Source organism: Alistipes sp. CAG:268 (genome assembly GCA_000434235.1).
In the GTDB taxonomy this organism is placed as follows: Bacteria; Bacteroidota; Bacteroidia; order Bacteroidales; family Rikenellaceae; genus Alistipes; species Alistipes avistercoris.
The window spans coordinates 1-57671 of sequence record FR891966.1; the positions used below are offsets into that span (position 1 = coordinate 1).

53 protein-coding genes (1 of these 53 running past the window's edge) are annotated in these 57671 nt (G+C 59.0%); 37 read left to right on the plus strand and 16 right to left on the minus strand.

Features of this window, described 5'->3' with window-relative positions; all coding sequences use genetic code 11:
- The 19 genes from rplE to QZL63_RS00455 form a co-directional block, all read left to right on the plus strand.
- Window positions 1–544: 50S ribosomal protein L5 (gene rplE / locus QZL63_RS00365; protein ID WP_290585188.1), on the plus strand; the 544-nt coding region annotated here is incomplete at its 5' end.
- A gap of 3 nt (window positions 545–547) precedes the next feature.
- Complete coding sequence (gene rpsN, locus QZL63_RS00370; RefSeq protein ID WP_022307370.1) at window positions 548–844, plus strand: 30S ribosomal protein S14; 297 nt, start codon at window positions 548–550, stop codon at window positions 842–844.
- 767 nt (window positions 845–1611) lie between these two features.
- Window positions 1612–2010, plus strand: a complete 399-nt coding sequence (gene rpsH / locus QZL63_RS00375) for a 30S ribosomal protein S8 (protein WP_022307371.1) — start codon at window positions 1612–1614, stop codon at window positions 2008–2010.
- A gap of 26 nt (window positions 2011–2036) precedes the next feature.
- Window positions 2037–2624: a 50S ribosomal protein L6 gene (gene rplF, locus QZL63_RS00380; RefSeq protein ID WP_022307372.1), complete on the plus strand. Its 588-nt coding sequence runs from the start codon at window positions 2037–2039 to the stop codon at window positions 2622–2624.
- 19 nt (window positions 2625–2643) lie between these two features.
- On the plus strand, window positions 2644–3003 hold the full coding sequence (rplR, locus tag QZL63_RS00385) for a 50S ribosomal protein L18 (protein WP_022307373.1): 360 nt from the start codon (window positions 2644–2646) through the stop codon (window positions 3001–3003).
- 6 nt (window positions 3004–3009) lie between these two features.
- A complete protein-coding gene (gene rpsE / locus QZL63_RS00390) occupies window positions 3010–3528 on the plus strand; it encodes a 30S ribosomal protein S5 (RefSeq protein WP_022307374.1) in 519 nt (172 codons plus the stop codon).
- A gap of 13 nt (window positions 3529–3541) precedes the next feature.
- Window positions 3542–3724, plus strand: a complete 183-nt coding sequence (gene rpmD, locus QZL63_RS00395; protein WP_022307375.1) for a 50S ribosomal protein L30 — start codon at window positions 3542–3544, stop codon at window positions 3722–3724.
- A 28-nt stretch (window positions 3725–3752) separates the two neighbouring features.
- The gene (gene rplO / locus QZL63_RS00400) at window positions 3753–4199 is read left to right on the plus strand and encodes a 50S ribosomal protein L15 (protein ID WP_022307376.1); all 447 of its coding nucleotides are present in this window, start codon (window positions 3753–3755) and stop codon (window positions 4197–4199) included.
- Window positions 4200–4218: 19 nt separating this feature from the next.
- Window positions 4219–5601, plus strand: a complete 1383-nt coding sequence (gene secY / locus QZL63_RS00405; protein ID WP_022307377.1) for a preprotein translocase subunit SecY — start codon at window positions 4219–4221, stop codon at window positions 5599–5601.
- 33 nt (window positions 5602–5634) lie between these two features.
- The gene (map, locus tag QZL63_RS00410) at window positions 5635–6411 is read left to right on the plus strand and encodes a type I methionyl aminopeptidase (protein WP_022307378.1); all 777 of its coding nucleotides are present in this window, start codon (window positions 5635–5637) and stop codon (window positions 6409–6411) included.
- A gap of 6 nt (window positions 6412–6417) precedes the next feature.
- Window positions 6418–6636 carry a translation initiation factor IF-1 gene (gene infA / locus QZL63_RS00415; RefSeq protein WP_009597667.1) on the plus strand — a complete coding sequence of 73 codons (219 nt, stop codon included), beginning with the start codon at window positions 6418–6420 and terminating at the stop codon, window positions 6634–6636.
- Window positions 6637–6656: 20 nt separating this feature from the next.
- On the plus strand, window positions 6657–6773 hold the full coding sequence (ykgO, locus tag QZL63_RS00420) for a type B 50S ribosomal protein L36 (protein ID WP_010262443.1): 117 nt from the start codon (window positions 6657–6659) through the stop codon (window positions 6771–6773).
- A 39-nt stretch (window positions 6774–6812) separates the two neighbouring features.
- On the plus strand, window positions 6813–7193 hold the full coding sequence (rpsM, locus tag QZL63_RS00425) for a 30S ribosomal protein S13 (protein ID WP_022307379.1): 381 nt from the start codon (window positions 6813–6815) through the stop codon (window positions 7191–7193).
- A 13-nt stretch (window positions 7194–7206) separates the two neighbouring features.
- The gene (gene rpsK, locus QZL63_RS00430) at window positions 7207–7596 is read left to right on the plus strand and encodes a 30S ribosomal protein S11 (RefSeq protein ID WP_022307380.1); all 390 of its coding nucleotides are present in this window, start codon (window positions 7207–7209) and stop codon (window positions 7594–7596) included.
- A 55-nt stretch (window positions 7597–7651) separates the two neighbouring features.
- A complete protein-coding gene (gene rpsD / locus QZL63_RS00435; RefSeq protein ID WP_022307381.1) occupies window positions 7652–8260 on the plus strand; it encodes a 30S ribosomal protein S4 in 609 nt (202 codons plus the stop codon).
- Between the two features lie 21 nt (window positions 8261–8281).
- The gene (locus QZL63_RS00440; RefSeq protein WP_290585207.1) at window positions 8282–9274 is read left to right on the plus strand and encodes a DNA-directed RNA polymerase subunit alpha; all 993 of its coding nucleotides are present in this window, start codon (window positions 8282–8284) and stop codon (window positions 9272–9274) included.
- A gap of 3 nt (window positions 9275–9277) precedes the next feature.
- On the plus strand, window positions 9278–9865 hold the full coding sequence (gene rplQ, locus QZL63_RS00445; protein WP_022307383.1) for a 50S ribosomal protein L17: 588 nt from the start codon (window positions 9278–9280) through the stop codon (window positions 9863–9865).
- A 111-nt stretch (window positions 9866–9976) separates the two neighbouring features.
- Window positions 9977–10669: a DUF6624 domain-containing protein gene (locus tag QZL63_RS00450; RefSeq protein WP_022307384.1), complete on the plus strand. Its 693-nt coding sequence runs from the start codon at window positions 9977–9979 to the stop codon at window positions 10667–10669.
- Between the two features lie 141 nt (window positions 10670–10810).
- Window positions 10811–11251 (plus strand): PepSY-like domain-containing protein, encoded by a 441-nt coding sequence (locus QZL63_RS00455; RefSeq protein WP_022307385.1) that lies wholly within the window; start codon window positions 10811–10813, stop codon window positions 11249–11251.
- Window positions 11252–11452: 201 nt separating this feature from the next.
- Here the strand turns inward: QZL63_RS00455 and tpiA are convergent, their stop codons facing one another.
- From tpiA to QZL63_RS00490, 7 genes are all read right to left on the minus strand, one after another.
- A complete protein-coding gene (tpiA, locus tag QZL63_RS00460) occupies window positions 11453–12211 on the minus strand; it encodes a triose-phosphate isomerase (protein WP_022307386.1) in 759 nt (252 codons plus the stop codon).
- A 114-nt stretch (window positions 12212–12325) separates the two neighbouring features.
- Complete coding sequence (gene lysS, locus QZL63_RS00465) at window positions 12326–14053, minus strand: lysine--tRNA ligase (RefSeq protein ID WP_022307387.1); 1728 nt, start codon at window positions 14051–14053, stop codon at window positions 12326–12328.
- Between the two features lie 71 nt (window positions 14054–14124).
- Window positions 14125–14793 carry a phosphatase PAP2 family protein gene (locus QZL63_RS00470; RefSeq protein ID WP_022307388.1) on the minus strand — a complete coding sequence of 223 codons (669 nt, stop codon included), beginning with the start codon at window positions 14791–14793 and terminating at the stop codon, window positions 14125–14127.
- Between the two features lie 13 nt (window positions 14794–14806).
- Window positions 14807–16309 (minus strand): MBOAT family O-acyltransferase, encoded by a 1503-nt coding sequence (locus tag QZL63_RS00475; protein WP_022307389.1) that lies wholly within the window; start codon window positions 16307–16309, stop codon window positions 14807–14809.
- A complete protein-coding gene (locus QZL63_RS00480; RefSeq protein ID WP_022307390.1) occupies window positions 16306–17901 on the minus strand; it encodes a hypothetical protein in 1596 nt (531 codons plus the stop codon). Before QZL63_RS00480 ends, QZL63_RS00475 begins: the two co-directional genes overlap by 4 nt.
- 10 nt (window positions 17902–17911) lie before the next feature.
- Window positions 17912–18676 carry a zinc metallopeptidase gene (locus QZL63_RS00485; protein WP_022307391.1) on the minus strand — a complete coding sequence of 255 codons (765 nt, stop codon included), beginning with the start codon at window positions 18674–18676 and terminating at the stop codon, window positions 17912–17914.
- A 15-nt stretch (window positions 18677–18691) separates the two neighbouring features.
- A complete protein-coding gene (locus tag QZL63_RS00490; protein WP_022307392.1) occupies window positions 18692–19441 on the minus strand; it encodes an SDR family NAD(P)-dependent oxidoreductase in 750 nt (249 codons plus the stop codon).
- A 99-nt stretch (window positions 19442–19540) separates the two neighbouring features.
- Between QZL63_RS00490 and QZL63_RS00495 the strand changes: the two genes are divergently transcribed.
- The 4 genes from QZL63_RS00495 to QZL63_RS00510 are packed head-to-tail and all read left to right on the plus strand — an operon-like array spanning window position 19541 to window position 22535.
- Entirely contained in the window at window positions 19541–20785 is a 1245-nt protein-coding gene (locus tag QZL63_RS00495; protein WP_022307393.1) for an ABC transporter permease, read from the plus strand.
- Between the two features lie 6 nt (window positions 20786–20791).
- The gene (ubiE, locus tag QZL63_RS00500; protein WP_022307394.1) at window positions 20792–21508 is read left to right on the plus strand and encodes a bifunctional demethylmenaquinone methyltransferase/2-methoxy-6-polyprenyl-1,4-benzoquinol methylase UbiE; all 717 of its coding nucleotides are present in this window, start codon (window positions 20792–20794) and stop codon (window positions 21506–21508) included.
- Window positions 21505–22062: a hypothetical protein gene (locus QZL63_RS00505; RefSeq protein ID WP_022307395.1), complete on the plus strand. Its 558-nt coding sequence runs from the start codon at window positions 21505–21507 to the stop codon at window positions 22060–22062. Before ubiE ends, QZL63_RS00505 begins: the two co-directional genes overlap by 4 nt.
- A complete protein-coding gene (locus QZL63_RS00510) occupies window positions 22062–22535 on the plus strand; it encodes a hypothetical protein (RefSeq protein WP_022307396.1) in 474 nt (157 codons plus the stop codon). Before QZL63_RS00505 ends, QZL63_RS00510 begins: the two co-directional genes overlap by 1 nt.
- A gap of 4 nt (window positions 22536–22539) precedes the next feature.
- Here QZL63_RS00510 and QZL63_RS00515 read toward each other — a convergent pair whose 3' ends face one another.
- A complete protein-coding gene (locus QZL63_RS00515; protein ID WP_022307397.1) occupies window positions 22540–23514 on the minus strand; it encodes a glycoside hydrolase family 43 protein in 975 nt (324 codons plus the stop codon).
- Between the two features lie 296 nt (window positions 23515–23810).
- Between QZL63_RS00515 and QZL63_RS00520 the strand changes: the two genes are divergently transcribed.
- On the plus strand, window positions 23811–26336 hold the full coding sequence (locus QZL63_RS00520) for a GH116 family glycosyl hydrolase (RefSeq protein ID WP_022307398.1): 2526 nt from the start codon (window positions 23811–23813) through the stop codon (window positions 26334–26336).
- 345 nt (window positions 26337–26681) lie between these two features.
- Here QZL63_RS00520 and QZL63_RS00525 read toward each other — a convergent pair whose 3' ends face one another.
- Together QZL63_RS00525 and QZL63_RS00530 are read right to left on the minus strand one after the other, a co-directional pair.
- A complete protein-coding gene (locus QZL63_RS00525; protein ID WP_022307399.1) occupies window positions 26682–27851 on the minus strand; it encodes a glycoside hydrolase family 172 protein in 1170 nt (389 codons plus the stop codon).
- An 83-nt stretch (window positions 27852–27934) separates the two neighbouring features.
- Window positions 27935–28966 carry a substrate-binding domain-containing protein gene (locus QZL63_RS00530; RefSeq protein WP_022307400.1) on the minus strand — a complete coding sequence of 344 codons (1032 nt, stop codon included), beginning with the start codon at window positions 28964–28966 and terminating at the stop codon, window positions 27935–27937.
- Window positions 28967–29326: 360 nt separating this feature from the next.
- Here QZL63_RS00530 and QZL63_RS00535 point away from each other — a divergent pair, with 360 nt between their 5' ends.
- The 9 genes from QZL63_RS00535 to QZL63_RS00575 all read left to right on the plus strand — a co-directional run bounded on the left by QZL63_RS00535 (window position 29327) and on the right by QZL63_RS00575 (window position 46969).
- Window positions 29327–32440, plus strand: a complete 3114-nt coding sequence (locus QZL63_RS00535) for a SusC/RagA family TonB-linked outer membrane protein (protein ID WP_022307401.1) — start codon at window positions 29327–29329, stop codon at window positions 32438–32440.
- A gap of 20 nt (window positions 32441–32460) precedes the next feature.
- Window positions 32461–34320 (plus strand): RagB/SusD family nutrient uptake outer membrane protein, encoded by a 1860-nt coding sequence (locus tag QZL63_RS00540; protein WP_022307402.1) that lies wholly within the window; start codon window positions 32461–32463, stop codon window positions 34318–34320.
- Between the two features lie 122 nt (window positions 34321–34442).
- Window positions 34443–36425, plus strand: coding sequence for a glycoside hydrolase family 97 protein (locus tag QZL63_RS00545; RefSeq protein WP_022307403.1), 1983 nt, complete (start codon window positions 34443–34445; stop codon window positions 36423–36425).
- A 25-nt stretch (window positions 36426–36450) separates the two neighbouring features.
- On the plus strand, window positions 36451–38229 hold the full coding sequence (locus QZL63_RS00550; protein WP_022307404.1) for an L-fucose isomerase: 1779 nt from the start codon (window positions 36451–36453) through the stop codon (window positions 38227–38229).
- A gap of 102 nt (window positions 38230–38331) precedes the next feature.
- Window positions 38332–39468, plus strand: coding sequence for a DUF6786 family protein (locus QZL63_RS00555; protein WP_290585225.1), 1137 nt, complete (start codon window positions 38332–38334; stop codon window positions 39466–39468).
- Window positions 39469–39479: 11 nt separating this feature from the next.
- Window positions 39480–40910 carry an L-fucose:H+ symporter permease gene (gene fucP, locus QZL63_RS00560; RefSeq protein WP_022307406.1) on the plus strand — a complete coding sequence of 477 codons (1431 nt, stop codon included), beginning with the start codon at window positions 39480–39482 and terminating at the stop codon, window positions 40908–40910.
- Window positions 40891–42540 (plus strand): ribulokinase, encoded by a 1650-nt coding sequence (locus tag QZL63_RS00565; protein WP_290585239.1) that lies wholly within the window; start codon window positions 40891–40893, stop codon window positions 42538–42540. The genes fucP and QZL63_RS00565 overlap by 20 nt, the downstream gene beginning before the upstream one ends.
- A 53-nt stretch (window positions 42541–42593) precedes the next feature.
- A complete protein-coding gene (locus QZL63_RS00570; RefSeq protein ID WP_369677298.1) occupies window positions 42594–44087 on the plus strand; it encodes a DUF4185 domain-containing protein in 1494 nt (497 codons plus the stop codon).
- A gap of 551 nt (window positions 44088–44638) precedes the next feature.
- On the plus strand, window positions 44639–46969 hold the full coding sequence (locus QZL63_RS00575) for a TonB-dependent receptor (RefSeq protein ID WP_290585251.1): 2331 nt from the start codon (window positions 44639–44641) through the stop codon (window positions 46967–46969).
- A 45-nt stretch (window positions 46970–47014) separates the two neighbouring features.
- Here the strand turns inward: QZL63_RS00575 and QZL63_RS00580 are convergent, their stop codons facing one another.
- Entirely contained in the window at window positions 47015–47938 is a 924-nt protein-coding gene (locus QZL63_RS00580) for a helix-turn-helix domain-containing protein (RefSeq protein ID WP_022307410.1), read from the minus strand.
- Between the two features lie 153 nt (window positions 47939–48091).
- On the opposite strand from QZL63_RS00580, the gene QZL63_RS00585 reads away from it, so the two are divergent.
- From QZL63_RS00585 to QZL63_RS00600, 4 genes are read left to right on the plus strand one after another with little or no spacing between them, the layout of a single operon-like run.
- Window positions 48092–49105, plus strand: coding sequence for an efflux RND transporter periplasmic adaptor subunit (locus QZL63_RS00585; RefSeq protein ID WP_022307411.1), 1014 nt, complete (start codon window positions 48092–48094; stop codon window positions 49103–49105).
- Entirely contained in the window at window positions 49102–52152 is a 3051-nt protein-coding gene (locus QZL63_RS00590; protein ID WP_022307412.1) for an efflux RND transporter permease subunit, read from the plus strand. The genes QZL63_RS00585 and QZL63_RS00590 overlap by 4 nt, the downstream gene beginning before the upstream one ends.
- Window positions 52152–53084 carry a TolC family protein gene (locus tag QZL63_RS00595; protein ID WP_022307413.1) on the plus strand — a complete coding sequence of 311 codons (933 nt, stop codon included), beginning with the start codon at window positions 52152–52154 and terminating at the stop codon, window positions 53082–53084. The genes QZL63_RS00590 and QZL63_RS00595 overlap by 1 nt, the downstream gene beginning before the upstream one ends.
- Window positions 53084–53482 carry a TolC family protein gene (locus QZL63_RS00600; protein ID WP_022307414.1) on the plus strand — a complete coding sequence of 133 codons (399 nt, stop codon included), beginning with the start codon at window positions 53084–53086 and terminating at the stop codon, window positions 53480–53482. Before QZL63_RS00595 ends, QZL63_RS00600 begins: the two co-directional genes overlap by 1 nt.
- Window positions 53483–53489: 7 nt before the next feature.
- Here QZL63_RS00600 and QZL63_RS00605 read toward each other — a convergent pair whose 3' ends face one another.
- The 5 genes from QZL63_RS00605 to QZL63_RS00625 all read right to left on the minus strand — a co-directional run.
- Window positions 53490–54239 carry a LytR/AlgR family response regulator transcription factor gene (locus QZL63_RS00605; RefSeq protein WP_022307415.1) on the minus strand — a complete coding sequence of 250 codons (750 nt, stop codon included), beginning with the start codon at window positions 54237–54239 and terminating at the stop codon, window positions 53490–53492.
- The gene (locus QZL63_RS00610; RefSeq protein ID WP_022307416.1) at window positions 54236–55291 is read right to left on the minus strand and encodes a sensor histidine kinase; all 1056 of its coding nucleotides are present in this window, start codon (window positions 55289–55291) and stop codon (window positions 54236–54238) included. Before QZL63_RS00610 ends, QZL63_RS00605 begins: the two co-directional genes overlap by 4 nt.
- A gap of 29 nt (window positions 55292–55320) precedes the next feature.
- Entirely contained in the window at window positions 55321–56541 is a 1221-nt protein-coding gene (locus QZL63_RS00615; RefSeq protein WP_022307417.1) for an ABC transporter permease, read from the minus strand.
- A gap of 3 nt (window positions 56542–56544) precedes the next feature.
- Window positions 56545–57288 (minus strand): ABC transporter ATP-binding protein, encoded by a 744-nt coding sequence (locus QZL63_RS00620; RefSeq protein ID WP_022307418.1) that lies wholly within the window; start codon window positions 57286–57288, stop codon window positions 56545–56547.
- Between the two features lie 74 nt (window positions 57289–57362).
- A protein-coding gene (locus tag QZL63_RS00625; protein ID WP_022307419.1) for an efflux RND transporter periplasmic adaptor subunit crosses the window boundary here: on the minus strand, window positions 57363–57671 show its end. It continues 882 nt past the right edge of the window; the window shows 309 of its 1191 coding nt (coding positions 883–1191); the start codon falls outside the window, past its right edge; the stop codon is at window positions 57363–57365.

The following is a 57671-nucleotide window of genomic DNA, read 5'->3' on the forward strand; positions in this document are numbered from 1 at the left end:
TACACTCAAGACACAGTATAAGGAGCAGATCATGCCTGCCCTTATGAAGGAGTTCGGCTACTCTAGCGTCATGCAGTGCCCGAAACTCACGAAGATCGTAATCAACCAGGGTATGGGCCAGGCCGTCGCTGACAAGAAGCTCATCGACGTGGCTCAGGAGGAGCTGACGCTCATCGCCGGACAGAAGGCCGTGCAGACGCGTTCGCGCAAGGACATCTCCAACTTCAAGCTGCGTAAGGGCATGCCGATCGGCGTGCGCGTAACGCTGCGCGACACGAAGATGTATGAGTTCCTGGAGCGTCTGATCGCCGTGGCTCTGCCGCGTATCCGCGACTTCAAGGGTATCAACGAGAAGTTCGACGGTCAGGGCAACTACACCCTCGGCATCAACGAGCAGATCATCTTCCCGGAGATTGACATCGACAAGATCACCAAGATCTTCGGCATGGAGATCACGTTCGTAACGACGGCCAAGACAGACGAAGAGGCTTATGCCCTGCTCCGTGAGTTCGGCCTTCCTTTCAAAAACGCTAAAAAGAACTAAGCTATGGCAAAAGAATCGATGAAGGCACGCGAGGTGAAGCGTGAGAAGCTTGCAAAGCGTTACGCTCACAAGCGCGAGGAGATCGCTGCCAAGGTGAAGAGCGGTGAGATGGATCACGAGGAGGCGTGGATCGCACTGTCGAAGCTGCCCCGCAACTCGAATCCCATCCGCCAGCACAACCGCTGCAAGATCACCGGTCGTCCCAAGGGTTACATCCGCCTGTTCGGCATCAGCCGTATCCAGTTCCGCGAGATGGCCTCGAAGGGTCTGATTCCCGGCGTTACGAAGGCAAGCTGGTAGTATGAGCGCAGGACGGGGTGCCGGATGTACGGTATCCCGCTCCTTGCATGATGATGTTCCGTCGTCCGGAGGGTGCGAGCCTGTGGTGCGGCATGCGGTATTTTCGGGGGCTATACCCCGTTCAGACCGGATGTTCGCCGGAAGGATGCGGGGCTGATACGGGTGCCCAACCCGTGTAGTTACGTCACAGTATCGGGGAAAGTGCCGCCTCAAGCGGTAACTTCCCGGTATGTGGGGCGTAGTGAAAGGTTCGGCATTTGGTTGCGAATTTCTCGGACCGGGCGTTCTGTCGGAATGCGCCGCAGGAGAACGGAGGGAGGCTTTGTGAAGCCGTGTCTTGTGCACGGTGACAGGATGCATCCCGTTTCCGTTTGCGGCGGGTCGGTGCAGGACGGTCGGATTACCGGAAGCGGATCGGTCGTCCGGATATGCCCTCTTGGGGTGTGTCGGAGATCCGTTGTTCGGGGCGAACCCCTGCGGTCGTCAAACGGGATTCCGTGCGGAAAGATGTTGGTTGCCTTCGGGTGCCGACATTGTCCGTGTTCCGGGAGAGACGCTTAAAACGCTAAAAATCAAAGGCCGTGCTTGGCCATTTGAGAAATTATGCGTATATTTGCGCGCTTTTGTGCCCGGGTGCGTACGCACGTATGCGGATGCGAGGGCGGCGAAAACAAGGGAAACAAAAACCCGAAGAATCTTCTTCGGATGATTCAAAGGGTTGAATGATAACTAATTACAAACTATTTAATTTTAATTTTCTATTCGTTATGACTGATCCTATTGCGGACTTTCTGACCAGAATTAGAAACGCGGTGAAAGCCAACCACAAGGTGGTTGAAGCTCCCGGTTCCAAAATTAAACAGGAGATCACCAAGATCCTCTACGAGCAGGGCTACATCCTCGCCTACAAGTTCGACACCGACGAGAAGGGTCACCCCACGATCAAGATCGCTCTGAAGTGGGATGCTGCCACGAAGTGCAACGCCATCAAGGACCTCAAGCGCGTCAGCCGTCCGGGTCTGCGTCGCTACGCTTCCGTTTCGGACATGCCCCGCGTACTGAACGGTCTGGGTATCGCTATCCTCTCGACGTCGAAAGGCATCATGACCGACGCCAAGGCCCGCAAGGAGAACGTGGGCGGCGAGGTGCTGTGCTACATCTACTAATGCAAAATCATTAAAAAATCAACGCAATGTCAAGAATTGGTAAATTACCTGTAAACCTGCCTGCCGGCGTTACCGTCGAGGTTGCCGCCGACAATACGGTAAGCGTGAAAGGGCCACTCGGGACGCTGAGCCAGAAAGTTGACTCGGACATCAAGGTAGAGGTCGGCACGCACACGGATCCGCACACGGGAGCTCAGAATCCCGCTGTGATCGTCACCCGCCCCACGAACCAGCCCCGCCACCGCTCGATGCACGGCCTCTATCGTGCGCTGATCCAGAACATGGTCATCGGTGTATCGAAGGGCTATGAGATCAAGCAGGAGCTTGTCGGTGTCGGTTTCAAGGCCGAAGTCAAGGGCCAGGTGCTCGAGATGAGCCTCGGCTATTCGCACGATACGCACTTCCTGCTTCCGAAGGAGGTTACCGCTACGGCCGTTACGGAGAAGAAGGGCAACCCGATCGTAACGCTCAAGAGCGCGGACAAGCAGCTCATCGGCCAGGTGGCCGCCAAGCTCCGCTCGCTGCGCAAGCCGGAGCCGTACAAGGGCAAGGGTATCAAGTTCGTCGGCGAGCAGATCCGTCGCAAGGCCGGCAAATCAGCAGGTGCTAAATAGTAAATAGACTGAAAGAGTTATGTTGAACAAGATAGAAAGAAGAGAGCGCATCAAGATGCGTATCCGCAAGATCGTGAGCGGAACGCCCGCACAGCCTCGTATGACGGTATTCCGCAGCAACAAGCAGATCTACGTGCAGTTCATCGACGACCTGGCAGGCGTTACGCTGGCCACGGCATCCTCGCTGGACAAGGAGGTCGCTGAAGCCGCTGCCGGCAAGACCAAGTGCGAAGTGGCAGCCCTCGTGGGCAAACTGGCCGCCGAGCGCGCCCTGGCCAAGGGTATCTCGGCCGTCGCTTTCGACCGCAACGGCTACCTTTATCACGGACGAGTTAAACAACTGGCCGAAGCTGCACGCGAAGGCGGACTTAAATTCTAAACGATCATGGCAAATACCAATATAAAGAAAGTACGCACGAGCGATCTCGAACTCAAGGACCGCCTCGTGAGCATCCAGCGCGTTACGAAGGTGACGAAGGGCGGTCGCACGTTCAGTTTTTCGGCCATCGTCGTCGTAGGTAACGAGGACGGCGTCGTAGGCTACGGCCTGGGCAAGGCTTCGGAGGTGCAGGCAGCCATCGCCAAGGGCGTGGAGGATGCCAAGAAGAACCTCGTGAAGATCCCGGTAATCAACGGAACGATTCCCCACAAGCAGGAGCAGCGTTTCGGCGGCTCGCTCGTGATGATTCGTCCGGCCGCTCCCGGTACGGGTATCATCGCCGGCGGTGCCATGCGTGCCGTGCTGGAGTCGGTGGGCATCAAGAACGTGCTCGCAAAGAGCAAGGGCTCGTCGAACCCCCACAACCTGGTGAAGGCAACCATCGGCGCCTTGTGCGAACTGCGCGACGCTCACAGCATCGCACGTCTGCGCGGTATCTCGATGGACAAGGTGTTTAACGGTTAATTCTCGAAGAACAATGGCAAGATTGAAAATCACCCAGATCAAGAGCCGCATCGGCGCAACGGAGCGTCAGTGCAAGAACCTCGATGCGCTGGGTCTGAAGCGGATCAACGCAAGCGTCGAGCACGACGACTCGGTGATCATCAAGGGCATGATCGCACGCGTAAAGCACCTCGTCAAGGTCGAGGAGGTCAAATAAGGTTTAACTGCAAACGGAATTTTAGACAATGGAACTCAATAATCTCAAACCCGCAAAGGGTTCTACGCACCACGACAAGCGAATCGGTCGCGGTGCAGGTTCGGGTCACGGCGGCACGGCTACGCGTGGTCACAAGGGAGCTCAGTCGCGTTCGGGATACTCGCGCAAACTCGGTTTCGAGGGCGGTCAGATGCCGCTCCAGCGCCGTCTTCCCAAGTTTGGCTTCACGAACCTGAAGCGCGTCGAATTCAAGGCGATCAACCTCTCGACCCTCGAGGAGCTGGCAGCCAAGAAGTCGCTCTCGGAGGTTACGGTGGACACGCTGGTGGCAGCAGGTTTCGTTTCGACGAAGGACAAGGTGAAGATCCTGGGCAACGGTTCGGTATCGAAGGCCCTGACGGTCAAGGCTCACGCCTTCTCGAAGAGCGCCGAGGCTGCGATCACGGCAGCCGGTGGCAGCGTCGAAAAACTGTAACCCTTAGAACCTCTATATTATGAATCAGTATCTCGTTGTTGGTATCGTCTTTATAGTGATCATCGCTCTTCTGGCGACCAACAAGAAATTGGTGGAAACGCTCAAGAACATCTACAAGATCGAGGAGCTCCGCAAACGTGTACTGTACACGATCGGCCTGCTCCTGGTCTACCGCTTGGGTAGTTTCGTAGTGATTCCGGGCATCAACCCCAACGCCCTGGGCGAGGGGTCGGCGTATGCCAGCCAGTTGGAGGGCAACGGGCTTCTGGGTCTGTTGAACGTCTTCTCTGGCGGTGCATTTGGCAACGCCGCGATCTTTGCACTCGGAGTCATGCCGTACATCACCGCCTCGATCATCATCCAGCTCATGGGTATGATGATTCCGTATTTCCAGAAAATGCAGAAGGAAGGTGAGAGCGGCCGCCGCAAGATGAACCAGTGGACGCGGTTCCTGACGATCGGCGTACTGATCCTTCAGGGCCCGGCCTACATTGCCAACCTCTACATGCAGGTTCCGACGGCGTTCGTCTACGGCAACTCTTTCGGGTTCGTTGCTTATGCGACGACGATTCTGATCGCTGGTACGATGTTCATCATGTGGCTCGGCGAGAAGATCACGGACAAGGGTATCGGCAACGGTATCTCGCTGATCATCATGATCGGTATCGTTGCCCGTCTCCCGCACGCGCTTCTGGCCGAGGTCAATGCGCGTGTGCAGACGGCTTCGGGCAGCGCCATCATGCTGATTCTCGAGCTGGTGCTCCTGTTCGCCGTTTTCATGGCGACGATCGCCCTGGTGCAGGCGGTCCGCAAGGTCCCCGTGCAGTATGCGAAGCGTATCGTGGGTAACAAGCAGTATGGAGGTGTACGGCAGTACATTCCGCTGAAGATGAATGCGGCCAACGTGATGCCGATCATCTTCGCACAGGCCCTGATGTTCATCCCGGCCCTGTTCACCAAAGCCGCTCCCGGCTTTGCCGCTGCCTTCTCCTCCATGACCGGCTTCTGGTACAACTTTACGCTCGCTGTGCTGGTAATCGCGTTCACCTACTTCTACACTGCGATTATCATCAACCCTCAAATGATGGCCGATGACATGAAGCGAAACGGCGGCTTCATCCCGGGAGTGAAACCGGGCAAGCAGACCGTGAACTACATCGATACCATCATGACGCGCATCACGCTCCCCGGTTCCATCTTCCTTGCCATCGTGGCCATCCTGCCGGCGCTGGCGATGAAGTTCCTGGGCATCCAGCAGGCGTTCGCCTACTTCTACGGAGGTACGTCGCTGCTGATCATGGTGGGTGTGGTGCTCGACACTCTCAAGCAGATCGAGAGCTACCTGCTGATGCGTCACTACGACGGTCTGATGAAGACCGGTCGGATTCAGGGTCGCCATTAGCGGTTTTCCGAAGAGCGTTCTTAAAGCGAAGAAATGATCTATCTGAAAACAGACGAGGAGATCGAACTCCTGCGTGAAAACAATATCCTGGTGTCGGAGACGCTGGCCGAGGTGGGTCGCCACATTCGGCCGGGCGTCACGACCAAGGAGTTGGACCGTATCGCCGAGGAGTTCATCCGTTCCCATGGGGCGGTTCCCGCTTTCCTCGGATATGAGGGCTATCCCGCTTCGTTGTGCATTTCGGTAAACGAGCAGGTGGTTCACGGTATCCCATCCTCGAAATGCGTCCTCAAGGAGGGCGACATCGTTTCGGTCGATTGCGGTACGTTTATGAAGGGGTTTGTTGGTGATTCGGCGTATACGTTCGCCGTGGGAGAGGTTGCCGAGGAAGTACGGCAGCTGATGGAAGTCACCAAAGAGGCTCTTTATAAAGGTACGGCGCAGGCCAAGGCCGGTAATCGCGTGGGCGACATATCGGCAGCCGTACAGGAGTATTCCGAAAGTTTCGGCTATGGCGTAGTGCGCGAACTCGAGGGACACGGTTTGGGTCGGAAAATGCACGAAGACCCCGGAGTCCCCAACTACGGTGCGCGCGGCAGAGGCCCCCTTCTGAAGGAGGGTATGGTCATCTGCATCGAACCCATGATCACCATGGGGGCCAAAGCGGTGGTTTTTGAGCGGGATGGCTGGACGGTCCGCACCCGGGACCGCAAACCGGCGGCGCACTACGAGTTCGCCGTGGCGGTTCGCAAATCGGGTCCCGACGTGCTGACGGATTTTAGCATCATCGAACAGGCAATAAAGAATTGAGACTCTATGGCAAAACAGGCTGCTATCGAAAGGGACGGGACGATTATCGAGGCATTGTCCAACGCGATGTTCCGCGTCGAGCTGGACAACGGCCACGTGCTCACGGCCCATATCTCGGGGAAGATGCGGATGCACTACATCAAGATCCTTCCCGGAGATAAAGTAAAAGTGGAAATGACGCCCTACGACCTGACCAAGGGGCGTATCTCCTTCCGGTACAAATAACATTAGATTGCTCGAAAATCATGAAAGTAAAAGCATCCATCAAGAAGAGAAGCGAGGATTGCAAGATTGTGAAGCGTAAGGGTAAGCTCTACGTCATTTGCAAGAAAAATCCCAAGTTCAAAATGCGGCAGGGATAGTGTTTTTTAACGGTTAGTCAAAAAAGAAAAAGAATTTATATGGCACGTATTGTCGGTGTAGATTTACCGAAAAACAAGAGAGGCGAGATCGGCCTGACCTATATCTACGGCATCGGTCGTTCGACGGCTCGCAAGATTCTCGACGCCGCAGGCATCAGCTACGACGTCAAAGTACAGGACTGGTCGGATGACCAGGTCGGCGCCATCCGTTCGACGATCGCCGAGATGGGCATCAAGGTCGAGGGCGAATGCCGCTCGATGGTCCAGCTCAACATCAAGCGCCTGATGGATATCGGCTGCTACCGCGGTATCCGTCACCGTCTGGGCCTCCCGGTCCGCGGACAGTCGACGAAGAACAACGCCCGCACGCGCAAGGGCCGCAAGAAGACCGTCGCAAACAAGAAAAAGGCAACGAAGTAATCTTTAGGGAATTATGGCAAAGAAAACTGGAACAGTTAAGAAGAAGGTTGTTAAGGTCGGTGCCGTGGGCAACGCCTACGTTCACTCCACTTTCAACAACGTGATCATCACCATCACCAACGAGGTGGGTGACGTCATCAGCTGGTCGTCGGCCGGTAAGATGGGTTTCCGTGGTTCGAAGAAGAATACTCCCTATGCCGCACAGACGTCGGCCGCCGATTGCGCCAAGGTCGCTTATGACATGGGCCTGCGCAAGGTGAAGGTTTATGTCAAGGGTCCGGGCGCCGGTCGCGAGTCGGCCGTTCGCACCATCCACGGTGCCGGTATCGAGGTGATGGAGATCATCGACGTCACGCCGCTGCCGCACAACGGCTGCCGCGCTCCTAACCGTCGTCGCGTCTGATTCACGCTTCACAGGTTAAGGAAAGTTTCAAGGATCTATTAATTACGTTAAGACAATGGGAAAATACATAGGACCAAAATCGAAGATCGCCAGAAGATTCGGCGAAGCCATTTACGGTGCGGACAGCGTGCTTGAGAAGCGCAACTTCCCTCCCGGGCAGCACGGTCTGGCTCGCAAGCGCAAGAAGGTGTCGGAGTACGGCACGCAGCTGAGCGAGAAGCAGAAGGCAAAGTACACCTACGGCCTTCTGGAGAAGCAGTTCGCACGCACCTACGAGCAGGCAGCACGTATGGGCGGCATCACGGGTGAGAACCTGCTGAAGTTGCTCGAGTGCCGTCTGGACAACGTCGTTTACCGCTTGGGTATCGCCCCGACGCGTGCAGCTGCCCGCCAGCTCGTTTCGCACTGCCACATCTGCGTGAACGGTAGTGTCGTGAACATCCCCTCGTACTCGCTCCGTGTGGGCGACGTGGTGTCCGTTCGCGAGAAATCGAAGAGTCTGGAAGTGATCACGGCATCTCTGGCCGGCTCGTCGAAGAGCCGCTACGCCTGGTTGGAGTGGGACAACGCCACGATGAGCGGCAAGTTCCTGCAGAAGCCCGAACGTGAAGAGATTCCCGAGAACATCAAGGAGCAGCTCATCGTCGAGTTGTACTCGAAGTAGTAATCTTTCAAATTCACTATTATGGCAATATTAGCATTCCAGAAACCTGAGAAGGTTATAATGCTCGAGTCCACTTCGTCGTTCGGAAAGTTCGAGTTCCGACCGCTGGAGCCCGGATTCGGCATGACTGTCGGTAACGCTTTGCGTCGTATTCTGCTCTCTTCGCTGGAGGGTTACGCAATCACGACTGTCAAGGTAGCCGGTGTCGATCACGAGTTTGCCGCTATCCCCGGTGTGATGGAGGATATGTTGAACATCATCCTCAAGCTGAAGCAGGTTCGTTTTATCCGCACAGTCGATAATCAGGATGCCGAAAAAGTGTCCATTAACGTTGCGGGTGTGACGGAGCTGACTGCCGGATATATCTCGAATTACCTGTCGTTCTTCAAGGTGCTCAACCCCGAGCTGGTGATTTGCCACCTGGCTCCGGGCACGAAGATGCAGATGACGCTCACGATCGGCAAAGGCCGCGGTTATGTCCCGGCCGAGGAGAATACGCCTGCCGACTGCGAGTTCGGAACGCTGCCTATCGACTCGATCTTCACGCCGATCAAAAACGTGAAGTACTCGATCGAGAACTACCGTGTCGAGCAGAAGACCGACTACGAGAAGTTGAATTTGGAAATTACCACCGATGGGTCGATTCACCCCAAGGAGGCTCTGAAGGAGGCCGCCAAGATTCTCATTCAGCACTTCATGCTCTTCTCCGACGAGAAGATCACGGTCAACATGGAAGACACGAACGGCACGGAGGAGTTCGACGAGGACGTTCTCCACATGCGTCAGCTGCTCAAGACGAAGCTCTCGGATCAGGATCTGAGCGTTCGCGCCCTGAACTGCCTGAAGGCTGCCGACGTGGATACGGTGGGTGACCTGGTGAAGCTGAACCGCAACGACCTGCTGAAGTTCCGCAACTTCGGCAAGAAGTCGCTCACGGAGCTGGACGAGCTGCTGGCTTCCCTGAACCTGAAGTTCGGAATGGACGTATCAATCTACAAACTTGACAAAGACTAATTTATGAGACACAATAAGAATTTCAACCACCTCGGCCGTCAGGCGGGACACCGCAAGGCGATGCTGTCGAACATGGCGTCGTCGCTGATTCTGCACAAGCGCATCGAGACGACGCTCGCCAAGGCCAAGGCCGTACGCATGTTCGTGGAGCCTCTGGTCACCAAGTCGAAGGAGGACACGACCCACTCGCGCCGCGTCGTATTCTCGTACCTGAAACAGAAGGAGGCCGTGACGGAGCTCTTCCGCACGATCGCCCCGAAGATCGCCGAGCGTCCGGGCGGCTATACCCGCATCCTGAAGACCGGCTTCCGTCTGGGCGATGCTGCCGAGATGTGCATCATCGAGTTCGTTGATTTCAACGAGGCCTACACGCTGGGCATCACGCCGGCCGCTGCCGCCGAGGCGAAACCCAAAACGCGCCGTTCGCGCAAGTCGGCCGCCAAGAAGACCGACGCCGTCGAGGACGCTACCGTAGTCGAGGGCGAGGCCAAGAAGGCTGCTCCGAAGGCCCCGAAGGCTCCCAAGGCTGCATCGGCCAAGACCGCTGCTCCGAAGGCTGCCAAGAAGACGAACGTGGGCAAGAAGATGTAATGCGGGCCGGACCCGAGGTCCGGTATCCCGAACCGAAAGTCTCCGGAGGGTGTGTCGCAGGACAGACCTCCGGGGGCTTTTTCTTTTTCGAAAACCTGAAAACGATACCGTATGGGAAGAGTTGTCAAGATAGGGGCCCTACTGCTCCTCGGGCTGGTGTGGACGGACTGCATTTTTGCGGCCGATGCGTCGCAGACGCGCAACCTCGACTCGCTGTTGCTCGCGCTCCGCGACCGGGACCAGGCGGTGCGCCGGGAGGTGCTCCGCCTCTCGCAGCAATCCCCGTCGCCGGTCGATTCGCTGCTGTCGGCCTATGCCCGGATGCAGGAGGTCGATGCCGGGAATCAGCGCATGGTCGCCGGGTTGCTTGAGGAGGGCTGGCCCGAGGAGATCTCCGACGAGGCGGGCGAGGCCCTCTGGCTCGTTATCGACCATGCCGACCTCGAGATGCAGCGGCGCTTCATGCCCCTCGTCGAGGAGCAGGTGAAGGCCGGGCGTCTCGCGAAATCGAGTTATGCCACGCTTCTGGACCGGATGCTGATGCGGGAAAACCGTCCACAGCGCTACGGAACGCAGACGCGCTCCTTTACGCGAATCGTCGAGGGTGATTCGGTGTGCGGCCAGCGTGTGTGCTATGTCTGGCCCGTCGAGCATCCTGCGAGTCTCGATTCGCTGCGGGCAGCGATGGGTTTGATCCCTATCGGCGAGTATCTGCAGGCGGTGGAGGAGACCTACGGCGGGCGGTGTATCTGGAATCCGGAGCTGACCGTGGAGCAGCTCGAGGCTCTTCTGCCTGACGAATAATTGCGGGGATCGGGGTTTTGGAGGAAAATTTGCAGAAAAACGAGGGGTTGTCTGTCGATTTTAGATTCCGTTCAGAATCGAGCGCGATCTTTGTATCGTAAAAGAAAACTAAATTCGTTCAACCTGTAAAAAATGACCATGATGAAAAAGATTTTTGTTTCTGCAGCCCTCCTCTTTGCCGGAATCACCGCCTCGTTCGCCGGAGATCGCGAGCGCCCCATCACGCTCGACAAACTGCCTGCCGCGGCCCAGGAGTTCCTCGCCGCGAATTTCAAGGATCTGACGCTGGCCTATGCCGTCGAGGACCCGAAGTTCATCGGCTCGGAGTATGAAGTGATCTACACGGACCGTACGGAGGTCGATTTCGAGAGCAACGGCGAGTGGTCGTCCGTCGAGCGCAAGTATGCGGCCGTTCCCGCGGCGATCGTTCCTGTGCAGATTGCCGATTATGTGAAGAAGAGCTTTGCGGGAGAGTCCATCCGGAAGATCGACCGGGACAAGTACACCTGGGAGGTGGAGCTCTCGAACGGTCTGGAGATCAAGTTTGACCGGAACTTCCAGGTAATCGATATCGACGATTGATACGCTGCCGGCTTTTGCCTGAGTTGTTGCGGCGCGGACCTTCGGGTTTCGCGCCTTCTTTTGTGCCCGGCGCCAGCCTGCTTCCCGGCCGTCGGTGCGCCGGGCCGTTGTCCGCTTCGGTGCACCGACGCGGAGTGAAATGAAACACCCCGGATTCCGCTATGGCCGGAATCCGGGGTGTCCGTTCGGGATCAGACCCGATTACTTGGCGAATCCTTTGCCGATGGCGAGGAAGTCCTCGGCCTTCAGGGCGGCACCGCCGATCAGGCCGCCGTCTACATCCTCCTTGGCGAAGATCTCGGCAGCGTTCGAGGGCTTGCACGAACCGCCGTAGAGGATCGGGCACTCGGCAGCTGCGGCGCCGAACTTGTCGGCGAGCACCTTGCGGATGTAGGCATGGATCTCCTGAGCCTGGTCGGCCGTGGCGGTCTTGCCCGTACCGATGGCCCATACGGGCTCGTAGGCGATCACGAGGTTCTTGAACTGCTCCTCGGTGAGGTTGTAAACGACCTCCTCGATCTGGGCCTTCACTACGTCGAAGTGCTTGCCGGCCTCGCGCTCCTCGAGGTTCTCACCCACGCAGTAGATCGGCGTAAGGTTGTTGGCATAGGCCTGCTCCATCTTCTTGTTGAGCGTAGCGGAGGTCTCGCCGTAGTACTGGCGGCGCTCCGAGTGGCCGAGGATTACATATTTGCAACCCAGGGCGGCGATCATCGAGGCTGCGACCTCTCCCGTGTAGGCACCCTTGGCCTCGGCGGCGCAGTTCTGGGCACCCAGCTCGATGTCCGAACCCTTCAGGGCCTCGGCGACCATTGCCAGGTGGGTGAACGGCGGGCAGACGATGAAGTTCACGCACGAGCATACCTCGCCGCGTCCGGCTACGACGCCCTTTGCCAGTTCGACTCCTTCGGCAGGAAGCATATTCATCTTCCAGTTGCCGGCAACGATTTTCTTTCTCATTTTCGGTCTGTTTTTTATTTGTGTTAATGTGTTCTGTCTTTCATCCCCGGGTTGGATCCGGCCTGTCGGAGCGCGGCTATGGCTCCTGCGTTCCGACGGGCTCGGCAACCTGAGTTATTCCTGCTCCGAGCACCACGCCTTGACCTCTTCGATCGAGGGGGCCTTGAGTCCGAGCTTGTTCTTCTTGTTGAAGCCGCACAGGTCGTTGAAGAACTTGCCGGGGGCCAGTTTGCGCAGCGACTCCACGGTGATGTAGCCCATCTTCTGGATCACGGGCACCCACTCCTCGGGAACGCCGATGGCCGTGTAGGCCTCCACGGGGTCGGCCACGACCTTCTTCTCGGGACGCATCTGCGGGAAGAAGAGTACGTCCTGGATCGACGGCTGGCCGGTCATGAACATCGTCAGACGGTCGATGCCGATGCCCATGCCCGAGCAGGTCGGCATGCCGTACTCCAGGGCACGCACGAAATCCATGTCGATGAACATCGCCTCGTCGTCGCCCTTCTCCGAGAGCCGCAGCTGCTCCTGGAAGCGCTCCAACTGGTCGATCGGGTCATTGAGCTCCGAGTAGGCGTTGCAGAGCTCCTTGCCGTTCACGAACAGCTCGAAACGCTCCGTGAGGTCCTCGTTGTCGCGGTGGCGCTTGCACAGGGGCGACATCTCGATGGGGTAGTCGCAGACGAAGGTGGGCTGGATGAGCTCCTCCTCGCAGTACTGTCCGAAGATGGCGTCGATGAGCTTGCCCTTGCCCATCGTGTCGTCGATCTCGACGTTCAGGCGCTTGCAGGCCTCGCGCAGCTGCTCCTCCGTCTGTCCCGTGATGTCGTAACCGGTCTTCTCGCGGATGGCGTCGGTCATCGTCAGACGGCGGAACGGCGCCTTGAACGATACCTTGCGGCCGTCGATCTCGAGTTCCGTCGTGCCGTTCACGGCCATCGACACCCGCTCGAGCATCTGCTCCGTAAACTCCATCATCCAGCGGTAGTCCTTGTAGGCGACATAGATCTCCATGCAGGTGAACTCGGGGTTGTGCGTGCGGTCCATGCCCTCGTTGCGGAAGTTCTTGCCGAACTCGTAGACGCCGTCGAAACCGCCGACGATGAGCTTCTTGAGGTACAACTCCGTGGCGATGCGCAGGTAGAGGTCGATGTCGAGCGAGTTGTGGTGCGTGATGAAGGGACGCGCCGAGGCGCCGCCCGGAATGGGCTGCAGGATCGGGGTCTCGACCTCGATGTAGCCCTTCGAGTTGAAGAACTCCCGCATCGTGGCCATGATCTTTGCCCGCTTGACGAAGACCTCCTTGACCTGCGGATTGACGATCAGGTCGAGGTAGCGCTGGCGGTAACGGATCTCGGGGTCGGTGAAGGCGTCGAACGTCTTGCCGTCCTTCTCCTTGACGACGGGCAGCGGGCGGATCGACTTCGAGAGCACCGTGAAGCGTTTGCAGTGTACCGACAGCTCTCCGGTGTTGGTACGGAAGGCGAAGCCCTCGACGCCGACGAAGTCACCGATGTCGAGCAGTTTCTTGAAGACCGTATTGTAGAGCGTCGGGTCGCCTTCGGGGCAGATGTCGTCGCGGCGGATGTAGACCTGAATGCGGCCCGTATGGTCCTGCAGTTCGAAGAACGAGGCGCTGCCCATGATGCGGCGCGACATGATGCGGCCGGCGATGCGGACGTCGTCGTAGTTGTGCTTTGTGTCGTCGTAATTTTCGGCGATTTCACGCGCCGTGGCCGTCACTTCGTAACGTGCGGCGGGATAAGGCTCGATGCCCAGGTCGCGCAACGCCTTGAGCGACTGGCGGCGCAACTGTTCCTGTTCGCTGAGTTCGATTGCCATGTATGTTCGTCTTTTTGGTTTATAGCTTGATTCGATTGCGCAAAATTACGAAAAAAAGGGCACATTCGCAATTATTTCCCCCGGGCGGTGTCCCGGCCGAGACGGAGCAGCGCCCGGTGGGCCGCCCAGCCGAGGAGCATGCCGAGGAGCATGCCCCAGAGGATGTCTGCGGGGAAGTGCTTGGCAAGGTAGATGCGCGAGTAGCAGATCGCCGCGGTACAGAGCACCATCAGCAGGGTGAACCACCGCCGGCGGATCGTCGTGCAGGCGAGTACGGCGAGTGTTACGGAGGTGGCGGCATGGGCCGAGACGGTGCCGAAGCGGCCGCTCACAGCCTCGGCGGGAACATGCACCGCCCAGTCGCCGGAGTAGCCAGCTGCGGCCAGCGCTTCGGGGGAGAGCCTCCGCAGGACCTGCAGCGAGTCGGGTGCGATGTCGAGTCCTTCGAGCGAGGGGGTGAACATCGGCCGCCAGCGGGGTTCGAGACCCGGCAGCAGACCGCCCAGCGGCCCGTTGTGCTTGAAGATGCCGGCCACCATGTCGGCCAGCCCTACTGCGGCGGCCATCAGAAGGAGGAAGAGGAGCGTTCCTCGCCAGCCGGCCCGGCGCCAGACGAGCCAGAGGATCAGCGCATAGAGCGGCAGCCACATCGCGACGCCCGACAGGGCGAGCATGATCCGGTCGCAGAGCGCTCCGCCGTCGAAGTTGAGCGCGAGGAAGAGTTGTTCGTCGAAAGCCATGGGCGGTGCGGTGTCAGAACTGGAAGTAGATGAAGGGTTGGATGTCGCTCGACTTGATCTGCATGACGCACCAGATCATCGCGGCGGCCAGCAGCACCTGCAGCGCGAGCGGAGCGCAGGTGACCACCCGCTGTGCGGCGGCATCGACGCGGGCGGGCAGGAAGTGCAGCAGGTAGCCCGTGGCGATAAGGGCGAAGACGCCGGCGTACCCGGCCACGACCTGCGGGATCATCGGCGCGTTGAAGTTGTGGAAGATCTGGTGGAGCATCAGTGAGACGGTCTGCATCGACTCGGCGCGGAACATCAGCCACCCGAAGCAGACGAGGTTGAAGGTGAGCAGGATGCCTCCGATGCGGCTCAGGCGGTGCATCTGCGAGCCGTCGGCCTTGGCTCCCGGAACTGTGGCCATCCAGATCTTGTGCAGCGCCAGGGCTGCGCCGTGCAGGCCGCCCCAGAGGATGAACCGCACGGCGGCGCCGTGCCACAGTCCGCCCAGGAGCATTGTCAGCAGGAGATTCACGTAGGTGCGTACGCGGCCCTTGCGGTTGCCGCCCAGTGAGATATAGAGGTAGTCGCGCAGCCACGACGAGAGCGAGATGTGCCACCTCCGCCAGAACTCGGTGATCGTCGCCGACTTGTAGGGGGCGTCGAAGTTCTTGGGGAAATGGAATCCCAGCAGCAGGGCAATGCCGATGGCCATGTCCGAGTAGCCCGAGAAGTCGCAGTAGATCTGCAGCGCATAGGCGTAGATGCCCGCCAGACACTCGAAGCCGGAGTAAAGCAGCGGCTCGTCGAAGATGCGGTCCACGAAGTTGAGCGAGATGTAGTCCGAGATGATCGCCTTCTTGAACAGTCCCGTGAGGATCAGGAAGACTCCCGTCCCGAACATCGTGCGCGTAACCACCGGGTTGCGGCGGATCTGCGGGATGAAGTCGCGTGCGCGGACGATCGGGCCGGCCACGAGCTGCGGGAAGAACGAGAGGTAGAAGAGGTATTCCAGCCAGTTCGTAAGGGGCTGGAGCTGGCGGCGGTAGACGTCGATCGTGTAGCTCATCGACTGGAAGACGAAGAACGAGATGCCGACCGGCAGGAAGATGTTCTGGAACTGGAGGAATCCGGGCCCGAACATCTGGTTGGCGATCTCCACCAGGAAGTTGGTGTACTTGAAGTAGCCGAGCATGCCGAGATTGACCGCCACGCTCAGGGCTACGAGTGCACGTCTGATGCCGCGTCGTTCTGTGCGGGCGAGGGCCCGGGCGATCAGGAAATCGCTCGTGGCGGCGAAGACCAGCAGCAGGAAATAGATGCCGCTCGACTTGTAGTAGAAGTAGAGCGAGAAGAGGATGACGTAGACGATGCGGGCCATCGTTGCCCGGCGCAGTGCGCTGTAGAGCAGCAGGAACCCCGCGAAGAGGAACAGGAACAGCCCGCTGCTGAAGATCAGCGGCGAGGAGGAGTCGTAGGCGAGCAGCGCCTGCAGCCTTTCGGCGATGCCGTCCGTGGCGGGGAGGGTCATGATCGGGGATCGTTAAGGTTTTTTCCCGGAGTGTCGGGAAGCAGCATCCGGTCGATGCGGGCCCTCTGACGCGGGCTCAGGATTGGGACGGCGGCCTCGCGGCGCACCTCCTCGGCCCGCTTCCGGGCGGCTACTTCGGCCGTCAGTGCGTTCAGCGCATCGACCAGCGCCCAGGCCACGCGGCTGCCGCCTGCATAGTTGATGTGGGTATAGTCCTTGCCGGCCCAGCCGTTCTGCACGAAGCGCTCCATGCCGCCCTGGGCCCGCATGGCGTTGCACGTGGGCCAGAAGGCCGCACCCGTGTTCCGGGCTGCGCGGCGCTGGCTTTCGGTCATGTGGGGCAGGGCATCCATCGGCTCGAAACGTCCGTCGTTCTTCACCGAGCGGTCGCTGACGCCCAGCACCAGCACCGCAGCGCCCGGGAAGCAGCGGCGTACGAAGTCCACCATCTTCTCGATCTGCTGCGAGTAGCCCGTGTAGTTGTGCACGCCGGCCTGCATGATGTTCAGCCCGTACTGGAGGATCACCAGGTCATAGCCCGCGAGGGCGTCGATCCGGGCATTGACGGCCGGGTCGGTCCAGAACATTGCCTGTCCGTTGTTGCTCCGCACCGAGTAGTTGTCCACCACCACGCCGTCGCCCTCGAAGATGCCGCCGTAGCCGATGAATCCCTCGCCGGGCGTGAGCACCCGGCACGTCAGGGCGTGGATGTGGGGGGCGCGGATGACGATCTGGCGGACCGCCTCGTCGGCCGGTATGTCAAACGTGCGGCGCAGCGTGTCGTTGAGCGTCACCTCGATGCGGCTTTCTCCGGGTGAGCGGAACAGGAGCCGTGCTCCCGTGCAGGAGTCGAGCCGTGCACGGGCGTCGGTGTTCTCCCAGCGGGTCGAGGCTCCCGCTGCCGGCTGGCTTACCCAGCCCGAGACGAAGAAGTGGTCGCGGAGCCCTTCGGGTGCCTTTTTGCGCTGCATGATGTTGTAGGTCGTCCATCCCTTCGATTCGGTGTGGACCGTGCGGCGGAACCCCGTCAGCGGCGAGGCCATCGGGGCGAAGCCCGTGCCGCCTCCGCCGTAGGCCGCCTGGAGCTTTTCACGCAGGTCGGCCGTCAGGATGTCGCCCTCGACGAACGAGTCGCCGAGAAAGGCGATGCGCACCGGGCGTGGGGCATGCAGCAGCGTGTCGCAGAAGGCCCGGATTCCCGTTCCCGTGGTGTCGAAATCCTCGATCGGCGTCAGTTCGGGAAGCAGCCGCACGGTGTCCGGGCGTCTCGGGCGGAGCGGGAGCGTGTCGCGGCGCAGATCCCACTCGAACGAGGCGGGAGCTTCGCGCGGGGTACTGTCGGCCTCGATGCGCGAGATGACCTCCTCCATGTCCACGTGGAACTCCTCCTCGTCGAAGAGCTGCGGCTCGGCGGCCTCCGCGGTCGCCTCTGCATCGCCGAAGTCGATGAGGTCCGAGAGGATGTTGGCGCGGCGGAGTTTCACGCCGCCCAGGCTCTGCGGGGGTATGAAACTGACGGCCACGAGCACCGCTATGAGTGCCGCAGCCGCCATCCAGCCTTTGTGCAGGTAGTCTTTTTCGGGGGAACCCATCTCCTGCAGGTTAGTCGCGACGCCCGCCGAGGATCAGCAGGACGTAGTAGAGTACCGAAGCGATGGCGCTTAGCGCGGCCACCAGGTAGGTGCGGGCCGCCCACGAGAGGGCCTCTTTGGCCTGTGCAAGCTGGGCGCCCTGCATCGTGCGGCTCACCTGCAGCCACTCCAGTGCGCGGGCCGAAGCGTTGTATTCGACCGGCAGCGTGATGATCGAGAAGAGGGCCGACACGGCGATCATGCCCACGCCGATCCAGCAGAGCAGTTCGTTGCGCGTCGAGGCGAGGATCACCAGCCCGAGGATGATGACCCACGTGGCGGCCGACGAGGCGAACTGCACCACGGGCACGAGCTGCGAGCGAAGCACCAGCGGGGCGTAGCCGCGGGCGTGCTGTACGGCATGGCCGCACTCGTGGGCCGCAACGGCGGCCGCGGCGACGCTTGTCGAGGAGTAGACCGCATCGCTCAGATTGACGGTCATCGTCTGCGGGTTGAAGTGGTCGGTGAGGTGCCCGCCGACATGCGTGACCTTCACGTTGTGGATGTTGTTGTCGCGCAGCATTTTTTCGGCTACCTCGGCGCCCGTGAGGCCGCCGGGGAACTGCACCTTCGAGTATCTCTTGAAGACGGACTGCAGGCGCGCCTGCACGAGGAATCCGATGACGCCGATGGCGATGATCAGAATGAACATGCCGGTCGTAGCGGCCGAGTAGCGTGCGGCGGCCGATTCGGCGTAAAGGTTTGCCTGAAGCAGGATGATGAGCGGTTGTACCATAAATCGTTCGTGTTTTTATCGGTTCTTGCGGTACGTGTAGTAGGCCCCGGCCTGTTGCGTGGGCATCAGTACCATATCATTAACGTTCATGTGGGCCGGTAATTGTGCGGCCCAGGCGATCGCCTCGGCGATGTCGTCGCCCGTGAGCGGCTCCACGCCGTCGTATACGCGGTCGGCGGCTTTGTGGTCGCCGTGGAAGCGGACGAGCGAGAACTCCGTCTCGACCATGCCCGGGCGGATCTCCGTCACCTTGATCCCGGCCGACAGCAGGTCGGCGCGCATCGACTGCGAGATGGCGTGCACGGCGTGCTTCGAGGCGCAGTAGACCGCGCCGTTCTCGTAGGGCTCCGTGCCGGCGATCGAGCCGATGTTGAAGATGTGTCCGCCGCCTGCGGCGACCATCTTCGGCGCGATGACGCGCGTCACGTAGAGCAGCCCCTTCACGTTGGTGTCGATCATGGCGTCCCAGTCGCGCGTGTCGCCCCGGTCGATGTGCTCGAGCCCGGCAGCCAGCCCGGCATTGTTCACCAGCAGGTCGATCCGTTCGAGCGGCTCCAGCGCCCGGCGCACCTCCTCCTCCGAGCGGACGTCGAAGGTGAGGGTCGTGCAGCGGCCGCCGGCCGATTCGATGTCGTGCTGCAGGGCGGCGAGCCGCTCCGCGCGGCGCCCCGTAGCGATGATGTCGTAACCTTCGCGGGCGAGCCGCAGTGCGGTGGCGCGCCCGATTCCCGAGGTCGCACCCGTGATCAATGCCTTTCTGTTCATGGCGAAAACTGCCTCTCGGCGATTAAAAAAACGTTATTTCGGGCAAAAATACGAAATTATGTGTTACTTTGCATAAATTTTCGGATAAAAACAGCTGCCGTGAATCTCTCGTTTTTCATCGCCCGCCGCATGGCTCGACCCTCGCCGGAGAACAAGCCCGGCGTGATGGAGCGTATTGCCGTGATCTCCGTGGCGTTGGGGGTTGCGGTGATGATCCTTGCGCTGGCCGTCATCATGGGGTTCAAGCGCGAGGTGGCGCACAAGATGGCGGGATTTGCGGCCCATGTTTCGGTGACCGACATCCGGGGTGTCCAGTCGCTCGATGCCCGGCCCGTGGTGCGGAGCCGGTACCTCGAGGAGCTGATCCGCTCGATGCCGGGCTTCGTCTCGATGGCGCCCTATGCGCTGCGCGGAGGCATCGTCCGCACCGAGGATGCCGTCGAGGGGGTGGTGCTCAAGGGGGTCGATGCGACCTACGACTGGCGCTTTTTCGACGAGTGGCTCGTTGCCGGGGAGCTTCCCCGTGTGGGCGACTCGATCCGTACGAAGGACATCCTGCTGTCGCAGACCCTCGCCTCGAAGCTGCGCCTCGGTCCCGGGGACAAGGTGGAGATGCTCTTCGTCGAGCCCGGCGAACTGCCGCGTCGCGACCGCTTCAAGGTATCCGGTCTCTACGCCTCGGGAATGGACGACATGGACGAGCGGATGATCCTCACGGACCTGCGCAACGTGCAGCGGCTGGCCGAGTGGTCCGGCGACGAGGTCTCGGGTTATGAAATACTCCTGGAGCGGGCCTCCGATGCCGACGCATGCGCCGCACGGCTCGGCCATGCGCTCCTGTACGACGACGACCCCGCGACGGCAAACCTTGCCGTGACGAGCGTTGCGGAGCGCTATCCCAACATTTTCGACTGGCTGCGGGCCCACGACGTCAATGCCGCGGTGATCATCGTCATCATGCTCGTCGTGGCCTTCTTCAACATGGCCTCGGCCCTGCTGATCCTCGTGCTCGAGCGGACGCGCATGATCGGCCTGCTGAAGGCTCTCGGCATGCCCAACAGCCAGCTGCGGGCGATCTTCCTCTGGCGGGCGACCTTCGTGACGCTGCGCGGCCTGGCCTGGGGCAACGCCGTCGGGCTGGGGGCCTGCCTCGTGCAGCAGGCGACGCATCTGGTCAAGCTCGATGCCGAGGGCTACCTGCTCTCGGAGGTCCCCGTGGCGCTCGACTGGGCGTGGTGGCTGCCGCTCAACCTGGGTTTCATGGCGGCGATCGTCGTGCTGCTGCTCATTCCGACCTTTGTGATCTCGACGGTGCGACCCGACGAGACGATCCGATATGAATAACGCAAGATGAAACCGTACAATACCGATCAGACCAAGAAAGAGGAGGTGCGCGAGATGTTCGATCGCATCGCTCCCCGTTACGATTTGCTCAACCATACGCTGTCGATGAACATCGACCGCATCTGGCGCCGGCACGTGGTGCGCGAAGTGCGCCGTTCGGCGCCGCGGAGGATACTCGACGTGGCGACGGGCACGGGCGATCTGGCCATCGAGATGGCCCGCCGGATCGACGGCGTGCAGGTGCTGGCCGTCGATCTCTCGGAGCAGATGCTCTCTGTGGCGCGGCGCAAGGTCGAGGCGCGCGGACTCGACGGACGGATCATCCTCGACCGCGGCGACGCCGAGCACCTGACGGCCGGCGACGCCTCGGTCGATGTGGCGACGGTGGCCTTCGGGGTCCGGAACTTCGGGGACCTCGAGACCGGGCTGCGCGAACTGTTCCGGGTTGTCCGTCCCGGAGGCCGGGTGGTGATCCTTGAGTTCTCGACGCCCCGCAACCGGATCTTCCGCACCCTCTACGAGTTCTACTCCTACCGCATTCTGCCCCGCATCGGGGGCATGGTGTCGCACGACCGGCAGGCCTACGCCTACCTCCCGGCTTCGGTCGGTGAGTTCCCGGCTCCGGAGCGGTTCCTGGCGATGATGGAGGCGGCGGGATTCCGGCGCTGCAGGGCCCGGAGCCAGAGCTTCGGCATTGCACAGATCTACATCGGCGAGCGATGAACGGGGCCCTGCGACGCATCGTGTGGCGCTGCCTGGCGGTTGCAATCCTGCTGACGGTTGCGGTCTCCTGCCGGCAGGCGGTCGAGCAGGCCCGACACGAAATCGGCATCGAGACGGTCGAGCGCATCGAGCGCCGGGGATCGGCGGGTGCGGTGGCGGTGCTGCGGGTGCGCAACGATTCGGAGCGCACGCTGGTGCTGCGACATGCCCGGATCGGGGTCAGTTACGGCGGTGCGCCGGTGTGCGAGCTGGAGCTGCGCGATCCGGTGCGGGTGCCTCGGCGGACGACCGGGAGTGTCACGACGTTGTGGCGGTTGCGGGCGGATAATCCGATGGCGCTCTATGTACTCGAACGTCGGATCCGCGAGGGAGACCTGGAGCGGATCGGCATCCGCTACGACCTCCGTGGCCGCGGCGGGGGGGGTGCCATCCGCTACGACCTCCGTGGCCGCGGCGGTGCGGTTCCGGTAAATATTTCGGCCGAAATGATGCCGTTGTCGGATTTTTTGAATACCTTTGGCCTGTCGGCCGACGACCTTAAAAACTATCTGTAATGATACGCAGGATCTCGATATGCATCTGTTTGCTGTGCTGCGCGGCGGCTCTTCCCGCGGCGGCACAGTCGTTGGGCGCTTTCAAGCGGCAGCTGGCCGAGCCGGCCGCCTCGTCCTCGCTGTTCGGGCGGGCCCGGGTGATTGCCAGCGAATATGGCGAAACGGCCGGCAAGGTGGCCGATGCCGCACGCGCGGAGCAGCGGCAGCGGTTTGCGGGCTACCGCGTCTGCATCTTCTCGGACAACGGTCCCGAGGCGCGCGAAGGGGCCTTCGAGGCCAAGAAACTCTTCGAGGAGACCTTTCCCGACGTCAAGGTATACATGGGCTACGAGAATCCCTATTTCAAGGTCTCGGTCGGCAACTGCCTGACGGCCGAGGAGGCGATCATCCTCAAGGGCCGCGTGTCGGCCACCTTCCCGAAAGCCTTCCTCAAGAACGAGGAGATCGCCGTTTCCGATCTGGTGGAACCGTGAAGGTTCAGTCCCTTGTTAATCGTGGGGTAAAATAGTCCGGCAGAAAAATAAGCCGGTCTGCCGTATTTTTCTGTGGAATGAACTTCAGCCGCGTGAAGTGCATGATGCGTGGCGAGATCTGTCCTGGGGCATGGTGGGCGTGGAAGACGACCCGATATCGATGTCTCTTGTCCCTGAAAACGGCATGATGTCCGCAGCCCTGCAATGTCCCCGGGGATTGCAGAATCGGGTTGTGCTCCGATTTGGTCCAGGGACCCAGGGGGTGATCCGCCGTGGCGTATCCTATGCCGTAGTCGGGGCATTCGTAGCTGTTGGCGGAATACGTCAGGTAGTATGTGCCTTTGTGCCGGATGACAAAAGGCCCCTCGTTTACTGACGGCCATATCTTCTCCCATTCCTGGGACATGCTGATGCATGGTCGGGCTGTGTCAGGCCGAGGCGTTTGCAGATCCTTTTCGAGTTCGCAGACCCAGATTGCGTTGCATGTGTCGATTTTGACCCAGAACAGGTAAGCCTGTCCATTTGGGTCGATGAAGAGCGAATTGTCGATGTTGCGGCCTTCGATCATCGGGCGTTTCTCCTTTTGTCTGAATGGCCCGAGCGGCGATTCGGATGTGGCGACACAGATGTGTTCCTCTGCAGAATAGTACATGTAATAGGTTCCGTCGATGAGATACACCTCCGGGGCCCAGAACCATTTGTTGCCGTAGCTGTCCCGTTTGTCGAGTGCAAGGTGAACCTTGTCGTCTCCCGAGGGCGATTTCCAGTTTTTCAAATCCCTGGAGATGTAGACCGGTATGCCGTTGTCGCTGCCGGTGCCGTATGCATAGTAGACTCCTTTGTCGTAGAGGATGAACGGATCGGCCAGTGGAACCTGCTGTTCCCCATTCTTTGCGGTGGTTTTCGTTGTGGAGAAAACGGCTGCCAGCAGCATGCATGCAGTTGCGATGAAATGTTGCAGTTCTTGTTTCTTTGTCATGTTTGCGCGTTTTTGGTTGTATCGGGTCTGTTCCTGTAGTAGCAAGGCTGTTTTTTAATTTGCTAAAACGTTATAATAAATTTCGATAATTCTTGATGTGTGATGATTTGCGTTTTATATATTTGATATTTAGTGTGTTGCGTCGCTTGCTGGGACGCTGTGTATTGCAAAGATAAAAAATATTGATTGAATTTAGTTGCAAAAATACATGGTTCCTGCTATATTTGTATGGTACGACCGAGGATATACTTTCCAATTCAATACTCTTTTTTACCAACTAAACTTAAACAATCGTTATGAACAGAAACCTGAAACTGCTCTTTTGGCTGGGTATGTTTGCCGTCTCGCTTGAATCGGCTGCTGCCCGGGAATTCAACGGTGTCTATGAGGGGCATAACATGGATCATGTCGCGTTCCCGGTCGGAGGTATCGGAACGGGAATGATCTGCTTCGAGGGGACCGGTGCGATATCCCACGTCTCGCTTCATCATGTCCCGGATCTTTTCCATGAGCCGTGTACGTTTGCTGCTGTCTGTGTCAAGGGTGTCGAAAACGGAGCCAAGGTGCTTGAAGCCAATGTTCCCGAATATAAGAAATACGGCCGTTTGAACGGGGGAATGGGTGTCGGCGGAACTACATGGGGATTGCCCCGTTTCGATGAGGGGCGCTTCTCGGCAAGGTTCCCCTTTGCCCGGCTCGATCTGCATGACGACGATCTCCCGCTTGACGTTTCGATCGTTGCCTGGAATCCTTTTATTCCGAACGATGAGGACAATTCCGGACTTCCTGTCGGAGGGTTTGAATATACTTTCCGCAATACCTCGAAAAAACCGGTTGTGGCCGTATTCTCGTTCAATACCCGTAATTTCATGTACAAAACGGATGCGGCCGTATCTTCGGTAACTCCGTTCGAGCGGGGATTCATCCTCAATCAGGAGGCTCCCGCAAATGAGCGCCATCTTGAAGGGCATCTTGCCATCTGGACTGACGATGCCCGCACGACAGTCGATCATTGCTGGTTTCGAGGCGGTTGGTTCGATCCCCTGACGATGGCCTGGAACAACGTGACGCGGGGTGAACTCATATCTAACGAGCCCGGGCCGGGGGCGCCCGGAGGTTCGCTCTACGTCCCGGTCGAACTGGCTCCTGGCGAATCGAAGACCGTTCGGCTCTATATGGCCTGGTTCGTTCCCCGCTCGAACCACCGGATCGGTCTCGACCCGAAGAATGTGCGCGATTTCGGCTCCTGTTACAACGAGGCGGATTATGCGGGGCAGCCGGACCGTTATGAACCGTGGTACAGCCGAAGGTTCCGGAACGTAAACGAGGTGGCTGCCTATTGGGAAGAGAATTACGATCAGCTCAAGCAGAGAACCGGACGCTTTACGGAGGCTTTTTACGATACGAGCCTGCCCAAGGAGGTTGTAGAGGCTGTGGCCGCGAATCTGACTATCCTCAAGTCGCCCACGGTGATGCGGCAGCATGATGGCCGTTTCTGGGTTTGGGAAGGCAGCGGTGACAGTTGGGGCAGTTGCCACGGCTCCTGCACGCATGTCTGGAATTATGCCCAGGCGGTGCCTCACCTTTTTCCCCGCCTGGAGCGTTCGTTGCGTGAGACCGAGTTTTTCGTGGATCAGAATACCGACGGACATCAGGCATTTCGGACCAATCTGCCGATTCGGCCGGTGCACCATGACTTCCATGCGGCGGCGGACGGGCAGCTCGGTGGAATCATCAAAGTGTACCGGGATTGGCGGATCGGCGGCGACAGCTTGTGGATCAGTAGGCTGTATCCGCAGCTGAAGCAGAGTATGGACTATTGCATCCGGACTTGGGATCCTCGTGAGGTGGGGGCTTTGGAGGAACCTCACCACAATACCTACGATATCGAATTCTGGGGGCCGGACGGCATGTGTACGAGCTTCTATGCCGGCGCACTGAACTGTTTCGTCGCGATAGGCGAGTATCTGGGGCAGGATGTGTCGTACTACCGGGAACTGCTGGACCGGAGCCGCGATTATATGGAAAACAAGTTGTGGAACGGCGAGTATTTTATCCAGAATGTCCGGTGGAAGGACCTGAATGCACAGAATCCCACTACGGCTCTGACGTTCCATAGCACCTATTCGGAAGAGGCGAGGGTCATTCTTGAGAAGGAGGGTCCCAAATATCAGTATGGCACGGGTTGCATCTCGGATGGCATTATCGGTTGCTGGATGTCCCTGGCTGCAGGTATCGACGAGCCGATCGATCCCGACATGGTGCGCAGCCACTTGAATGCCGTCTATCGCTACAACCTCAAGCACGATCTGACGGATCACGCCAATCCGCAGCGCCCGGGGTACGCAATGGGGCGCGAGGGCGGTCTGCTGTTGTGCTCGTGGCCTCATGGCGACAAGCCCCAGCTGCCGTTTGTCTACAGCGACGAGGTATGGACAGGCATTGAATATCAGGTGGCCGCCCATCTGATTTTCGAGGGAGAGGTCGAGAAAGGTCTTGATATTGTGCGTACCTGCCGTTCCCGGTACGACGGTACGGTGCGGAATCCGTTCAACGAATATGAGTGCGGATCGTGGTATGCACGTGCGATGTCGAGCTACAGTCTGATTCAGGCTTTGACCGGTGTTCGTTATGATGCCGTCGAGAAGACGCTTTATATCGATTCCCGGATCGGAGACTTCAAGTCGTTTCTCTCCGTGGACGGAGGATATGCAACCGTTTCATTGAAGCGAGGGAAACCTTGTATCAGGGTTCACGAAGGGCAGATCGATATCGATAAATGCCTGGTTGGGGGCAAATCGGTTGAAATAGAGAGGTTGTGAGACTGTCGGTGGTCTGTGACTGAACGGTCGCGGGAAAGATCCTCAGGGTCTTTCCCGTTTTTTGTTGGATTCCTGTGAAGCCCGAACGGGGTAGGCTCTGAACGGATGGATGGCGCTGGAAGTGCTTGAGGCTATGTCCGGCCGATACGGGCGGGGCTTCTCGAACCTGTGGAGAGGATGTTTGGGCTCGATCGGGATGTTGGGAAGGGTATTGTCAATCGGCAGAATCAGAGGAAAAAGAATGGACGGTTCCCGGAGGCCGATTAGGCACAAAAAGGAGAGCGAGGACCAGTTGTTGACCCTCGCTCTCCGGCGATTCTTTGGGAGTTTTTGGGAATATGAAAGTTAATAGGTTTCCAGATCTTGCCAGGTCGGGAATTCCGGGAACTTTGCATGGGGTTCCGCCTGGTACCAGAATGTGGTGGCCGAGATATCGGAATTCTGCTGCAGGTAACGGCCGTCGTGACGCCAGCCAAGGTCCTGAATGGTGATTTTCAGGCTTTTGTTGAAGCGGATCGGGTCCATGATGTGCCAGCGGTATAGGCCGAATCGCTCTTGCGAACGGTATGTGCCGTCGGGACGGATGACTTGGCAGAGGCCTGCGTAGGGGGTGCAGAATTCGGTGAATCTTCCTTCCCGGTCGAAATTGTAGGACCCGCAGAAGTAGTCTTCGGTCCCTGTGCCGCAGATGGTGGGGAATTTGTCGTCTCCGTCCATGAAGAACTTGATCTCGCCTTCACCCCACCAGCCGTTGTTGTGGAGACCCCAGGCCATGTAGACGCCTACGTATTGGCCTTTTCCCTTGACATTGTCGATTATGGTGAAATCGGAGGTTTCGTTGTAGCGTGTACGTCGGAACTGGGCATGGAAATAACCGGCGTCTTCGGGGACCTCGGTCAGGGTATAGTCTACCTGGTAGTAGAGGTTCATCGGCTGGGACGGGTTGATGTTTTCGATGGTGATTTTGCACTTTTTCCGGAAGGGCATGGTCCAATAGCTGTTGAAGGCGCTTCCCGGATTGACGCAAATGGGCAGCGATACGACCGGAGCATATTCGTTCCATCCCATGCAGAAGAAGTCGGAGATGGGGCACTCGACGGAGGGCTCTTTTTCGTCGTCCCAGTAGATGCGTATGATGCTCCAGCGCCAAACACCCGTCGGGGTCATCCAAATGTGCTGAATGGCACCCGGACCTTCAATCTCTGCGATGGTAAACGTTTCGTTCGGATTGATCGTGATGTAGGGATTGACCTTCCAGGTCTGGCCCAGGTCACGTGCCGCCCATGATGCGTTGTTTTCGTTGCGGGTGGCGGGGAGGGCCGGGACGGCCATGCCTCCTTTTCCCTTTTCTCCGGTGAAATTCTCGGGGCTGATCGATCTCGTCTCGGCATTTGAAAGACGTGACAGGTTGCCCAGATTCATTTCCAGCCCGTTGAACGGGTATTGTTGTTGCGCAAAGCCCGTTGCGGCGATGGTACTGCAGAGCAGTACTGACAGAATTTTCGTTAGTTTCATTTCATTCGGTTCGGTTAATAGTGATCGTCTTTTCAGGATAGTGCAGTATTTCACTGCAAATATGCTAAAACGTTTTAACAAAATCAAATTTTACGCATGGAATTTTTGACCGATGATGCTCTTTTTTTCAGAACGCCCTCGTATTCGATCTGTTGTCTGAAGATAGATCCTTCTTCAATTTGTTCAATGAGCACCTCAACGGCCTTCTGGGCCATAGACTCCAGGGGTTGCTGGATGTAGCTCAATGGCGAGTAGAAAAAGTCGAATGCGTCGCCTCCGTCAAATCCCACCAGCCCCAATTGCTCTGGAACGATGATTTTGTGCCTTCGTATGGCATGAATGCAGTTCGTCGAGATGGTGTTTGTTGCCATGATCAGGGCGTCTGCCTTGTCTTTCAGCATTTTAGATATGGCTGCGTTGCAACTGTCCGTCATGCGCCTGTGATCGACGAACGCCTTGCGGATCTCTTTCTCCAGGCCGGCCTCGCGCATGGCGTCTTCGTATCCCAGGGTTCGGTCGATCGTATGTTTGAGGTTGAATTTATAATTGACCATGCCAATGTGCCGGTATCCGTTTTCAAGCAGGTGTCGTGTGGCGTCATAGCCTGCTTTGCGGTTGTTCAGGCAGACATAGGTCGCATCGACGTCGGGAATGTACCGGTCGAGCAGGACAAGGGGGATACGTCGATCCATCAGGTTGTTCAACAGCGATTTGCATCCGTCGCAGGGTACAATGATGATTCCGTCGATTCCTCTGCTGATCATGTTTTCAGCCAGCATGGCTGTCTGTTCCGCGTTTTCATCGGAGTTGGCAAAGTGTACGGCATAATGGTATTTCCCTGCCGTTCGCTCTACGAACCGGGCGATGTTGGCGAAGAACGGGTTGGATATGTCCGAGACAATGAGCCCTATCGTACGGGACTTCCCTTCCCGCAGGCTTTTGGCTGCAACGTTCGGCGTATAGTTCATTTCTATGGCGACACGGCGTATCTTTTCTGCCATTTCCGGTCTGATCCTGTGCTCTTTCTCCTTGTTGTTCAGCACAAAAGATACCAAGGATGTCGATACGTTGGCCTCTTTGGCGATGTCCTTGAGTGAAGTTCTCTTTTTGTTCATTATATAAGTAGGTATAGGGGTTTGCTAAAACGATTATGCAAAATTATGCATTTTTTTCTGATTGTGTGGTGTCTTTTGCTAAACTTCGATTCTAATGCAATAATACAATAAAAAACAGACATTTACAAATATAATTTGTCCTGAATTTTATACCTGTTGGTGGAAAGTGATGAAAAAAATATTATTTTTTTGTTTTGACAGAAACTTTTTTTGCTATCTTTGTATCAGGACAGTGCAGTATAATACGTGTAAAACGAATTATACAATAAGAATCGAATATTTATTTCCCTCGTTTTTGTGAATTGTAGCTCCGTGAGGAGCATGTTTGCTTGTGGGGATTATCAACCTAAAACTATTTCCATGAGATCTATCTACGCTTTCCGTTCGGGGAAACAGGTGGAAGGTAGGATATTTGCCATATTGATTGCCTGTCTTTTACTGCTGGGTTTCCCTTTTGAGGTCGCAGCGCAGCGGACCGGGTCGAAAACCTTTATTATCTCGGGGCAAGTTACCGACGCACAAACCAAACAGCCCATTCCGGGCGTAGCCATCATGTTGAAAGCCTCCAATGTCGGCGTGACGACCGACAGTGAAGGTCGGTACTATCTTGGAGTCAATGACCCCGATGCAATTCTTGTCGTCTCTTTTCTGGGTTATAAGAACGTAGAGGAACACATCGGCAATCGGACGCAAATCGATTTTGTGCTTGAAATGGATTCGCGATCCGTCGAGGATGTGGTGGTGGTAGGCTACGGCAATCAGAAAAAGGCATCCGTCACGGGCTCACTCTCCCTTGTAGAGCCCGAGGAACTGGCCAAAGTAACCACCATGTCGCTGGCCAATACGCTCGGCGGCTCGATGCCGGGTATCATCACCCGTCAGACCAGCGGCGAACCAGGCTATGATGGAGCCATCCTCAATATTCGAGGCATGGGAACCTGGGGAAATGCCAATCCTTTGGTTTTGGTCGATGGTGTTGAACGCGACTTGAATCTGGTAAATACGGCGGAGATCGAATCGTTCTCCATCCTGAAGGATGCATCGGCTACGGCCGTTTACGGTACGCGGGGAGCCAATGGCGTTATTCTCATCAATACGAAGAAGGGACAGATGGGACGGCCCAAGATTACGCTGCGTATGGAGGCTACCCAGCTGCATGGCCTCCGTTTCCCGGACTATGTGAACGGCTATGAGTTCGCTACGCTGATGAACGAGGCCTGCACGGTAGGCGGAGTGACTCTTCCGTGGGACGACGTTGCCCTTCAGAAGTTCAAGGATGGATCGGATCCGTATCTTTACCCGAATGTGGATTGGACGGATGCCGTCTTGAAGAAGAATACGTTCCAGACGATGAACAATCTGTCTGTTTCCGGCGGAAACGAGACCATCCGCTATTATGTCAATGTCGGGTTCTCGTCGCAAAGCGGTTTGTTCAAGGAGGATCCTTCGTTCGGCTATGATACCAACTCGCGGGCCCAGCGCTATAATTTCCGGTCGAATGTCGATGTCAATCTGGCGAAGAACTTTTCCATTGAACTGGGGCTCGGAGAGATTGTTGAGGATCGTACCTATCCGGGAACTCCTGCCAATGATATTTTCATGGCGCTGAAGAAGTATTCGCCCATTTCGAGTCCGATTCGCAATCCCGATGGGTCGTTTGGAGCCGGAAGCACTTCGTATGAATGGAACAACCCGTATGTATTGGTTACCAACAGCGGTTTCTCGAAACAGTTCCGCTCCACGACACAGGGCTCGCTCGGGGCCAAATGGGATCTCGGGACCTTGATTACGCCGGGATTATCCGTTCAGGGTCGTTTCTCGTACGACCACTATTATTACAATGAAGTGACTCGCAACAAACAGCCCGAGACGAAGAAATATCTCGGCCCGGATCCTGAAACGGGGGAAGACCGCTACAACGTCATCAAGGATGAGACGGCAATGGGTTATAAGATTGCCGGCAATACGTCGAACCGGGCCTATTATTACGAGTTCCAGATCAATTACAACCGGACGTTCGGACGACACACCGTAGGGGTTATGGGCCTGTTCAACCGTCGGGACTACAAAGACCTGACGGCCGGAACGACAACGCTCAATCTGCCTTACCGCCGTCAGGGGTGGGCCGGCCGCTTCACCTATGATTTCGACCATCGTTATCTGGTGGAGTTCAACTTCGGATATACCGGATCGGAGAATTTTGCCCCCGGCAAGCGTTACGGCTTTTTCCCGGCCGTTTCGGCCGGCTGGGTGCTGACCGGAGAGAAGTTCTGGAATATCGATTTCATCAACCATCTGAAGATCCGTGGATCGTATGGCCTTGCCGGAAACGATAACGTCGGGGCCGATCGCTTCTTCTATCTTTCGACGGTCGATAAGAACGCCAACGGCTACCCCTTCGGGTCGGGCCAGGTGAATCAGCCCGGTATGGCCGAGGCCATGATGGGCGCTCCGAATGCCACGTGGGAGGTCTCACACAAGACGGACGTGGGTCTGGACCTTGAGATGTTCAACGGGGCCATCCGTTTGCAGGCAGACTATTTTTACGAATATCGGGACAATATCCTCCTGAAACGGGCTCAGATACCGGACATTATGGGCGCTCCCTGGGGCAATACGCCGTGGGCCAACCTGGGAATTGTCAAGAACCAGGGTTTCGATGGCATGATCGAGGTGTCGCATACGACCAGCTATGGACTCTATTTTGCGCTGCGGGGGAACGTTACCTTTGCCCGCAACAAGATCATTGAAGATGACACGGCAGAGGCGCTTTGGTCGTACCAGAATACCCGGGGGACCCGTGTAGGACAGCCGTTTGGTTACGTGGCCTTGGGCCTGTTCCAGAGCCAGGAGGAGATTGACAGTTCGCCCAAGCAGGAGCTTGGCTCTTATACGGTCGGTGATGTGAAGTATAAGGATATCAACGAAGACGGAGTGATCAATGCCTACGACAAGGTGCCGATCGGTTATGCCCGCACTCCGGAGGTCATGTTCGGTTTCGGCGGCACGATTGCCTATAAGGGCTTTGATCTGACGGTGAACTTTACGGGAGCGGGGAATACGTCCACGTTCTTCGACAGTGAAGGCATGTGGCCGTTCCAGTTGGATTATCCCGGCTACAACGTCGTTCATGAGTATTTTGACAACCGCTTCATTCCGGGCGGGGACAGCGAACGCAATGCTCGAGCCAAATACCCGGTCGTTCACAACGGAACCTCCTCGAACAACTATCAGGCAAGTACGCTTTACCAGCGTGACGCTTCATACATCAAATTGAAGACTGCTGAGATCGGTTATAACTTCCCGAAACGGATCTATGCCAAAATGGGCCTGGGCGGGTTGCGAGTCTTTGTCAATGGAAACAACCTGTTGTGTTTCGACGACCTGAAGGTTATCGATCCGGAGTCGGATTACGGTACCGGAGGCTATCCTACGCAACGTGCCCTCACTTTGGGAATTCAGGCTACTTTCTAATCTAAATTACTTTTGAAGCGATGAAATGTATCTGTAAATATTTATTGGTTTTCGCATTGGGTACATCGTTGGCCTCCTGCTCGGATTTTCTGGATATGACTCCCGATGAGGTGCTGACGCTCGACGATGTGTTCAACAACCGAATCTATACCCGGAATTTTCTGACTCATATTTATTCATGGACTCCTACAGAAGCCAACATGGCAGATAGCGGTGGTGCCTGGCGGAATCCTTATACAGGAGGTTGCGATGAAATGGAGATTGCCTTTGGCGGAGCCTATTCGCACCAGATCAACAACGGAGGCTGGAATCCTTCCAATATCAAGGATACACAGGTCTGGCCGGAATCCTACATGGCAATTCGCAAGGTAAATCAGTTCCTTGAGAACGTGGACCGCTGTCCGACCAGCGACACGGAGAAAAACCATTGGAAGGGAGAAGCCTATTTCCTTCGGGCCTGGTTCCATTTCCTGGCGTTCCGTGCCTATGGGCCTATTCCGCTGCTGGACCATTCGCTCGATCCGAGCGAGGACATGCTTTCGATCCGGCGCTCCCCGGCCGATCAGTGTGCAAAATTCATTGCCGAGGACTGCATGCGGGCTTATGAGCTGCTGAAGGATCGTCCGTATGTGGACAAGGTGACCTCTGACGGCGATTTGGGCCGTGCCACCTCGATGGCTGCGTTGGGCCTGCGTTCTCGCGTGCTGCTTTATATCGCATCGCCCCTTTACAACGGGAATACGGACATGGCCTCCTTCCGGGATGTGGACGGAACCCCTCTCATCTCCCAGACCTATGATCCCGAGAAGTGGAACGAGGCGGCCAAAGCGGCCCGACTTTGTCTCGACGAGGCTGCGGCAAGCGGTTATGTAAGGCTCTATGAGCGGGATTCGGATCCGGTTACGAACTATCAGAACATCTTCAACCAGAACTGGAATGAAGAGATTCTTTGGGCGAAGAATATCGGGACCTATGATCACTGGGAGAACTGCTGCAATCCGATCTCCTTCGGTTGTTTCTCGATCATCAACCCCACTCAGGAGATGGTCGATGCCTATGAGATGGCGGACGGCTCTACCCCGATTACCGGTTACACGGATAACGGGCTGACCCCCATTATCAATCCGGAGTCCGGATATGTCGAGGAGGGATTCACCGATACGGAATACGAAAACCGCTGGCAGAAGGGTGTCAGCAACATGTATGTCAATCGTGAGCCGCGTTTTTATGCTTCGATCAATTTTGCAGGAGCCATCTGGCTTACATCCCGTGCAAGCAACTGGACCGAACCCCATACGCTCGAGTTCTGGTATACGGGCGTGGATGGCAAGAATAACGCCGGATCCGATTATTGCAAGACCGGATATCTGATGAAAAAGCTGATCTATCCGACCGTTATCCCCTTCCAGTCGTACCCGGTTCAGCAGTGGGTTTATATCCGTCTGGGCGAGATCTATCTGAATTATGCAGAGGCACTGAACGAGTATGGCGGGCCTACCTCGGAAGTGTACAATGCGGTGAACGAGATTCGCAACAGAGCCGGCCTGCCCGATCTTCCGACCGGACTGTCGCCGGAGCAGATGCGGGAGCGCATCAAACACGAGCGTCGGATCGAGCTGGCTTTCGAGGTTCATCGTTTCTTCGATGTCCGGCGCTGGAAGGATGCGGAGCATACCGAGAACCAGCCCGTGCACTCCATGAACATCATGGAGGGAACCCATATGCAGGATCCTGCATATTATAAGCGAGTCCAGATCGAGGAGCGGGTTTTCGAGGCTCCGAAACACTACTTCTTCCCCGTTGATCAGGTGGAGATCGATAAACGTCCCCAGTATCTTGTGCAGAGCCCCGGCTGGACGACTCCGACCTCGGGCGATTGAGCGAATACGGTACATTGAATGGTGGTTTTCTTGTCACGGGTCCCGGATTTTCATATCCGGGGCCCGGGACTTGAGCCCCGTCTTGTGTAAGGCTGGTTGGAATCGAAGAAGGAAGAAAAAAGATGAAGCGTTGGTTGTGTGTATGGGCGTTGTTGACCGTTTGTCTGAATGGTTCCGGTGCGGAAAGAACGGTTGAGGTCCGGTCTCCCGACGGGAAAAACCGGTTCGTCCTGTTGTGTTCGTCCGAGGAGATTCGCTACGAAGTGTGGTGCAATGGCTTCCGGGTCGTCTCTCCGTCCCGTCTGGGTTTTGTCTTCGACTGCGGAGCCTGGGGAGATGGACTCGAATTGGGACGTATCGAACGAAAGCGGATCGACGAAACGTACCGGTTGGTTGTCGGCAAGGTGCGGGAGGCAAGGTACTTCTGTAACGCCGCCCGGATTCCGTTGTCGGAGTCGGGACCGTCTGCCCGCAGGATCGATCTGGAGGTGAGGGCGTTCAATGACGGGGTGGCCTTCCGGTTCCTTTTCCCGCAGCAGGAGACGTGGCAGCGCTATGTCATGTATGAGGAGCGGACGCAATTCAACCTTTCCGGCGATCCCGAGGCGTTGGTCATGTACCTGCCCGGATATGTGAATACGCACGAAGGGCCCTATGTCCAGGTCGGCCTGGATCAGGTTGATTTGGCCCGGTTGATCGAGCTGCCTGCCACGTTCCGTTATCCGGGACGCCTGTATGTGTCGATCCTGGAGGCCGGGGTTCGTGATTATGCCGGGATGTATCTCATGCGGGGAGCCGAAGGGTTCGAGGCCCGTCTCTCCCCGAAGTTGGGACAGGAGAGGATCAAGGTGGTTGCCGATTCGCTGCCGCACCGCACTCCCTGGAGGGTCCTGTCTATGGGGGCTTCGATGGAGGTGTTGCTCAGGAGTACGATTCTGACCGATCTCAACGATCCTTGTGCCATTGCCGACACTTCGTGGATCAAACCGTGCCGGACGACCTTTACCTGGTGGAACGGAAATGTCGTTCCCGATACGCTGTTTTCTTCGGGGAATAATTTTGAAACCAACAAGTATTACATCGATTTTGCTGCCCGGCACGGCATAGACCTCCATGGGATCTACGGATATGCCGAGACCCCGTGGTATTACGACGACAACTTCAATTTCGGGAATGCCGGCCCCCATGCGGATCCGACCCGGCCGATCCCCTGTCTGGAGATGCCGCGGATCGTGGCCTATGCGCGGGAAAAGGGGGTCGGGCTGCATCTGTGGGTACATTGGCGGGCCCTTTATCCCAAACTCGAGGAGGCCTTCGCTCTTTACGAGAAATGGGGCGTTCGGGGGTTGATGATCGACTTCATGGATCGGGACGATCAGGAGATGATCCGCATTCAGGAGGAGTTCCTGCAGGCGGCGGCGCGCCATAAACTGTTCGTGCAGTTTCACGGTTCGAGCAAGCCTTCCGGCCTGGTCCGGACCTATCCCAACGAATTCACCCGGGAAGGGACGATGAATTACGAGGTGTCCAAATGGTCCGATGCGGTCACTGCCGACCACGACGTGTCGATCCCCTTTACCCGTATGCTGGCGGGGGCGACCGATTATCATTTGGGCGGTTTCCGCTCGGAGCGCCGGTCTGAATTCCGCCCCCGGTATATCAATCCCCGGGTTCCGGTGACCCGCTGCCACATGCTGGCCATGTATGTGGTGCTGGAGAACCATCTGACCATGCTGTGCGATACCCCTGCGGCTTATGAAAGGGCACCGGGATTCGAGTTCATTCTCGAGGTTCCCGCTACCTGGGATGAGATCCGTGTGCCGCACGCGGTGTTCAACCGCTATGTGACCGTCGCCCGCCGTAAGGAGGGTAACTGGTGGGTCGGATCGCTCAACAACGGGGAGCGCCGTGACCTGACGCTTTCGCTGGATTTTCTGGACGAGGGGGTGGATTATCTTGCCGATATCTATCTCGACGGTTCCGATGCCGACCCCGGGAGCCTGCAAAGAATCCGGCGGATTGTCCGCAGGTCGGACCGGATTGAATTGCCGCTGGCTCCGGACGGAGGTGCGGCGCTGCATTTGAAACCTATGAACAATCATTAAACAATCACATAAAACTACAGATCTTATGAAAACTGCTGATTATCCTAAAATTGGCATCCGTCCGATCATTGATGGACGTCGGGGCGGCATCCGCGAATCGCTTGAAGAGATGACCATGGGCATGGCCCGCCGTGTGGCGCAGTTGTATGCCGACAATCTGCACTATGCCGACGGTACTCCGGTCGAATGCGTCATTGCCGACACGACGATCGGAGGTGTAAGGGAGGCGGCCATGGCTGCCGAGAAATTTGCGGCGATGAATGTCGGAGCCGTTCTTTCGGTGACTCCGTGCTGGTGTTATGGATGTGAAACGATCGATATGGACCCGTTGATGCCCAAGGCCATCTGGGGGTTCAACGGAACGGAGCGCCCCGGAGCCGTCTATTTGGCTTCGGCATTGGCCGGGCACAATCAGAAGGGACTTCCGGCATTCGGTATTTACGGCCGCGACGTGCAGGATCTTACCGATGGGTCGATTCCCGACGATGTGCGTGAGAAACTGCTACGTTTCGGCCGTGCGGCCGTTGCCGTCATGCAGATGAGGGGCAAATCGTATTTGTCGATCGGCTCGGTGTCGATGGGTATTGCCGGATCGACTCCGAATCCCGATTTCTTCCAGGAGTATCTGGGTATGCGTAACGAGTTTGTCGATTGCTCGGAGATCGAGCGCCGTATCGAATTGGGAATCTACGATAAGGACGAGTTCGATCGTGCGATGGACTGGGTGCGCAAGTATTGTATGAGCCGGGAAGGCATGGATTGCAATCCCGAACATTTGCAGTATGCCCGCAGCCAGAAGGATGACATTTGGGCCTACGTGGTCAAGATGACCCTGATTTTCCGGGACCTGATGCAGGGCAATCCGAAACTTGCCGAGATGGGATTCGAAGAGGAGGCCATGGGCCACAATGCCATTGTCGGAGGATTTCAGGGACAGCGGCAGTGGACCGATTTCCGTCCGGACGGCGACTTCTCGGAGGCGATGCTCAACACCTCGTTCGACTGGAACGGGATTCGTGAGGCCATTCCCTTCGCAACGGAGAACGATACGCTGAACGGCGTAACGATGCTCCTGCTGCACCTGCTGACCAACCGTGCGCAGCTGTTTGCCGATGTGCGGACCTACTGGAGCCCGGAGGCCGTGAAGCGGGTTTCCGGCCTTTCGCTTGAGGGTAAGGCCGCCCAGGGAATCATCCACCTGATCAATTCCGGTTCCTGCACGCTCGATGCGACGGGACGGATGTCGGCTGCCGACGGGTCGCCGGTCATGAAACGCCACTGGGAGATAACCGATGCCGATGTCGAGGCCTGTCTGGATGCGGCTACCTGGTATCCTGCAGGGCGCGAGTACATGCGAGGCGGCGGCTTCTCGTCGCAGTTCCTTACCCGGGGCGAGATGCCCGTCACGATGTGTCGGATCAATCTGGTCAAGGGTCTGGGGCCCGTATTGCAGATTGCCGAAGGGTGGGCGGTCGATGTCGATCCCCGGATCTTCGATGTGATCAACAAGCGGACTGACCGTACCTGGCCCACGACCTTCTTTGCTCCCCGTCTGACGGGTAAGGGGGCCTTCACGAGTGTCTATTCCGTGATGAACAACTGGGGCGCCAACCACGGTGCCATCAGCTACGGGCATGTCGGTGCCGACATGATCACGCTCGCCTCCATGTTGCGTATTCCCGTCTGCATGCACAACGTGGATGCGGATTCGGTATTCCGGCCTTCGGCATGGGGTGCCTTCGGCTCCGATCCCGAAGGGGCGGATTATCGTGCCTGCCGGAACTATGGACCGATTTATAAATAACAGAACGAGAATCTTATGTTGTACGGAAAAATGAATCTGGGACTCCTCGTGTCGGCGGCGATCTTTTCGGCGGCCTGCTCCGGGGGGTCAAAAAAGACGGCTATGGGAACTTATGCATATGACCGCGCGTTTTTTGCCGAACGGGGCATCGAAACGCTCGAACTGACCAGCGAAGACGGAGCCTCCCGCGTATTGGTGATCCCGGCCTACCAGGGCCGGGTCATGACCTCCTCGGCTGCCGGGGATACCGGCGACAGTTACGGCTGGATCAATTACAAATTCATCGAGAAGGGAGAACTGAATCCCCAGTTCAATCCGGTCGGGGGCGAGGAACGATTCTGGATCGGTCCTGAGGGTGGTCCGAATTCGTTCTATTTCAAAAAGGGGGATGAGCAGGTTTACGCCAACTGGAAGGTCCCTGCAGCCATCGATACCGATACCTACGACATCCGTTCGCAGAGTGGATCGAGTGTCTGCTTTACCCGGGAATTTGCCCTCAGGTCGGCATCGGACCGGGTCTTCCGGATCGGGGTGGAGCGGACGATCGAGCTGGTGGATCGGGACGGTGCTGAGCAGACCCTCGGGGCGGAGATCCCCGGGGATGTGAAGTTCGTGGCCTACCGGACCAACAACGTGATCACGAACCGGGGAGACGAATCCTGGACGCGCGATTCCGGAATGCCCTCCGTCTGGCTGCTTGGCATGTTCAATCCGACTCCGACAACGACCGTCTTCATCCCCTATAACCGGGATTTTGCCGGGCGGATTGTCAATGACGAATACTTCGGAAAGATTCCGGCCGACCGCCTGATCGTCGAAGAGGGAATGATCTATTTCAAGATCGACGGGTTATGGCGTTCGAAACTTGGCCTTCCGGCCGGGAGCGCACGGGATATCTGCGGAAGCTACGACTCCGAGAAGGGGGTGCTTACGGTTGTGAAGTATGCATTGCCCAACGGGGAGGTCGATTACGTCAATGGCCAGTGGGGACCTCAGGACAACCCGTATGGAGGCGATGTGATCAACGCCTATAACGACGGCCCGACGGATGACGGCACGGTGATGGGCCCGTTCTACGAGATCGAGACCTCCTCGCCCGGAGCCACCCTTGCCCCGGGACAAAGCCTTGCGCACGAGCAGTATACGATGCATTTCCAGGGTGACGAAGCCTCGATCGGGGCCATTGTCCGGGCTATCTTCGGTGTTGATCTGAACCGGATATCGACCATGTTCCGCTAATACCGCATGCTATGAAAAAGGAGTCGATTATTCCGAAGGGAATTGTCTGGCCGTTCACGTTGCTTACGGTTCTCTTCTTTGCCTGGGCCGTTCCCAACAACATGACGGATACGATGTTGGCGGCCTTCAAGCGGATCATGAGCCTCTCGGACTCGAAAACGGCATGGATACAGGTCGTGTGCTATCTGCTCGGCTACGGGTGCTTCGCCATTCCCGGAGCACTGTTCATCAAACGCTATTCTTACAAGGCCGGTGTCATGCTGGGGTTGGGACTTTATGCCCTGGGCTCTTTCCTGTTCTATCCGGCGATGCTGGTTTGCGGATGGAGTATCGGGGTCGGGTTCCTGACCTTCCTGATTGCGATATTTGTCCTGTTTGCCGGACTCTCCATCCTGGAGACCTCGACCAACTCGTACGTCTGCGCCATCGGATCTGAGGCCACGGCGACGCGGCGGCTGAATTTTGCCCAATCGTTCAATCCGTTCGGCGCGATCGCCGGGGTGGTGCTTTCCCAGGTTTTCGTCCTTTCCCAACTCAACTCGATGTCGGCGGCGGAGCGTATGGCTCTGCCTGCCGAGGAGTTGGCGCGCATTCAGGGCGAGGAGCTCAATGCCGTGACGATGACCTATGTGGTTCTGGGTTTGGTGATGGTCTGTATTCTGGCCGCCATCTATCTGACCCGGATGCCGGATCTGAAGGAGGAGAACAAGACGATCGATTTCAAGGGGTCCGTGCGCCGATTGCTGCACAATCGGAACTATGTCTGGGGCGTTGTCGCGCAGTTCTTCTACATGGGAGCCCAGATTGCGACCTGGTCGTTCGTGATCCGTTATGCCATGCATGCGCTGCATTTCGACCGGATTGTTGCCGCTTTGGGTGATGGGGCGACCTCGGCCCAGATCACCGATGCCCTGCGGCATGTCGAACCCGTTGCCGGAGGGTTTTACTCCCTGGCCGAGAGCGTGGGGCTGGATGCCCTGCTTCCCCGGACCGCCGAACAGGCCGGAGCGACCTACTATATCCTGTCTCTGATTCTGTTTGTCTGTGCCCGTTTCGTATGCACGTTCCTGATGAAGTACATCCGGCCCCGAAACCTGCTTGCCGGGGTGGGTGTCATCGCCATAGCCTGTTGCCTGGGAGCGGTCTACGGGACCGGAGCCTGGGGCGTTTATGCCTTGATGGGCATATCCGGATGCATGTCGCTCATGTTTCCCACGATCTATGGAATCGGTATCCGGGGTCTGGGCGAAGACACCAAGCTCGGGGGCTCGGGCATGGTCATGGCCATTGCCGGCGCAGCCGTTTTGACGCAAATTCAGGGAATCGTGTCGGACCAGGCCGGAAGCATCGCTTTGGCCTATTGGGTTCCGGCCGTGGCATTCTCCGTTGTTGTTTTCTACGCACTCGTAATCTGTCGGAAATATGATCCCGAAAAGAACTGAAAACTATGTGGTCGGCGTCGATTTCGGCACCGACTCCTGTCGGGCGCTGCTCGTCGATGCCGCTTCGGGGGATGTGGCGGCCGTTTCCGTAGCCTCCTATCCCCGATGGAAGCAGGGACTGTATTGCGATCCCCTTTCCGACCGCTACAGGCAGCATCCTCTGGACTATGTCGAATCCTTCGAGTCTGCCATGCGGGATCTTTTGGACCGGGTGGGTGCGGATGAGTTCAGAAAGGTCCGGGCCATTTCGTTCGATACGACCGGGAGCACTCCGGTGCTTACCGACCGGACGGGAGTGCCGTTGGCGCTGTGCCCCGGATTTGCAGACGATCCGGATGCGATGTTCATTCTCTGGAAAGACCATACGGCCAAGGCCGAAGCGGAGCAGATCAACGCGCTGGCCCATCGGTGGAACGTCGATTTCACGGCCTATTCCGGAGGAACCTATTCGGCGGAGTGGGCCTGGGCGAAGGTCCTGCATGTGCTGCGGAGCAATCCCCGGGTGAGGAGTGCCGCCTATGCCTGGATCGAACATTCGGACTGGATGGGTGCGTTGCTTACTGGCCAGACGTGTCCCGAGAAGGTGTTGCGGAACCGTTGCGCGGCCGGACACAAGGCCATGTGGCATGAGTCTTGGAACGGGCTGCCCTCCGAATCCTTCCTGGCTGCACTTGACCCGTTGCTGAAGGGGTGGCGCGACCGTTTCCGGGGTGAAACCTTTACGGCCGACCGCCCGGTCGGCGTGATTTCGCCCGAATACGCCGGGCGACTGGGGCTGGCGGAAGGTACGGTGGTGGGTGTAGGCATGATCGATGCTCATGCCGGGGCTGTCGGAGCCTGTATCCATCCCCATGTCCTGACCCGGATCATGGGTACCTCCACCTGCGATATCCTGGTATGTCCTCCCGACGAGTTGTCCCCTGCCCCGGTCCGTGGCATATGTGGGCAGGTGAACGGGTCCGTGGTGCCGGGACTGGTGGGGTTCGAAGCCGGACAATCGGCGTTCGGCGACCTGTATGCCTGGTTCAAGGACCTTTTGCTGTGGCCGGTCTGTGAGCTTTGTCCGGACGAGCTTGGAGTGATTGGCGACCGGGTGATCGAATGTCTGAGCAGGGCGGCCGAGGCTATTCCGGTTGAGGACGCGTCTGTATTGGCTCTTGACTGGATGAACGGCCGGCGTACGCCGGATGCCGATCAGCACCTTCGGGGTGCGATCTGCAATCTGACGATGGGCAGTTCGGCTCCGATGATTTTTCGATCCCTAGTCGAGGCAACGGCGTTCGGTTCCAAGGCGATCGTCGATCGGTTCGTGGAAGAGGGTATCCGGGTCGATGCGATCATTGCAATCGGCGGAATCTCTCAGAAGTCGCCTTTTGTCATGCAGGTCCTGTCCGATGTGCTGAACATGCCGATTGACGTGTCGCGTACCGATCAGGCCTGTGCGCTGGGTGCCGCGATGTTCGCTGCCGTGGCGGCCGGACTGTATCCGGACATCCATGCGGCGCAATGCGCCATGGGCTCCGGAGTCGGCAAGCGGTACGAACCGAATCCCCGCAACCATCGCCTGTATATGGAACGTTGTGAAAAATACCTGAAGTTGGGCAAATGGATCGAATCGGCAAAACTGTGAATGCCCCGAGACGTTTGGTGGCATGGGTCTGTCTGTTTTTGATGCTTGGCCCGATGGGGGCCGCATGTGGACAAAAGTCTCCGGAGGTTGAGCGCAAAGGGTATACCGTCCGTTTCGACTGTCGCGGAGGGGAGCCCGAAATTCCGCCGCGGGTCGTGTACGGGCCGTTCGGGGCTCCGGATGTCTGCCCGACCAAAGAGGGATGCCTTTTTGTCTGTTGGGAGACGGAGGATGGCGAACCCTATCGTTTCGGTTATGCGATCGATGCGGATATCACGCTTTATGCGCGTTGGGCCGAAGCCGTTTCCGTAACGCTCAAGGACAACCGTGATCCCGGGGAGAGCCGAGAAATGCAGGTGGTAAGAGGGGAACGCATGCCGGAACCCGAATGGATTCCCGCCTCTCCGGCCGGATGCACATTCGGCGGATGGCATGTCGATCCGGCCTGCACGGCTCCTTTCGATTTCGATCAGGCCGTAACCGGACCGCTCACTTTGTATGCGTCCTATTCCCGGGATATCTGTCTGATCGACCAGGGGATGGTAGCCCGGGTTACGGGTCGGAGTCTCGAGGAGGAGCGGCACCTGCCGAATCCCAATCAGACGGACGTGCGCTGGGGGCTCGGCGGTACGGATCTGGGTATCATCTGGGAGATCGCTCCCGGGAGATACGGCCTCTTCTTCGGAGATTCGTATGGCCCCGATTTCGTCCCGGTTGCCGGAGGCGGTCCGGGCCCGGCCGGAGACTGGAGATCGAATGTCCTTGCCTATTCCGAAGATTCGTACCTGTCCGACGGGCTGACGTTCAGCGGAATGGCTGCCGATCCGAACAATGCCGGAAGAGCCCGGGAGATCATCCCCCGGGAGAACTACAGGCTCTTCACCTCGATCCCCACTGCGGCCATTGCGTTGGATGGGGTGCAATACGTCCATTACATGTATTGGCAGGTCGGGACCGATTTCGATCCGCTGAACTACTCTTCCATTTATCGATCCTTGGACGACGGTGCAACGTGGGAGAGTTGCCGCGACCGTATTGAATTCGACGAGGACTCGAATTTCGGGATGGTCGGTTATGCAACCCGGGAGGGAGATCCCTACTGTTACATGGTGGGAACGCATATCGGCCGGTCCCGGAGTGTCTACCTAGCCCGGTTCCGGTACGGCGACATCCTGGATCGCTCGGCCTATGAATATTGGAACGGCACGACCCGGCGTTGGGTACAGGGAGATGAACATGAGGCCACGGTCGTTTTGAACGGTACGGTAGGGGAACTTTCGGTCATGTGGCTCGAGAAGTACCAACGATGGATTGTTCTCTATTTCGACCAGGAGAAGTACGCCATTTGTTATCGTTCGGCGGCTCGCATCAACGGGGAGTGGTCGGAGGAGCGGATTCTGGTCTCCGGCGCCGACTATCCTCAGTTGTACGGCTCCTACATCCATCCGGCCTCGGCAGACTCCGACGAGCTGTACTATACGATGTCGGAATGGGTCCCGTACAATGTTTATCTGATGAGGACCTCGATCCGATGTTTAGAGGATTGATTTTCGAAGGGGATCGGACAGACGTCCGGTCCCCTTTGTTTTCGAAGAGAGGCCTGCCGCACGAATTTTCCGAAACTTTTTAATATCTTTGCCGCATCAAGTTGGATGCGATGTTGGGATACTGCCGGAAAACATGCGCTGCGCTGCTGCTGATACTCTTTGCCGGGTATTGGGGCTCCGTCACGCTCTTCCCGCATGCCCACCATGTCGATGGCTTCGTCATCGTCCACTCGCACCCCTTCTCCGGTGCCGCCAACGGCTCCGCACCCCTGAACCATACGCCCGCAGTTCCAGCTCATCGCCCATCTTTCGCTGCTGGTGATGGTCGCTGCCGTGGCCCTCTCGTTCGCGGCGCGGCTGCTTGGCGTGCGCTACGTGTTCCGTATGATGCGTCCGGTCGGATGTCTCCGGCCGGCCATCCGCACCTGCTCGCTGCGGGCGCCTCCCGTGTGCTGAATCGACCCTGCATCCGCAAGGACTGCACATCCCTCCGCCGACCCGGTCCGCGGAAGGGCGACGTTTCAGTCATTCAGTAACACGAACCCAATCCGATGAAAAAACTTTTTCGCGGAGTGCTTTGTGCGCTCCTCCTTGCCGCAATGTTTCCCGTTGCGGCACACGACGGCCATGCCGTTGAATCGTCCGACGAGACCACCTCGGGAAAACATTCCGACGCCAACATCACGGGCCATGTCGTCGATGCCCGCACCGGCGAGCACGTCGCCTATGCCACACTGGCCCTGAAGGGTACCACGATCGGCGCCGCCACCGACGCCACGGGACATTTCTTCCTGAAGAACCTCCCCACGGGCCGCTTCACCCTCGTCGCTTCGGCCGTCGGCTACGCCCCGGCCGAGCGGGAGGTCGAGCTCCGTGCCGACCGCACGATCGAGGTCAATTTCGAACTCCACGAGGCGGCTCTTGCCGTCGATGAGGTGGTTGTATCGGCCAGCCGTACCGAGACCAACAAGCGCTTCTCGCCGACAATTGTCTCGGTCGCCTCGCAGAAGCTCTTCGAGAATACGGCCTCGTGCAACCTCGCCGAGTCGATGAACTTCCAGTCCGGACTGCGTGTCGAGAACAACTGCGGCAACTGCGGAACGACCCAGCTGCGCATCAACGGCCTCGACGGACAGTACTCGCAGGTGCTGCTCGACAGCCGGCCGATCTTCAGTTCGCTGGCCGGCATGTACGGGCTCGAGCTCTTCCCCGCGTCGATGATCGAGCGCGTGGAGGTGATCCGCGGCGGCGGTTCGGCCCTCTTCGGGTCGAGCGCCATCGGCGGCGTGGTGAACATCATCACCCGCGAGCCGCTGCGCAACTCCGTGGCGCTGGGCAACACCACGAACATCCTCGAGGGGGGCTCGGCCGACTTCAACACCTCGCTCAACGGTTCGTTCGTCTCGGACGACTACCGCACGGGTATCTATCTTTTCGGCATGGTGCGCTCGCGCGACTCCTACGACCGCAACGACGACGGTTTCTCGGACATCCCGAAGCTCAACTCCGAGACCGCCGGGTTCCGGGCCTACTACAAGACCTCGGCCTACACGCGGCTGACAGCCGAGTACCACCACATCCACGAGTTCCGGCGCGGCGGAAATGCCTTCAACCAGCCGCCCCACATGGCCGACATCGCCGAGCAGCTGGACCACAAGATCGACGGCGGCGGCCTGAAGTTCGACTGGTTCGCACCCGACGACCGCCACCGCCTGGGCATCTACCTGTCGGCGCAGCACATCGACCGCGACAGCTACTTCGGGACCGAGCAGAACCCGACGGCCTACGGCGGGACCAACGACATGACGGTTGTGGCCGGGGCGCAGTATACCTATGCCTTCGAGCGGCTGCTCTTCCTCCCGTCGGACCTCACGGCCGGCATCGAGTACAACTACAACACGCTGCACGACGAATACCTCGGGTTCGGCCGCGACCTGCGCCAGACGACCCACACCACGGGATTCTTCTTCCAGAACGAGTGGAAGAGCGAGAAGGTCAATTTCCTGATCGGCGGACGCCTGGACAAGCACAACCTGATGCGTCGCGTGGTCTTCTCGCCGCGCGCCAACGTGCGCTACAGTCCGATCCCGCAGGTCGGGCTCCGGCTAAGCTACTCGAGCGGCTTCCGGGCCCCGCAGGCCTATAACGAGGATCTGCACATCGACGCGCTCGACAACAAGATGGTCCTCATCCGGCTCTCGCCCGACCTGCGGCCCGAGTACTCCCACAGCCTGAGCGCCTCGGTCGATCTCTACCGCACCTTCGGCCGCGTGCAGACCAACCTGCTCATCGAGGGATTCTACACGATGCTCGACGACGTCTTCACGCTCGAGAAGGTCGGCGAGGACAGCCAGGGCAACGTCATCAAGGAGCGGCGCAACGCCTCGGGGGCCACCGTTGCCGGCATCGGTGCGGAGTTCAAGGCCGGCATTCCCGGACGTTTCGAACTGCAGGCCGGCTACACCTTCCAGCGCAGCCGCTACGACGAGCCCTTCCGCTGGTCGGACGACGTGGCGCCGCAGCGCCGCATGTTTCGCTCGCCCGACCACTACGGCTACCTGACGGCCGACTGGTACCCGCTGCGCGACCTGACCGCCACGCTGTTCGGTACCTTCACGGGCCGCATGCTCGTACAGCACAATGCCGGGGCCATCGAGCGAGATGCCGAGACGCTGACTCCCGCCTTTTGGGACATGGGCTTCCGTCTGGCCTATTCGTTCCGACTTACGGCCCAGCTGCGCCTCGAACTGAATGCCGGCGTGAAGAATCTTTTCGACAGCTTCCAGCGCGACCTCGATTACGGTCAGGCGAAGGACTCGGCCTACATCTACGGACCTTCGCTGCCGAGGACCTATTTCGTGGGTGTAAAATTCGCGCTTTGAGTATCCCTCCGGAGAGCCGGTGGACCGCTCCCTTTCGGAGCCGGTCTACCGGCTCATGCGGTATTCTGAAGGGGTCTGCCCCGTGTGGGTCTTGAAATATTTGCCGAAGAACGACTGGTTGGGGAAGTTCAGCGAATAGGAGATCTCCTGTATGCTCATCGTCGAGTATTTGAGCAGGTTTTTCGCCTCGAGGATCACGTAGTCGTCGATCCACTCGGAGGCCGTGCGCCCGGTCGTCTGCCGGATGAGCGTCGAGAGATACTTCGGAGTCAGGTTGAGTTGCGAAGCGTAGAACCCTACCGAACGTTCTTGCGTGTAGTGCTGTGTCAGCACGTTCATGAAGCGTTGGAAATACTCCTCCTGCCGGTTGCGCGGGGAGTGGACGTCCTGCTCCGTGTGGGGACATTCCGAGTAGCGGTCGATAATCCGGCTTACCTTGTAGATGAGCATGCGGATCGCCGAGCGCAGGATCTCGATCGAATAGGCATCGTCCCGGTAGAGGTCGCGTTCGTGGGAAATTTCGTCGAACGAGCGCATGATCTCCTGCCACTGTTCGTCATCGAGTTGGAGCAGCGGCTGGCGTTCCAGCCGCAGGAACAGACGAGACAGGAGCTTCAGATCGACGTTGATCCGTCGGATGAACTCCTCCTCGCAGATGACCGCATAGAGTTCGACACCCTCGATCGGATCGACCTGAAGGATCGATCCCGGAAAGTGGATGTAGAGCGTGTGTTCGCTCAGTTGCCGGTGCGTGAGGTTCGAGGTGAGTGTGATCGAACCTTTTGAACAGAATACGAGGGCGAGGGCATTGATGCGGATCGGGTAGCGGAACAGATCGCTGCGGATGTCGCAGTGTGAGTCCACGCGCGATGCGATCAGGCAACCGTCGTAGTACAGGTCTCCGGGGCGCAGCTCGTGGTATTCGAGCAATCTGGATAATGAAAAGCTTTGAATCTCCTTTTCGTTCATTTTTTTTGCTTGTTTGCTCCAAATATAGCCAATGTTGCGCACTCTGTTTCTTCCATAGGTTCAAATTCGAACCTTTTGACGAATCACTCCGACGTCGAGGGCTGTTCCGGTCGGACGCAAAGCGGCAATTTTGCATCCGAAAACACGATGAAGATGAAAAGAGTGACCTTTCTGGCAGTGCTGCTTTTTGCGACAGCCTGCTCCTCGCGGCAGCCGCTGCGGACGGTCGAACCCCTGCGCGTGGGAACGATCGTGGCGGAACCTTCCGATGATGCGGTGTCCGCCGTCTATGTCGGGACCGTGGCGGCCCGACGCTCCGTAGCTTTGAGTTTCCCGCTCGGCGGGACCCTTGCCGCCGTTCATACGGACGAGGGACGCCGGGTTCGCAAGGGCGATCTGCTGGCCGAACTCGATCCCGCGTCGGCCCGCCAGACCTATGAGGCGGCCCGGGCTGTACTCGAGCAGGCGCAGGATGCCTATGCCCGCATGGAGCAGCTCCATGACGCGCAGAGCCTTCCCGAGATCAAGTGGATCGAGATCCGCACCCGCCTGCGGCAGGCCGAGTCGGCTTGCGAACTGGCACGTAAGAATCTTGATGATTGCCGGCTGTTGGCTCCGTTCGACGGGGTCGTCGGCAAGCGGCCCGGGGAGGTCGGTGAGACCGTGCTGCCCGGTGCGGCCGTGCTGACGCTGCTCGATGCCGCGAACCCGGAGGTGCGCTTTGCCGTTCCCGAGCAGGAGATCGCCCGCATCGGCTCCGGTAGCCGGATCCGTTTCAGCGTGGCGGCACTCGGCGACCGGACCTTCGAGGCCGGGGCCCCCGAGAAGGGGATCGAGGCCGATCCCGTGGCGCATACCTACGACGTGCGTGCTGCGGTCTGCAATCCCGACGGGGAGCTGCTCCCCGGCATGGTCTGCCGGGTCACGGTGACCGCTGCGGAGGCGGCGTCGGAGATCGTGCTCCCGGTGAGTGCCGTGCGGCAGAGCGGCGACGGACAACGGTTCGTCTGGAAGGTTGTCGGCGATTCGGTGGTCCGTACGCCAGTGACGGTCGGTCGCTTCGTTGCGAGCGGCGTGACGGTCGCGAGCGGGGTTGCGGACGGCGACCGGATCGTGACCGAAGGTGTGCAGAAGATCGGTGCGGGCAGTAAAGTCGTCTGGCAATGAGAAGTTCGAACAACATCATCGCATGGGCGATGCGGAACTTCCGTATCACCTTCCTGATCGTCGGGTGCCTGTTCCTGTTCGGAGTCTTCGGACTGATCCATATTCCCAAGCAGGAGTTTCCCGAGTTCACGATCCGTCAGGGTGTCGTCGTGGGGGTCTATCCCGGGGCGACGAGTGAGGAGGTCGAGGAGCAGCTGGCCCGTCCCCTCGAGCAGTTCCTGATGACCTACGAGGAGGTCAAGCGGGCCAAGACCACTTCGACCTCGATGAACGGCATGTGCTACGTCCTGGTCGAACTGGAGGACCACGTCAGCAACAAGGACGAGGTATGGTCGAAGATCAAACACGGCCTGGCCTCGTTCAAGGCGCAGCTCCCGTCGGGGGTCGTGGCCCTGGTGGCCAATGACGACTTCGGCGACACCTCGGCCCTGCTCATCACGCTCGAATCCGACGAGCGCAGCTACCGCGAGCTCAAGGAGTACCTGGACGACCTGAGCGACCGGCTCCGGCGCATCGAGTCCGTGTCGAACATCCGCCCCTACGGCGTGCAGTCCGAGCAGATCTCGATCCATGTCGATCCCGAGCGCCTCGCGGCCTACGGAATCGGCGAGCATACGCTGGTTGCGGCCCTGGCTGCACAGGGGCTGACGCCCACGGGCGGCACGATAGACAACACCTCCACGGTGACTCCCATCCACGTCGCACCAACGTTCGCCAGCGAGCGAGAGATCGCCGACCAGATCATCTGGAGCGATCCGGCGGGGAACGTGCTGCGTGTCGGCGACGTGGCCCGCGTGGTGCGCGAATACGACGATTCGCAGAGTTACATCCGCAACAACGGCCACCGTTGTGTCATGCTCTCGATGGAGATGCGCCCGGGATTCAACATCGTCGAATACGGCCGCGAGGTCGATGAGGTGCTGGCCCGTTTCTCCGACGAGGTACTCCCCGACGACGTGCAGGTGCAGCGCATTGCCGACCAGGCGAAGGTCGTCGGCGACTCCGTGACGTCGTTTCTGCGCGATCTCTTCGTGGCCATGGCGATCATCATCGCCGTCATGATGGTCCTCTTTCCGTGGCGCTCGGCCGTGGTTGCCGCGATCACCATCCCGATCTCGACGTTCATCTCCATCGGGCTGATGTATGCCTGCGGCATTCCGCTCAATACGGTGACGCTTGCGGCGCTGATCGTCGTTCTCGGCATGATCGTCGATAACTCGATCGTGGTGATCGACGGTTACCTCGATTACCTCGGGCGCGGCCATTCGCGGTGGTATGCCGCCATCGAGAGCGCCCGCGAGTTCTTTCCCTCGCTGCTGCTGGCCACGGTCTGCATCTGCATGATCTTCTTCCCGCTGCTCTTCACGCTGACAGGCATGATCGGCGACTTCATCACCTTCTTCCCGTGGACGATCACCATCAACCTCATGGTGTCGCTGCTGCTGGCCGTGCTGGTCATCCCGTTCCTCGAGGTGCTGATCATCCGCAAGGCTCCCGAACACCGTGCCGACCGGCGGTCGCTCACCGACCGGGTGCAGAACGCTTACAACCGGGTGCTGGCCTGGACCTTCCGGCACGGGTGGCTCACCATTTCGCTCGGTCTCCTGTCGGTGGTCGTGTCGCTGCTGCTTGTCCCCGGACTCGACCTGCGGATGATGCCCTTTGCCGACCGCGACCAGTTTGCCGTGGAGATCTACCTGCGTCCCGACGCTCCGCTCGGCCGTACCGGGGCCGTGGCCGATTCGGTCTATTCGCTCCTGCATGCCGACAGCCGGGTGCGCTCCGTCACCTCGTTCGTGGGGTGCTCCTCGCCCCGGTTCCAGATGAGCTACGCTCCCCAGATGGGAGGTCCGAACTACGCGCAGTTCATCGTCAATACGACCTCGATCGAGGATACGGAGGCGATTCTCGACGACTATGCCGATTCGTGGGCCGACCGCTTCCCCGATGCCTACGTGAAGTTCAAGCAGCTCGACTACCAGAATGTCCCGTCGCTCGAGTTCCGTTTCTACGGCGAGGAGATCGACTCGATGCGTGCGGCCGCCGACCAACTGATGGCGCGCATGCGGCAGATGCCCGAACTGCAGTGGGTGCACTCCGATTATGAGGATCCGCGCGTCATCGTCGAGGTGGAGCTTGATCCGGTTGCCGCCTCGCAGCTGGGAATCACGCGGACGACGACGGCCGCCTGCCTGGCGCTCGCTGCCGGCGATGTTCAGGTGGGCAGCCTCTGGGAGGGCGACTATCGCCTGCCCGTGGTGCTCCGCTACGACGAACGCAACGGCCAGCGGCAGCTTGATGACGTGCAGGACACGCAGATCGCCTCGCCCGTGCCTTCGGTGAGTGTTCCCCTGCGCCAGATCGCTCGCGTCACGCCGGCCTGGAGCGAGAGCCGGATCGTCCACCGCAACGGCGTGCGCTGCCTGTCGGTGTCGGCCGACCTCAAGCGCGGGACCAATGCCCTGCAGATGCTTTCGCGCATCGACGACATCCTCCGCAACGAGGTGGTGCTCCCCGAAGGGGTGACGTCCGAGATCGGCGGCGAGTACGAATTCGACATGGAGACCCTGCCTCCGATCTTCAGCGGGCTCGGTATCTCGCTGGTCATCATCTTCTTCTTCGTGCTCATCAACTTCCGCAAGTTCGGCATATCGATCGTCGTGATGCTCTCGATGAGCCTGTGCCTGTTCGGTGCGATGGTGGGACTGTGGCTTTCGGACTTCACGATCGGCCTGACCTCCGTGCTGGGCTTCATCACCCTGCTGGGTATGATCGTCCGCAACGTGATCCTGATGTACCAGCACGCCGAGGAGAAGCGCAAGTACTGCCTCTGGTCGGCGCGCCTGGCCGCCTACGACGCAGGCAAGCGGCGCATGGTCCCGATCTTCCTGACGACGGCCACGACGGCCGTGGGCGTCGTGCCGATGATCCTCGGCGGAAGCACCTTCTGGGCTCCGGTCGGCGTCACGATTTTTGCCGGCGGTATCGGGTCGCTTGTGCTCGTGGTCACGATCCTGCCGGTTCTCTACTCCAAAATCTACAAGTGATGAAGACGCAAAAACAGATTGCATGCCTGTGGCTCTGCGGCGCTCTGCTGGGTATCCTTCCCGCGACCGCCCAGACCCTCAGCCTCGATGAATGCCGTGCCGCGGCCATTGAGCATAACCGCACGCTCGCCTCGTCGCGGCTCGAACTCGAACAGGCCCTCCAGACCCGCCGGGAGGCCTTCACCTCCTATTTCCCGCAGATCGCAGCCTCCGGGGGCGTGTTCCAGGCCCAGCACGGACTCGTGCAGGCCGATTTCGCCCTCTCGCTGCCCCAGATGGGGGCGATCAGCATGCCGCTGTCGCTTGTCAAGCGCGGCGTCATGGGCAGCGTGACGGCCGTGCAGCCCCTGTTTGCGGGATTGAAGATCGTCAATGGCAACAAGCTGGCCCGGCTGGGCGAGGAGGTCGGGCGCCTTCAGTTGCGCAAGACCGAGGCCGAGGTCCGCGAGCAGACCGACGCCTACTTCTGGCAGATCGTCTCGATCCGTGAGAATCTGGCGACGCTTGATGCCGTCGATCGGCAGCTCGGGGAGATCCGCCGCCAGGTGGAACTCTCGGTGCGGGCCGGTATCGTGACCTCGAACGACCTGCTGCGTGTCGAATTGCGGCAACAGGAGGTGGCCTCAAAGCGGCTGACGGCCGAAAACGGGCTCAAGGTGGTGCGGATGCTTCTGGCTCAGCATGTCGGGGCCGACTGGAAGACGTTCGACATCGAGGCCGCCGAATACGGTGAGCCGGGTGATCCGGCGCCGTATTACGTCCCGGTGGAGGAGGCGCTCGACAACCGGGCCGAGTACCTGCTTGCCGAGAAGAACGTCGAGGCGCAGCGCTACCGGACCCGCATGGAGCGCGGCAAGCGGCTCCCGACCGTCGGGATCGGGGCCGGGGATCTCTCGTCGGGATCGGTGCCGGGTATCTCTACTACAATCTGATGGACAAGGATGTGGACGACGGGATGGTCTTCGCCCAGGTGTCGGTTCCCATCTCCGACTGGTGGGGCGGCGCCCATGCCCTGAAGCGGGCGCGCCTCGAGGAGCAGCGGGCCGAGAACGACCGCCTGCAGGCCCGCGAGATGCTGGCCGTGGAGATCGAACGTGCCTGGTGCGAGGTGCAGGAGGCCTATGCTCAGATTGCGCTGGCCCGACGCTCGGTGGCCTCATCCACCGAGAACCTGCGGCAGAACCGGGATTTCTATGCGGCGGGGACCTCCTCGCTGACCGAGTTGCTCGATGCCGAGACGCTCTATGCGCGCAGCCGCGACGAGATGACGTCGGCCTGCGCCGCCTACCGCACCTCGCTGGCCCGCTACATGCGGGTCACGGGGCGCTGACCCGTCGCTACTGGAGCAGCGAATGGGCGGTCAGGAAATCGAAGAAGGCCTGGCGGTATCCCTCCGAAATCGGGATGTACTCCTTGCCGAAGATGATGCGGTTGCGTTCGATCGTGCGGATCTTCGACGGCTGGACGATGTACGAGCGGTGGACGCGGATGAAGCGGTCGGCGGGGAGTTGCTCCTCGAGTGTCTTGAGGCTGGTGAGCGAAAGGACGGGGTGCGGCTCCTCGTCGGTGTGGATCTTCACGTAATCCTTGAGCCCCTCGATGTAGAGGATCCGGTCGAAGTCGATCTGCCGCAGGCGGTACTCGGTCCGGACGAAGATGCTCCTCGGCGCGGCTGCGGGTGCCGGCTGCAGTGCCGTTGCGGCCGCCTGGGCCCGATCCTGCATCTCGAACCATGCGAGAGCCTTTTGGGAGGCGGCCAGGAAATCGGCGTAGCTGATCGGCTTGAGCAGGTAGTCCAGGGCATTGACCCGGAACCCCTCGACGGCATAGCGGTCGAAGGCCGTCGTGAAGATCACGCGGGTAGCCGGCGGCAGCATCCGCGTGAGGTCCATGCCGTTCAGTTCGGGCATCTGGATGTCGCAGTAGAGCAGCTCCACCGGATGTTCGTGCAGCGCTTCGAAGGCTGCCGTCCCGCTTCCGAACGAGCCTTCGAGCTGCAGAAACGGCGTCCGCCGGACGTAGGACTCCATCAGTTCCACGGCCAGCGGTTCGTCGTCGATGACGGCACAGCGCAACTTTCTGTTCATTTTTCCTTAAGTTTGATGCACAGCAGGGCCTGATAGTCGGCCTCGCCCGAGAGTCCGTATTCGAAGGTATGGCGTTCCGGATAGATCATCCGGAGCCGTTTGGCCAGGTTCTGAAGTCCGATTCCCGAGCCGCTGCGGTCCGATTCGGCCTTCGGGAAGTAGCTGTTCTTGATCTTGCAGATCAGCTGGTCGCCGATCTCGTGGATGTCGATGGTGATGTACGACGGCTTTTCGTTGCTCACGCCGTGTTTAAAGGCGTTTTCCACGAGCGAGATGAACAGCAGCGGCGCCACGGGTGTCTGCGACGGCTCGTCGGGCAGCGAGACAAAGAGCCGGACGTGGCGCGGCAGGCGGATGCGCATCAGTTCGATGTAGTCGCGCAGGAAGTCGATCTCGGCGCTCAGGGGCACGGCCGGGTGGCTGCTGTCGTAGAGCACGTAACGAAGCATCCGGCTCAGGTCGTGGACCGCCTGCTGGGCTCGCGAGGTGTCGATCTGTATGAGTGAGTAGATGTTGTTGAGCGTATTGAACAGAAAATGCGGGTTCAACTGGCTCTTGAGATTCTGCAGTTCGGCCTCGGTATGGCTGTGTTCAAGTCGCTGCCTGGCCGTTTCGGCTTTGTACCAGCTTCCCGTCATCCGGATGGCCACGCTTACGGCTACGACAAGCAGGTAGAGGATGGCGTTTCCGGCGAAGAAGCGTACGGCATGCTGCCACGGGAGTTCCGGCCTGTGCATACCGATCAGGTCGGGCGGGGGCAGGATGTAACGGAAGAACAGGTGCAGCAGGGCGATCACGGCGGCGACCAGCAAGAGGTTGCAGCCCAGGAACCGGCCCGGATGGCGCGTGAAGAGATGCCGTTCGATGAGCCGGAAATAGTTCGTGTAGAAGACCACCATGAACGAGAGGGTCACCAGCAGGAAGCGCACGTACTCCGGGCCCTGCATCAGCGGGCGGTTGGGTGCCGTGACGAAGAGCGGGATGCCCAGGATCACGGCCCATGCCGTGATGTGGACCAGATACCCCGTATATTTCGATTGCAGGATGTTCATCTTACCGCAAAGTTACGGAATTGTTGCGACTATTCATAACGGATCGCCTCGATCGGATCGAGCATGGCGGCCTTCTGTGCGGGATACCATCCGAAGAAGACACCCGTGAGGGTGCAGACCGCGAACGAGAGGAAGACGCTCCACGGCTGGATGTAGATCGGGAAGGCGGCGACGTGATTGACGACGAGGGCCGCGCCGATACCCAGCAGCACGCCGATCAGTCCGCCCGTTACGCTGATGAGGATCGACTCGATGAGGAACTGTGCCAGAATGTCGCGCCCCTTGGCGCCGATCGACATGCGCAGTCCGATCTCGCGGGTGCGCTCGGTGACCGACACGTACATGATGTTCATGATGCCGATGCCGCCCACGAGCAGCGAGATGCCCGCCACGGCGGCCAGCAGCACCGTCATCATGTCGGTCGTCGAGGTCATCATCGACGAGAGCTCCTGCTGCGAGCGGATCGAGAAGTCGTCCTCGTCGCTCTCCTTCAGGCGGTGGTTCGTGCGCAGGATCTCCGTGATCTCGTCGATCGCCCGGTTGGTATAGCCTTCGGTCAGCGCCGAACAGACGATCTCCTGCAGGTGGGTGATGGCCAGGATCCGCTTCTGCACCGTGGTGTAGGGGGCGATGATCAGGTCGTCCTGGTCCATGCCCATGCTGTTGTAGCCCTTGCTTTCGAGCAGCCCCACGATGCGGAAGGGAATCGTGCCGAAGCGGATCACCTTCCCGACGGGAGAGTTCCCGTCGGTGAAGAGCTCGTCGGCAACCGTTTGGCCGATGAGACAGACCTTCGCGGCGGTGCGTATGTCCTGTTCGGAGAAGGTGTCTCCTTCGGCCACCTTGTAGCGCCGGATCTCCAGATAGTCGGTGTTCACGCCATAGATCGTCGTCGGGGTGTTGTTGGCCCCGTAGATGGCTTGTCCCGAACTGTTCACCATCGGCGAAACGTGGTTCACGTAGCGCGTTTCGTTGCTGATGTCCTCCAGATCCTGCAGCTTGAGCGACTCCATGTCGTCGGCGTCGAGGCGGACGCCGCCCTGCATGTCACCGCCCGGGCGGATCATGATCATGTTCGATCCCATCTCGCTGATTTCGGCCTGGATGCTCCGTTTCGAACCCTGTCCGATGGCGAGCATCGTGATGACCGACGCCACGCCGATGATGATGCCGAGCATCGTCAGGAATCCGCGCAGCTTGTTGTTGCTCAGTGCCTTGACGGCAATTTTGAAAAGATTCGCGAAGTTCATGGATCAATCGTCGGTTTTGGGCAGCCGGGCAAGTGCCTCGGCTGCGCTCAGAATGTGGTCGTTACGGACGTCGTCCGTGATGCGCCCGTCGCGGAGCGTGATGTTGCGGCTGCTGTAGCGTGCGATCTCCGGATTGTGGGTCACGAAGATGATCGTGCGCCCCGCGGCGTGGAGTTGTTGGAAGAGCACCAGCACCTCGAAACTCGTGCGGGTATCGAGGTTTCCCGTCGCCTCGTCGGCCAGGATCACCGCCGGGTCGTTCACCAGGGCGCGGGCAATGGCCACGCGCTGCATCTGTCCTCCCGACATCTGGTTGCTCTTGTGAAGTAACCTGTCGCCCAGACCGACGGCGCGAAGTGCCTCCACGGCCCGGCGGTAACGTTCCGACGCCGTGCAGGAAGAGTTGTACATGAGCGGCAGTTCGACATTCTCGATCGCCGTGGTCTTGGGCAACAGGTTGTAGTTCTGAAAGACGAATCCGATCTTGCGGTTGCGCAGCGTCGCCCGCTGGTTCTTGTCCATCGTGCGGACGGCCACGCCGTCGAGGTAGTATTCGCCCGAGGTCGGTGTATCGAGGCAGCCGAGCGTGTTCAGCAGGGTTGATTTCCCCGATCCGGAGGTTCCCATGATGGTGACGAACTCTCCTTCGCGGATCGTGAACGAAACGCCGCGCAGGGCGTGTACCGTCTCGTCGCCGACCCGAAAATCCCGCCGGATCTCATCCAGCCTGATGACCTCTTTGTTCATGATTCCTTTGTTTTTTAGTGTGTGGCTGTTCCCGCAGTCCCCTCCGGACTGTCGGTCCGGGGCCTTTGCTGCGGCTATTTCTTTTTCTTGTCGCCTCCCGGGGGCGAGGGCATGAAGGGGCTGCGTTCGGCCGTTGCCGCTGCGGGGGCGGCCGTTGCCGCCGTCAGCTCAGCGACGACCTGCTCGCCGTCCGCAAGTCCGTCGATGATCTCGGTCAGTTCGCCGCTCGCCGCACCCGTTGTGACGTAACGCGGAGTCAGCGTGTCGCCGTTCTTCACCCAGAGCTCGCGCTTGCCCGGTTCCGAACCGCCTTCGGCGGCTACGGTCACACCCAGTTCGGCCAGCAGCCCGGCATCGGGGACGAAGCGGAGTGCCTTGGTCGG

Coding starts and splice junctions, on each gene's coding strand:
- rpsE (WP_022307374.1), top strand. CDS start 3,010: ATGGCAAATACCAATATAAAGAAAGTACGCACGAGCGATCTCGAACTC.
- QZL63_RS00585 (WP_022307411.1), top strand. CDS start 48,092: ATGAAAAGAGTGACCTTTCTGGCAGTGCTGCTTTTTGCGACAGCCTGC.
- rpsD (WP_022307381.1), top strand. CDS start 7,652: ATGGGAAAATACATAGGACCAAAATCGAAGATCGCCAGAAGATTCGGC.
- rpsH (WP_022307371.1), top strand. CDS start 1,612: ATGACTGATCCTATTGCGGACTTTCTGACCAGAATTAGAAACGCGGTG.
- QZL63_RS00590 (WP_022307412.1), top strand. CDS start 49,102: ATGAGAAGTTCGAACAACATCATCGCATGGGCGATGCGGAACTTCCGT.
- QZL63_RS00605 (WP_022307415.1), bottom strand. CDS start 54,239: ATGAACAGAAAGTTGCGCTGTGCCGTCATCGACGACGAACCGCTGGCC.
- QZL63_RS00580 (WP_022307410.1), bottom strand. CDS start 47,938: ATGAACGAAAAGGAGATTCAAAGCTTTTCATTATCCAGATTGCTCGAA.
- secY (WP_022307377.1), top strand. CDS start 4,219: ATGAATCAGTATCTCGTTGTTGGTATCGTCTTTATAGTGATCATCGCT.
- QZL63_RS00595 (WP_022307413.1), top strand. CDS start 52,152: ATGAAGACGCAAAAACAGATTGCATGCCTGTGGCTCTGCGGCGCTCTG.
- map (WP_022307378.1), top strand. CDS start 5,635: ATGATCTATCTGAAAACAGACGAGGAGATCGAACTCCTGCGTGAAAAC.
- QZL63_RS00540 (WP_022307402.1), top strand. CDS start 32,461: ATGAAATGTATCTGTAAATATTTATTGGTTTTCGCATTGGGTACATCG.
- QZL63_RS00505 (WP_022307395.1), top strand. CDS start 21,505: ATGAACGGGGCCCTGCGACGCATCGTGTGGCGCTGCCTGGCGGTTGCA.
- QZL63_RS00565 (WP_290585239.1), top strand. CDS start 40,891: ATGATCCCGAAAAGAACTGAAAACTATGTGGTCGGCGTCGATTTCGGC.
- rplR (WP_022307373.1), top strand. CDS start 2,644: ATGTTGAACAAGATAGAAAGAAGAGAGCGCATCAAGATGCGTATCCGC.
- rplF (WP_022307372.1), top strand. CDS start 2,037: ATGTCAAGAATTGGTAAATTACCTGTAAACCTGCCTGCCGGCGTTACC.
- QZL63_RS00610 (WP_022307416.1), bottom strand. CDS start 55,291: ATGAACATCCTGCAATCGAAATATACGGGGTATCTGGTCCACATCACG.
- QZL63_RS00440 (WP_290585207.1), top strand. CDS start 8,282: ATGGCAATATTAGCATTCCAGAAACCTGAGAAGGTTATAATGCTCGAG.
- rplO (WP_022307376.1), top strand. CDS start 3,753: ATGGAACTCAATAATCTCAAACCCGCAAAGGGTTCTACGCACCACGAC.
- QZL63_RS00510 (WP_022307396.1), top strand. CDS start 22,062: ATGATACGCAGGATCTCGATATGCATCTGTTTGCTGTGCTGCGCGGCG.
- QZL63_RS00570 (WP_369677298.1), top strand. CDS start 42,594: ATGGGGGCCGCATGTGGACAAAAGTCTCCGGAGGTTGAGCGCAAAGGG.
- QZL63_RS00555 (WP_290585225.1), top strand. CDS start 38,332: ATGGGAACTTATGCATATGACCGCGCGTTTTTTGCCGAACGGGGCATC.
- infA (WP_009597667.1), top strand. CDS start 6,418: ATGGCAAAACAGGCTGCTATCGAAAGGGACGGGACGATTATCGAGGCA.
- QZL63_RS00515 (WP_022307397.1), bottom strand. CDS start 23,514: ATGACAAAGAAACAAGAACTGCAACATTTCATCGCAACTGCATGCATG.
- QZL63_RS00550 (WP_022307404.1), top strand. CDS start 36,451: ATGAAAACTGCTGATTATCCTAAAATTGGCATCCGTCCGATCATTGAT.
- rpsN (WP_022307370.1), top strand. CDS start 548: ATGGCAAAAGAATCGATGAAGGCACGCGAGGTGAAGCGTGAGAAGCTT.
- QZL63_RS00450 (WP_022307384.1), top strand. CDS start 9,977: ATGGGAAGAGTTGTCAAGATAGGGGCCCTACTGCTCCTCGGGCTGGTG.
- QZL63_RS00520 (WP_022307398.1), top strand. CDS start 23,811: ATGAACAGAAACCTGAAACTGCTCTTTTGGCTGGGTATGTTTGCCGTC.
- QZL63_RS00525 (WP_022307399.1), bottom strand. CDS start 27,851: ATGAAACTAACGAAAATTCTGTCAGTACTGCTCTGCAGTACCATCGCC.
- QZL63_RS00480 (WP_022307390.1), bottom strand. CDS start 17,901: ATGGGTTCCCCCGAAAAAGACTACCTGCACAAAGGCTGGATGGCGGCT.
- rpmD (WP_022307375.1), top strand. CDS start 3,542: ATGGCAAGATTGAAAATCACCCAGATCAAGAGCCGCATCGGCGCAACG.
- QZL63_RS00600 (WP_022307414.1), top strand. CDS start 53,084: ATGGACAAGGATGTGGACGACGGGATGGTCTTCGCCCAGGTGTCGGTT.
- QZL63_RS00575 (WP_290585251.1), top strand. CDS start 44,639: ATGAAAAAACTTTTTCGCGGAGTGCTTTGTGCGCTCCTCCTTGCCGCA.
- QZL63_RS00470 (WP_022307388.1), bottom strand. CDS start 14,793: ATGGCTTTCGACGAACAACTCTTCCTCGCGCTCAACTTCGACGGCGGA.
- rpsM (WP_022307379.1), top strand. CDS start 6,813: ATGGCACGTATTGTCGGTGTAGATTTACCGAAAAACAAGAGAGGCGAG.
- rplQ (WP_022307383.1), top strand. CDS start 9,278: ATGAGACACAATAAGAATTTCAACCACCTCGGCCGTCAGGCGGGACAC.
- QZL63_RS00620 (WP_022307418.1), bottom strand. CDS start 57,288: ATGAACAAAGAGGTCATCAGGCTGGATGAGATCCGGCGGGATTTTCGG.
- QZL63_RS00475 (WP_022307389.1), bottom strand. CDS start 16,309: ATGACCCTCCCCGCCACGGACGGCATCGCCGAAAGGCTGCAGGCGCTG.
- ubiE (WP_022307394.1), top strand. CDS start 20,792: ATGAAACCGTACAATACCGATCAGACCAAGAAAGAGGAGGTGCGCGAG.
- rpsK (WP_022307380.1), top strand. CDS start 7,207: ATGGCAAAGAAAACTGGAACAGTTAAGAAGAAGGTTGTTAAGGTCGGT.
- tpiA (WP_022307386.1), bottom strand. CDS start 12,211: ATGAGAAAGAAAATCGTTGCCGGCAACTGGAAGATGAATATGCTTCCT.
- QZL63_RS00530 (WP_022307400.1), bottom strand. CDS start 28,966: ATGAACAAAAAGAGAACTTCACTCAAGGACATCGCCAAAGAGGCCAAC.
- lysS (WP_022307387.1), bottom strand. CDS start 14,053: ATGGCAATCGAACTCAGCGAACAGGAACAGTTGCGCCGCCAGTCGCTC.
- QZL63_RS00490 (WP_022307392.1), bottom strand. CDS start 19,441: ATGAACAGAAAGGCATTGATCACGGGTGCGACCTCGGGAATCGGGCGC.
- QZL63_RS00535 (WP_022307401.1), top strand. CDS start 29,327: ATGAGATCTATCTACGCTTTCCGTTCGGGGAAACAGGTGGAAGGTAGG.
- ykgO (WP_010262443.1), top strand. CDS start 6,657: ATGAAAGTAAAAGCATCCATCAAGAAGAGAAGCGAGGATTGCAAGATT.
- fucP (WP_022307406.1), top strand. CDS start 39,480: ATGAAAAAGGAGTCGATTATTCCGAAGGGAATTGTCTGGCCGTTCACG.
- QZL63_RS00485 (WP_022307391.1), bottom strand. CDS start 18,676: ATGGTACAACCGCTCATCATCCTGCTTCAGGCAAACCTTTACGCCGAA.
- QZL63_RS00545 (WP_022307403.1), top strand. CDS start 34,443: ATGAAGCGTTGGTTGTGTGTATGGGCGTTGTTGACCGTTTGTCTGAAT.
- QZL63_RS00615 (WP_022307417.1), bottom strand. CDS start 56,541: ATGAACTTCGCGAATCTTTTCAAAATTGCCGTCAAGGCACTGAGCAAC.
- QZL63_RS00455 (WP_022307385.1), top strand. CDS start 10,811: ATGAAAAAGATTTTTGTTTCTGCAGCCCTCCTCTTTGCCGGAATCACC.